This is a genomic window from Paraburkholderia sp. BL9I2N2, assembly GCF_004339745.1.
GTDB lineage: Bacteria > Pseudomonadota > Gammaproteobacteria > Burkholderiales > Burkholderiaceae > Paraburkholderia.
This window is the reverse complement of sequence record NZ_SMGP01000006.1, coordinates 57672-115342: the sequence shown is the minus strand read 5'-3', so window position 1 is coordinate 115342 and position 57671 is coordinate 57672. Positions and strand designations below refer to the sequence as shown.

The following is a 57671-nucleotide window of genomic DNA, read 5'->3' as shown; positions in this document are numbered from 1 at the left end:
TTCCTTTATGGTGGATAATATGGCATTCCACGCTCCCGGTCATGCCATGGTGCGGCCCGAGCTTTCTCTGTCCACTTTTTACTTATGTCAGATCTCAAAGTTGTTCGCGAAACCAAAACCCTTCGCGAACTGACGCTGGACAAGCTGCGCGACGCAATTGTGCAGGGGTATTTCCAGCCGGGCGCACGCCTCGTCGAACGCACGCTGTGCGATGAGTTGGGGGTGAGCCGCACGATTGTGCGCGAGGTATTGCGGCACCTCGAGACCGAGGGGCTGGTGGATGTCATCGCGCGCCAAGGGCCGGTCGTCGCGCAACTGAATGCCGGTCAGGTTAGCGAAATCTACGAACTGCGCGGGCTACTGGAGGCGAATGCCGCACGCGCGTGTGCCGAGCAGTCCACACCCGAACTCGTGAGGCGACTGCGGGAGATCCGCAAACAGATCGAAGCGGCGTTCCAGGTCAAGGACCTGCCAGCGGTGCTCGCCTACACGGAACACTTTTATGAGGCGTTGTTCGAGGGCGCGCAACGGACCGTCTCCCTAGCCGTGGTCAAGACGCTCAATGCGCGGATCAATCGATTGCGCGCACTCACGATAGCCACGCCGGGACGCAGCCAGGAGTCAAATAGCGAGATGAACATGATGCTTGATGCCATCGAACGGCGCGACGGCGATGCCGCGTTTTCCGCCTCGATCGCGCATATCCGGCGCACGGCGGAGCTTGCGCTTGCGGCGCTTGCTCAACGAAGCGAAGGGGTGGCCGAAGCTTGACGCGAACGGCCTGACGGTTCTCCACCGTTTGTCTCTGGCCGCCATTCCGCGGCCGGCCGACGCGCTCCTTCCGAGCCGCCAACCACTCCCCACTTCACTCCCGATAAGGCGCCGTTCGCTCGCGGCGTCGTCTTCGCTCGACCCCGGCCGCGAGGCTCCGTCCGGCAACCGCGTGTCGTCGGCAACGTCCATGCCAGCCAGTTCTTCCTTCGAAATTATGGTATTCCATAATATTTTGACGAGAAAAGTTTGCTGTAGTATGGCATACCATAATCTTGTGGAGCATGAGCCGAATGAATCCTGACCGGACGCCCAGGCTTGCCGCCGCGCGCGGCGAGATTGCAGGGACGAGCTACCGCGTGCATGCGCCGAAGTCAGGCGAATCACGTGCGACCGTTGTCCTGATTCACGGCGTGGGGATGAATCAGAGCGTGTGGTTGCCGCAGATCGAGCCGTTGACGGCGGCGAACTACGAAGTCGTTGTCTACGACATGCTCGGTCACGGCGCCAGTGTTCTGCCTCCCGCCAAGCCCACGCTCGATGATTACGCCGCCCAGCTCGAACACCTGCTCGACGGGCTCGACATTGCGCGTGCTCACGTCGTGGGACACTCGATGGGCGCGCTCGTTGCACTCGAATTCGCGCTGACTCGCACGCCGCGCACGCTGAGCGTCGCTGCACTGAACGCGGTCTACGACCGCTCGACCGCACAGCGCGAAGCGGTGATGTCGCGCGCCGCGACGCTGGGCGATGCACCGGTCGATACGGGCGGGAATGCGGGCGTCGATGCCACGCTCAAACGCTGGTTCGGTGACCCGGTGCCGGCGCATCTGACGCAGGCGGCGCAAGCGGTGCGCCACCTGCTGCTCTCGGTCGATCCGGTCGGCTATGCGCGGACTTACGGTCTCTTCGCCTGCTCGGACGACGTCCACGTTGGCCGGCTGACGAGCCTTGCCGTGCCCGCCTTGTTCCTGACCGCCGAGCTAGATCTGAACTCGAGTCCGGACATGTCGAGGGCGATGGCAGAGGCCGCGCCGTTCGGTCGGGCCGAGGTGATTGCGGGTGCGCGTCATATGATGAACGTTAGCCATCCAGAAGAAGTCACCGCACGCCTGCTCGCTTTTTTCGCCGAAGCAGCGCAACGAAACGGGGCAAATGCAACGAACGTGGGGAAAGACCATGTCTGAGCCGATCATCGAACAGACTTTCGACACACTCGAATTTCGCCGCGCACTCGGCGCATTCGTCACCGGTGTGACTGTTGTCACGACGATCCAGCCGGACGGTTCCCCGCGCGGCTTCACGGCCAACTCGTTCGCCTCGGTTTCGCTCGATCCGCCGCTGATCCTCGTGTGCATCGCGAAGAGCGCGTCGAGCCATGCGGTCTTTGCCACCACGAATCACTTCGCAGTCAGCGTGCTGGCGGGGGAGCAGAAGGCCGTGTCGGGCGTCTTCGCGTCGAAGTCGGTCGACAAATTCGCGCAGGTCTCATGGCGCGTCCGTGCAACGGGCGCGCCGGTCATGGAGGGCGCGGCGGCCACGTTCGATTGCAGGACGCACGACGTCGTGGATGCCGGCGATCACATCATTCTGATCGGACGCGTGGTGGACTTCGTGCATACGAATTCGTCGCCGTTGGGTTACTGCCGTGGCGCGTACGTGAACTTCAGTCTCTCGCAGGACGCGCTCGCGGCAACCGGCGCGCGCGCCCAGGTCGGCGCAATTCTCGAACATCGCGACGGCCTGGTGCTGCTTGAAACGAAAGACGGTTTGCAGTTGCCGACCGGCGTCAAGCTCGAACCCGAAAGCGATGCGGGGAGCCTGCGCGGCGTGCTGGCGAAGCTCGGTCTCACCGCGCATCTCGATTTCATTTTTGCCGTGTTCGAATCGGGTAGCGGTCCGTCGGCGAGTGTCCACGTCTATTACCGGGGGCGCGTGAGCAGCAGCCTTGCGGCCATGATGGACAGTGCGATCCACATCGTCCCGCTGCCACTGATTCCATGGAGCGAACTGCGCGACGACGCCGTGCGCTCGATGCTGCAGCGCTATGTGCGCGAGCGCAGCGAGGACGCCTTCGGCATCTACGTCGGCGACACAGAGGCGGGACAAGTCCAGACGCTCGCGACAACGCATTGAGATGCCCGGTGTCGCACGGCTGCCGCCGTCATCCGGATACGCTTTGCGACGACCGGCTTGTCTTGGGTTAATCCACCAAAAAGATCCATCAATCTGGCATCGCAGTGGGGAGACAAAGGAAAAGATGGAAAACAGCAACATGAAGCCAGCGCGTTCTTCGCCGTTGGCCGCAGAGACGACCGATTCGACGACCACGCAGTCAATTTAGCGCGACCAAACCGACTTGAAGGATACCGATATGACCCGCACCCGCAGTCTGATGATTTCTCCGCTGTTCGCGCTGTGCGCGGCAGCGTTCATGGCGACGCCGGCGCTTGCCGCAGATCCCATCGTGTTCACGAGTTGGGGCGGCACGACGCAATCGTCGCAGCAAAAGGACTGGGCGCAGCCTTTCACCCAGGGGAGCGGCATCACCGTGCTGATGGATGGTCCGACCGACTACGGCAAGCTCAAGGCGATGGTGGACAGCGGCAATGTTAGCTGGGACGTCGTCGACGTCGAGGGCGACTTTGCCTATGCCGCGCAAAAGGCAGGGCTGATCGAGCCTATCGACTACACCGTGGTCAAGAAGGGCGAGCTCGATCCACGCTTCTCGAGCGCCGATGCGGTGGGCAGCTTCTATTACTCGTTCGTACTCGGCTATAACAAATCGAGCTTCAAGGGCGCGCAGCCGCAGGCGTGGGCCGATCTGTTCGACACGAAGAAATTTCCCGGCAAACGAACGTTCTACAAGTGGTCCGCACCCGGCGTGCTCGAAATTGCGCTGCTTGCCGACGGCGTGCAGCCGGACAAACTCTATCCCCTCGACCTCGACCGCGCATTTAAAAAGCTCGACTCGATCAAGAGCGACATCGTCTGGTGGAGCGGCGGCGCACAGTCGCAGCAACTGCTCGCATCGGGAGAGGCGCCCGTCGGCATGTTCTGGAACGGCCGTCTGCATGCGCTCGAACAGACGGGCGTGCCGGTCGGCGTTTCGTGGAACCAGAACCTGACTGCCGCGGACATGCTCGTGATCCCGAAGGGCGCGAAGCACAAGGCCGAGGCGATGAAGTTCCTCGCCGTCGCGACGAGTCCGCAGGCGCAGGCAAAGTTCGCGCAGGATACGGGCTACGCGCCGATCAACGTGAAGTCGGCGGCGCTGATGCCTGCTGCAGTCGCGAAGACGATGCCGGACCAGTACAAGACCTCCCAGATCGACCTGGACATGAAGTACTGGGCGGACAATCGCGACGCGATTGCGAAGCGCTGGTACGCGTGGCAATCGAAATAAGCGTCAGCGAAAGAGGCGTGCCCCGAAGCGGCGGTCAGGCAGAAGGCGCGTAGCAGCAACTGGAGAATGCAGGAGATACCATGCCCAATGTTCTGAGTACCGCGGCCCATCCGCCGGCGACACCCACGCGTCGGCGTCGCGACTGGCGCAACATTCGCCTGTTGATACCGGGGCTCGTGCTCCTCGTGATCTTCTTCATGCTGCCGGTGCTTTCGCTCCTGCTGCGCAGCGTGCTGGAGCCCACACCGGGGCTGCACAACTACGAGCAGCTTCTCGGCTCGTCCACCTACCTGCGCGTGTTCGGCAACACGTTCCTGGTCGCGACCGTCGTGACCGTGGTGACGGTGGCGATCGGTTTCCCGACCGCATGGCTGCTCGCGATTGCGCCGCGCAGACTGAGTTCGTTGCTGTTTTCGATCATGCTGCTTTCGATGTGGACCAACCTGCTGGCGCGCACGTTTGCCTGGATGGTTCTGCTTCAGTCGACGGGCCCGATCAACCGCATGTTAATGGCGATCGGCCTCATCCACGAGCCGCTTCCGCTCGTGAACAACCTGATCGGTGTGACGATCGGCATGACGTACATCATGCTGCCATTTCTCGTCATGCCGTTGCACGCGACGCTGCGCAGCATCGATCCCTCGACACTGCGCGCTGCGGCGGTCTGCGGCGCGAGTCGCTGGCAGGCCTTCTGGCGCATTCTTGTGCCATTGGCGATGCCGGGCATCGCATCGGGCGCATTGATGGTGTTTGTCATGGCCCTCGGCTACTTCGTGACCCCCGCATTGCTCGGCGGCGCGCAATACATGATGCTCGCCGAACTGGTGGCCCAGCTCGTGCAGGAGTTGTTGAACTGGGGTCTCGCCGGTGCCGCAGCCTTCGTGCTGCTCGCCGTGACGCTCTCGCTCTACGCGCTTCAACTGCGGTTCACAGGCGGCGCGCGCGCCACTGCTGGAGGCCTTTGACATGTTGCTCGATTTCGACCGTTTAGGTGCGTTGCGCTGGGCGCTGCTTGCAATCGGCGCTGCCGTTGCACTGTTTCTTCTGTTGCCCATCGTGTTCATCGTCGCGTTGTCGTTCGGCGATTCGCAGTGGCTGATCTTTCCGCCGCCGGGCTGGACGCTGGAGTGGTACCGCCAGCTTTTCACCGACCCGGGATGGCTCGATTCGCTGATCACGAGCGCCAAGCTCGCGGTGATCGTGACAGTGCTGTCCGTGCTGATCGGTTTTCTTGCATCGCTTGCGCTCGTTCGCGGCAAGTTTCGCGGACGCAACGCGGTGAAGGCGTTTTTTCTGACGCCGATGGTGCTGCCCGTGGTGGTGCTGGCTGTGGCGCTCTATGCGTTCTTTCTGCGCATCGGCCTGACCGGCACGATGACTGGCTTCGTGATCGGCCATCTAATCATCGCCTTGCCGTTTTCGATCATTTCAATCAGCAACTCGCTGTCGAGCTTCGATACCGCACTGGAAGACGCAGCATTGATCTGCGGGGCATCGCCGCTCGAAGTGAAGCTGCGCGTGACATTGCCTGCGATCCGGCTTGGCCTGTTCGCCGCGGCGATCTTCGCGTTCCTGGCGTCGTGGGACGAGGTGGTGGTGTCGATCTTCATGTCGAGTCCGACCTTGCAGACGCTGCCCGTGCGCATCTGGGCGACGCTGCGGCAGGACCTGACTCCCGTCGTCGCGGCAGCATCCTCGCTGCTCGTCGGACTGACGACTGTTTTGATGTTGGCGGGCGCAGTGTTGCGCCGCGCCCGATAACGCCCGAACAATGAGGTGATTAGCCATGACTTCCGCATTCCTGCAAATCCAGCGCCTGCGTAAGACCTACGACGACGTCGTTGCCATCGACCAGGTTTCGCTCGATGTGCGCAAGGGCGAGTTCATGACCTTCCTCGGGCCGTCGGGCTCGGGCAAGAGCACGACGCTTTATATCGTCGCGGGTTTTCAGGAGCCGACTGAGGGTCGCGTGCTGCTCGACGGCAAACCGCTGCTGTCGGTCGCGCCCAATAAACGCAACATTGGCATGGTGTTTCAGCGCTACACGCTGTTTCCGCATCTCACCGTCGGGCAAAACGTGGCTTTCCCCTTGCGGGTGCGCCGCCGCCCCGAGGCGGAGATCAAGAAGAAGGTCGAGCAGATGCTCGCGCTGCTTCATCTCGCGGAGTTCCGCGATCGCATGCCGGGCCAGCTCTCGGGCGGCCAGCAACAGCGGGTGGCGATTGCACGCGCGCTGGCGTACGACCCGCCTGTGCTGCTGATGGACGAACCGTTGTCCGCGCTCGACAAGAAGCTTCGCGAGGAAATCCAGCTCGAACTGCGCCGCATCCACCAGGAGACTGGCGTGACGATTCTCTACGTGACGCACGACCAGGAAGAGGCGTTGCGTCTTTCGGATCGTATCGCTGTGTTCAACAAGGGCTGCATCGAACAATGCGGAACCGGCGAAGAGCTCTATGAAAATCCGGCTTCGCGCTTCGTCGCCAACTTCATTGGCAATTCGAACTTCCTGCCTGTTCGTATCACCGCGCGCGACGCGGCGCAATCGAGCGCCGTCTTCCCGAGCGGCCATGCAATCGCGGCCACCGGCGATGCCACGCTTTCCGTGGGCGGCGACGGCACGCTGATGGTTCGCCCCGAGCAGATCCGCATTCGCGCTGCCGGGGCGGCGAAAAACACGGCGGGCTTGCCAGTGACCGTGCGAGACATCACCTATCTCGGCGACGCCATGCACTACTCGGTGACGACGCCGTGGGCACAGGACATGTCAGTGCGGATGCCTGCGGGAGATCATCGGGACAGCGGGATCGTCGTCGGCACGCAGGCCTGGATCGACTGGGACGCGCGCGACACGAGGCTGTTCGCGCAGGCTTGATCGGATACAGCAATGCACGAACCGATCTCGTCCCTGAAAGTCGAGCGCCGAACGACCACGCTCAGAGCGCTTGTGCTCGAGAAAATGCGTAGCGCCATCCTGGATGCGCGTTTTCAGCCAGGCGCCCGGTTGGTCGAGCGGACCTTGTGTGAAGAGCTGGGCGTGAGCCGCACGGTGGTGCGCGAAGTGCTGCGCCATCTGGAGACGGAGGGGCTCGTCGATACCCTGCCGAATCAGGGGCCCATCGTTGCCGTGCTCGATCTCAAGACCGCAACGGAAATTTACGAAATTCGCGGCCTGCTGGAGGGCGAAGCGGCGTCCGCCTGTGCGCGGCTTGCCGACACACGCACCGTCGACGATCTGGACGCACTGATCGACAGCATTCAGCTCGCTTTCGATGACCGGGACTATCGTGCAGTGCTGGCCTTCACGACAGCGTTTTACGAGCGCATGTTCACCGCGGGCCACAAACATGTCGCGTGGGAAATCGTCCAGTCGCTGACGGCAAGAATCAACCGCCTGCGAGCGTTGACCATCGCGTCCGACGATCGCGGCAGCCAGGCGGTTCTGGAAATGCGTCAGATCCTGGCCGCGATACGCGCGGCGGACGCGGTCGCCGCGCGCAGCGCCGCTGTCACGCACGTCAGCGGGGTGGCGGAAATCGCCAGGAAGCTGTTGGTTGAAGGGCAGGGGCACTTGCTCCTGAAACGCGCAGGGCAGTCTTCCGGCCCTTTGCTCCTTGCGCAGAAGCGGCGATAGAAAAGATAAAACGGTTCGGTACGACGAAGCGTTCAGAAGAAAAAAGCACGTTCACCCACACGCCCCCACGTTTCGTGGCGGGTTAGCAGCGCATTTGACAAGGAGAGAAGAACGCATGAAACATCATTGCAAGAAAAACATTGCGTGGTTATTGGCGGGGAGCGCTTTCGTCGCGTTGAACGCGCACGCGCAATCGTCCGTCACGCTGTATGGCGTGATCGACGAGGGCATCGACTACGTCAGCAACAGCGGCGGCCATTCGCTTTGGCGCATGCGCGACGGTACGTATGACGGCGTCTATGGCAGCCGCTGGGGTTTGAAGGGCAGCGAGGATCTCGGCGGCGGTCTGAGCGCCCTGTTCAAGCTGGAATCGGGTTTCAGCACGGAAAACGGCCAAAGCCGCCAGGGCGGCCGCCTGTTCGGCCGTCAGGCCTACGTGGGCCTGTCGGATACGCGCCTCGGCACGGTCACGCTTGGACGCCAATATGATTCGGTGGTCGACTATCTGCAGCCACTCACCGCGCCGGGACAACTCGGCGGTCCGCTGGTTCACGCGGGCGACATCGACAACACGGACAACTCTTTCCGCGTCGACAATTCGATCAAATACGCGAGTCCGAAGATCGGCGGCCTGACCTTTGGCGGCCTCTATTCGTTCACCAATACGAACGCGCCCGGCCGTGGAACGACCGGCTTGTGGAGCCTTGGGGCGAATTACGCTTTTGGCGGGTTCAACATCGCGGGCGCTTACCTGTACGCGAAGAATCCCGCGGCACTTCTGACCGACGGAAATTACGTGAGCAACACCACCGGCGCGGCGATTGGCGCGAGCGGTCCGTTCAGCTACGTGGGCAACCCGGCCAACGAGCAGATCTTTGGCGCGGCGATCAACTACGCGCTGGGTTCGGCGACGCTCGGTCTGGATTACACCAACACGAAGTTCAACGACGCCAACGGCACGCAGGGCACGGTGATTTTTGCGAACTACGAAGCGTGGGGCCGCTACAACCTGACGTCGGCATGGTACGTGGGTGCGCAGTACGTGTACACGCACGGCAACGTCGGGTACGACCAGTCGATTCCGATTTACCACCAGGTGGGACTCACGACGGCCTATGCCTTGTCAAAGCGCACCTCGCTATACGCGATGGGCGTCTGGCAAAAGGCAGCGGGCGCGGCATCAAACGCCGATATCTTCGATGGCGCAGTCGCTTCGGCTTCGTCGAACAATCATCAAACCGCCGTGCGCATCGGCATGTATCACCAGTTTTGATCGTGGTGTACTCCGTCCTCACGCGGAGCACGATGTCGCCCCGAGTATGAATTCGCGCGATCCGGCTTGCAGCGGGTCGCGCGACACTTTTTCGCAACCCCTTTAGGAATGACCATGGAATTGGGAACCCAGTTGAAGGATCCGCTGCTGTTTCGACAACAGGCTTACGTCAGCGGCGAATGGCAAAGCGCCGCGAGCGCAGAAACATTCGAGGTTCGCGATCCCGCAACGGGCGCGATCGTCGGCAACGTTCCTTTGATGGGCGCGAGCGAAACACGTCAGGCGATCGACGCAGCGAACGCGGCCTGGCCCGCGTGGCGCAAAAAGACCGCGAAAGAACGCGGCGCCATTCTGCGCAAATGGCACGATCTGATGATGGAGAACGCCGATGATCTTGCGCTGATCCTGTCGACGGAGCAGGGCAAGTCGCTTGCGGAGGCGAAGGGTGAAATCGGCTATGCCGCGTCGTTCTTCGAATGGTTTGCGGAAGAAGGTAAGCGCGTGTATGGCGACACGATTCCGACGCCGGCGAGCGACAGGCGCATCGTCGTGGTGAAGGAACCGGTGGGTGTGTGCGCCGCGATCACGCCGTGGAATTTCCCGGCCGCGATGATTACCCGCAAGGTTGGACCCGCGCTCGCCGCCGGTTGCACCATCGTCGTCAAACCCGCCGAAGCGACGCCGTTCTCGGCGCTGGCGCTGGCCGTGCTGGCCCAGCGTGCAGGAGTGCCGTCCGGTGTGTTCAGCGTGGTGACGGGTGACCCGAAGTCGATTGGTGCGGAGCTGACGTCGAATCCCGTCGTGCGCAAGCTCTCGTTCACGGGATCGACGCCGGTGGGCCGCCTGTTGATGAGCCAGTGCGCGTCGACGGTCAAGAAAGTGTCGCTCGAACTCGGCGGCAACGCGCCGTTCATCGTGTTCGACGATGCCGACGTCGATGCGGCCGTCCAGGGTGCCATCGCATCGAAGTACCGCAACAGCGGGCAGACGTGCGTGTGCACGAACCGCTTCTACGTGCACGACACCGTGTACGACCAGTTCGCGGAAAAGCTCGCCGCAGCGGTCAGCCGCCTGAAGGTCGGACGCGGCACCGAACCCGATGTCGCGCAAGGCCCGCTCATCAACGAGGCGGCGGTGCAGAAAGTTGAAGCCCATATCGCGGATGCGCTCGCGAAGGGCGCGTCCGTTGTCACGGGCGGCAAGCGTCATGCGCTCGGCCACGGCTTCTTCGAACCGACGGTGCTCCGGGACGTCACCCCGGCGATGCAAGTCGCGAAAGACGAGACCTTCGGCCCACTCGCGCCGCTCTTCCGATTCAGCAGCGACGACGAGGTGATCCGTTTCGCGAACGACACCGAGTTCGGTCTCGCATCGTACTTCTACAGCCGGGATATTGGCCGCGTCTGGAGGGTTGCGGAAGCGTTGGAGTACGGGATGGTCGGCGTGAACACGGGCCTGATTTCGAACGAAGTCTCGCCGTTTGGTGGCGTGAAGCAGTCGGGCATGGGGCGCGAGGGTTCGCACTACGGCATCGACGATTATGTCGTCATCAAATATCTGTGCATGGCGGTCTGAGCTGAAAAAAGCGTGGTGCAAAAGAGGGGCGCTCAAACATGAATACCTGGTCATCCAGAAACAATGAAGCGGGCGCGGCCCGTTTGCACGACACGGCGCTGGATCACACCGAACCCGGCGCGGTGAGCATACCGTTGCCGGTAACGATACGCGTCGTCGCGATCTGTCTGGCGATGATCCTCGCCGAAGGTTACGACGTCGCAATTTACGGCGCCGTGCTGCCCATGCTGACGCATGGCACGAACTGGTCGCTCTCGCCATTCCAGTTGGGCGCGATTGCGAGTTGCTCATTAGCGGGCATGATGATCGGCGCGATGTGTGCTGGCACGGTGAGCGACCTGATCGGCCGGCGCTGGGTATTACTCGGCAGCGTGGCGCTGTTCTCGGCCATGATGGCTGCGGCGGCGCTGGCGCCCACGCCCACGGTCTTCGTCGTCGCGCGTGTCGTGGGCGGGTTGGGGCTGGGCGGCGTCGTGCCGACCGCCGCGGCGCTCACCGTCGAATACTCTCCAGCGCATCGCCGCTCGTTTAACTATGCGTTGATCTACACCGGCTATTCGCTCGGCGGCATTCTCGTCGCGCTGCTCGCGATCGCCTGGTTGCCGACGCATGGCTGGCGATGGCTGTTTGGCCTGGGCGCGCTGCCTCTGCTGCTGGTGCTCGTGGCGGGGCCGTCGTTGCCGGAGTCGATCGATTTCCTCATTGCACGAAAACGTTTTGACGAAGCGCGGTCGCTGGCGCGTGCGCTGCGGATCCGGCACGAGTGGCTTGAAAACGAGCGCGGCGGCGACGCAGTACGTATCGCTGAAAAAAGCTCCCCCGCGCCGGTGCGTTCGTTGTTCGATCGCTCGTTCATTCATGCGACGCTGGCGTTCTGGCTCGCGATGTTTATGGGCCTGCTTCTCCTGTACGGCCTGAGCACGTGGCTGCCGCAACTCATGCGCAAGGCGGGCTATCCGCTCGGGTCGAGCCTCGCATTGCTCATGACGCTCAATCTTGCCGCCGCGCTGGGCTCGCTTTCCGGCGGTGTGTTGGCTGATCGTGTCGGTTCGAAGGGTGTCGTAAGCGTCTTGTATCTGCTGGCGGCTGCGAGCCTTTGCGCGTTGCCGTTTGCCCATGGCGTGGTGCTCACATATGTGCTGGTCAGCATCGCGGGGGTTGGCACGATCGGCAACACCATGCTGCTTGGCGCTTATATCACGCAGTACTACCCGCCCCACAGTCGGGCGACGGGAATCGGCTGGGCGCTCGGCATAGGACGCTTCGGCGCGATCGCGGGACCATTGATCGGCGGCGTTCTCGCGCAATGGGACGTCGTGCTCGCGTGGAACTTCTTTGTGTTCGCCGCCGCGGGTTTGCTGGCGGCAATCGCCGTGCTGATGGTGCCGGGCAATCGCGCAAGGCCGATACGAGACTGAACCACAACCACAACTTGCCAGTTTCAACATGAAAACCATTAAAAGCGCCTCCATCGCCAGCAAGATATCCATCGCGTTTTCAGGCGCGATTTTCGTTTTTATTGTCAGCGCGTGTATTTGTCTTTACAGCGTTCGGGCCATCGATCAGAAGCAGAAAGAGATCGACGCATCGGAACAGATGTTGCGTCTTTTGAAAGACGGGACGGGAGACTATCTAAACATCATCTGGGCGGTTCTCGCGAACAACCTCAACGGGAAGGCGTCACACAGGCAATGGATCGTCGATCACCGGCGAGACTTCGGCGAAAAGTTGACGAAGCTCCGCGCAATGGACTCAACGCCCGAAGGCGAGACACTGGCCAATGAAGGGCAGCGGGAATACGACGCATGGTTTAAAACGGTCGTCGACCCGCTTGTGGAGATGCGCAAGAAGGTGGACGCTTTTTCGGTGAACGTGAGCGACCTCTCCGCGTTGACCGAGAGTTTCGGCTCGTATCTGGGAACCGAAAGACTGATTGCAGCGGTCGGAAAGCTGGAAAGCTATGAGCGGCAGAGAGTGTCGGCGAATCGTGCGCAGCTCGATTCGCTGCGCACCTCGATTTACGCTAGCGTGCTCTGCTCGTCGTTGATTGCCGTGCTCGCGTCGATTGTCGCAGGACGATGGCTATCGAGCACGATTTCCCGGCCGTTGAAACAGGCCGTAACAGTGGCGACGTGTGTCGCCGAAGGCGATCTGACGAATCGCATCGAAGCGACGTCGACGGACGAAACCGGACAATTGATGCTGGCCATGAAGGTGATGAACCAGAGTCTCGCGGGCATCGTGGGCGGAGTTCGCTCCAGCGCCGATCGCATTGCGTCTGCGTCCAGCGAGATTGCCGCTGGCAATCTCGACCTGTCGTCGCGCACCGAGGAGCAGGCGAGTTCGCTGGAGGAGACGGCGGCGAGCATGACGCAACTGACTGAAACCGTGCGCCAGAATGCGGACAACGCACGTCAGGCCAGTACACTGGCGACGCGTGCATCCAGCATGGCGGACGCCGGCAATGCAGCGGTGCACGGCATGGTCGAGACGATAGAACGCATCAGCGGCAGCTCGGACCAGATCTCGGAAATCACCGGCCTGATCGAAGGCATCGCTTTCCAGACGAACATCCTGGCCTTGAATGCGGCGGTCGAAGCCGCGCGCGCAGGTGATCAGGGACGCGGGTTTGCCGTCGTGGCGAACGAGGTGCGCGCGCTCGCCCAGCGCTCGGCAACAGCGGCGCGGGAAATCAAGGAGCTGATCGGGTCATCCGTGGAGACGATCCAGAGCGGAGCGAGGCAGGCGCACAACGCAGGCGGCACGATGACCGAAGTGAAGCTCGCGATCAGGCAGGTGGCCGACATCGTAAGCGAGATCGCGGCTGCATCCGACGAACAAAGCAGGGGCATCGAGCAGGTGAACCAGGCTGTGAACCTGATGGACAAGGTCACGCAGCAGAATGCGGCGCTCGTCGAGCAGGCTGCCGCAGCGGCCCAGTCGCTGGAAGACCACGCGATGGATCTGAAAAATGCCGTTGCGGTATTCAATCTCGCGGATCATGCTGTGCGACACGCGTAGACCGTAGCGCCAACGCAAAACCGGCTCGTTGCAAGCAACGAGCCGGCTGAAGATCGCAATTCAATAAACGCGATTCAACGGGCGCGGTTACTCGGAAGCCGTGGCGCCTGCTGGAGCGCGGCACGGGGAACGTGAACCGTTGTTCGGCGCAAGCAGGTAGTAGGCAAGCGCCGTCGCAACAAGGCCGACCATCCAGGAGACGTCCGCACCGCCGAGCAGCGTTGCCCAAGGGCCGTGAAAGAAGCTTTCTTCCATGAACGGCACCTGAACCGCAATGCCGAAGACGTACAGTGCGATCGCCGTCACATTGAACGAGCCGTACATGCCGCCGTCGCTACTGATGATTTCAGCGACGTGGTAGTGCCGTTTGTTGATGAGATAGAAGTCGACGAGGTTGATCGCAATCCACGGCGCGAGCACGATGCGCATCGCGAAGATCGCATTCAGGAAGATCGCGATGAAGTTGCTTGACGCCCACAACGCGGTGACGGTGGACCCGATCAGCAGGATCGTCGACACGACGACACGAACGTTGCGGCCAGGTACCCAGTCGGGACGGAACGTCTGCGCGGCGGTGATGAAGGACAGCACCGCGCCATACAGATTCATGCCGTTATGGCCGATGATGTTGACGAGGAAGAGGAAGATCAGCACATAGCCGAACATGCCCGTCTGCGTGCGGATGGCCTGCATTGCGTCGGTGGTATGGCCGGTACTCACGGCGACCACGCCGAACAGGAATGCGAAGATCGTACCCAACGACGTGCCGAAGTAGGTGAACGCGAAGGTCTTGACGAACCCGGTGGAGCTCGGCAGGTAGCGCGAATAGTCGGACGTATACGGTGCGAAGCTGATTTGCCACACCGCGCAGAGTCCGAACATCGCGAACCAGCCGGAGAGATCGAAATGGCCCTGCTGGAAGACGTGGGCGTCGAGGCCCGGCGCCATCAGGATCATGCCGATCAGCAGCGCGCTGCCCATGAACCAGGCTCCCACCTTGTTGAAGCGATGAATGAAGTGATAGCCGATCACGCCGACCAGCGTCGCGAGAATCGCGCCCGTCACCGTCGCAACCGGCACGGGAACCGGCGGGATAACTGCGTGCAACGTCTTGCCCGCGAGAATGATGTTCGAGACGAAGAACCCGAGATAGATCAGCGAGGTGAAACCCACCACGAGCAACGACCCATACCGGCCAAATTGCGCACGGCTCTGAATCATCTGCGGCACGCCGACGAGCGGACCCTGCGCGGAGGTGAGGGCGTGGAAAATCGCGCCGAAGAATTGCCCGGCGACGATGGCAAGAATGGCGCTTACCAGATCCAGGTGGAAAATCAGCACTGAGGTAGCGCCGGAAATCACGGCCAGCGGGGCGACATTCGTGCAGAACCACAGGGTGAAGAGGTCGACCGGTTTGCCGTGCCGGTTTTCCGGGGCAACATACTCGATCGAGTTGCTTTCGATGGTCAGAACGCTGTCATCGTTCTCCGGGTTTGTCATCATGTCTCCATTTTTATACCAGACTGCGCCGCACCACGAACGCAATGCGTATGGCGACAGCGCAGTCTTTACGGCTTTGAATCAATACGGCAGGGGAGCGCGCCCGTCTAGCGCATCACGAACGGGTCGCTGATCGGGTCGTCCGAGGTGCGAAGCCACACGGACTTCGTCGTCGTGTATTCGAGCGCAGCGGCGAATCCGCCTTCACGGCCATGCCCCGACAGTCCGAAGCCGCCGAACGGCACGAGCGGCGACACCGCCCGATACGTGTTGATCCAGACGATGCCCGATCGAACGCGCTCTGAAACGCGATGGGCACGCGTGAGATTGGTAGTAAAGATGCCGGCTGCAAGACCGTAGGCTGTGCTGTTAGCCTTTTCGATTGCTTCCTGTTCGGTGGCGAACGTATCGACCGAAAGCACCGGCCCGAAGAGTTCCGTCGTAATACTGTCCGCGTTCGCGACACCGGTACAGTCCAGAATCGTGGGCGCGTAGTAGTAGCCGGCGCGCTCGATAGCGTTGCCCCCTGTCAACACTTTGGCGCCCTGGCGCACGGAGCTTGCAACGACCGACTCGATATTACGCAATTGCCGCTCGGTGCAAAGCGGCCCGTATTCCGTTGCCATGTCATTGGGCAAGCCGACGAGAATGCGCGAAACGCGTTCGACCAGCAACGCAAGAAATTCGTCCTTGACAGATGCTTCGATCAACAGACGCGAGCCCGCGACGCAGCTCTGACCGCTGGCAGCGAAAATGGCCGCGACCTGTGCATTTACGGCGCTTTGAATGTCGGTGTCAGCGAACACGATGAACGGCGATTTGCCGCCCAGCTCCAGCGAAACCCTGGCGAGGTTATTCGCCGTGTTCGCGACAATATGCTTCGCCGTTTCCGGGCCGCCCGTGAAGGCCACCTTGTCCACCTTCGGATGGCTGCTGAGCACGGCGCCGCATTGCGCGCCAAAGCCGGTGACCACGTTGACCACACCGGGCGGGAAGCCGGCTTCGTGGACCACGCGGGCGAATTCGAGCAACGGACCAGGCGCTTCCTCGGAGGCCTTGAGCACCACTGTGCAGCCGGCGGCCAGGGCCGGTCCGACCTTCACCGCTGAGAGGAACAGCTGGCTATTCCACGGAACGATCGCGGCCACCACGCCAACGGGTTGTCGGTCGAGCCAGACCTGCATGTCCGGCTTGTCGACCGGCACGTGGCTGCCTTCGATCTTGTCGGCGATACCGGCGTAGTAACGGTAGTACTCCGCCACGTAGGCAATCTGGCTGGAGGTCTCGCGGATGATCTTGCCGGTATCGGTGGTTTCAATTTCAGCAAGTCGCGGCGCAGCCTTTTCGAGGAGGTCGGCGAGCCTGTACAGCAGCTTCCCTCTGGCCGACGCCGTGATGCCGGCCCACGCGGGATCGGTCAGCGCGCGGCTGGCGGCGTCCACGGCCCGGTTGACCTCGCCGGTCCTTGCCTCGGGCATCTGTGCCCACACTTCGCCGGTGGCCGGGTTCACGCTTCCGAACGTTGCGGCGCCCGGCTCGAACTGGCCGTCGATATAAAGCTGGAAATGAAAACTCATGGAATCACGCCCTCACTGAAAGGCCGGCATCACGTCGTTGATCATCCGTTCGAGCGACGCCTTCTTGCGCTCGAAGCTCATGCCGGTGTCGATCCAGAAGGAATACTCGTCGAAGCCGAGCGCTTCGTACGCCTTGAGACGCCCGATCACTTCTTCCGGCGTGCCGATCACGTTGTTCTTGCGCATGGCGTCCGGCGTATAGAACGGATGAGCAGCGATCTCTTCCTTGCTCAAGGTCTTGATCATGCCGCGGCTGACGGGACGCTCGTTCTTGAACCACGCGCCGAAGTAGTTGTAGAACACGTTAACTTCCTCGGCCGCGAGCTGCGCGTCGGCTTCGCTGTCCGCAACGTAGGTGTGGCGTAGCAACATGATCTGCGGGCGCGGCATGTCGCTGAATTTTTCGCAGGCCGTGTTGAAGTGGCCCACGAGCTTTTCGACTTCTTCGTCGCCGAAATGCAGCGGTGTGACTTGCACGTTGCAACCGTTTGCTACGGCGAACTCGTGGCTGTTCGGATCGCGCGCGGCCACCCACATTGGCGGATGCGGGCGCTGCAGCGGCAACGGCGAGGACGTGGTGGAAGGGAACCTCCAGAACTCGCCTTCATGCGCGTAATCGCCTTCCCACAGTTTCTTCACAGCCGGAATCAGTTCGCGCATTCTCTGGCCGGCACCCCATGCATCAAGGCCCGGCAGCAGACGTTCGTATTCGAACGAATACGCGCCGCGTGCGATGCCCAGTTCCAGACGGCCGTTGGTGATGATGTCGGTCATCGCCGCTTCGCCAGCAAGCTTGATCGGATGCCAGAATGGCGCGATGACCGTGCCGGTGCCCAGCCTGACGTTCTGGGTCTTGTTGGCCAGATCCACGAGGTTGAGGAACGGATTGGGCGCGGTCGTGAAGTCCATACCATGGTGCTCGCCGGTCCAGACGGCGTGCATGCCGCCCCGGTCCGCGATCTGACAAAGCTCGACCATCTCGTCATAAAGCTGTTTCTGACTGGTCTGGTCGGAGACGCGCTCCATGTGCACGAAAAGTGAAAAACGCATGGGGTAACCTTTCAGGAAAGAAGCGGGCGGACGGTGCCCTGGCTATGGTCGCCGTAGTACATGCCGTAGCTCTTCAACTGGCTTTCCTTGCGGTAGCGTTCGAGCATGCTGGCGACGGCGGCGTCCTGGAACTGATTCGAGCCGATCTCGTCGAGGCTCACGAATTCGCCCGCAACAGCGGCCTCATCCGGCGCGCTGCAGAGAAACGAGATGTACTGGTAGTGGGTGTCGGTGTTGTTGTACGCCGAATAGATGAAGCTTGCCGATGCGTCCGGCTGGTACTTCGCGAAGATCTCGGCGAGTGCCTTGTCGGCGCCTTCCTTGCCGATTTCTTTCGAAGGCAGACGCCATCTGTTGTCCGCGTCCCGCGTGAGCAGCACCTTGTCGTCGCGCGCGATGATCGCGCTCACGATGACTTTCGGGCCGGCGATCACTTCGGCCGATACCTTGGCGGGCGTGAAATAGCCGCCCCGGTAATAGCCGAGGCCCGCGTAGCCAGCAGAGTGGAATGCCTCGACCTTGCCGACGATGAGCGCGTGGTCTCCCGCATCGATCACCGTGTGCGTTGTGCAGTCGAACCACGCACTGACGTCGCCGATGAGCGGGTTGTTGTTCGCGCTCAGATGCCAGTTCACGTCGGCGAAGCGATCGTCGCTGGGCCGCGCGAAGGTATTGGAGAGATCTTTCTGGCCTTCCGCGAGAATGTTGATGGCGAAGTGTTCCGTCGTGGAAAACGTCTGGTAGTTGCTCGACGTCTTTGCGATGCTCACGAGCAGCAAGGCCGGGTCCAACGAAACTGACGAGAACGAGTTTGCGGTAAAGCCGAGCGGCTTGCCGTCGTCTCCTGCCGTCGTCACAATTGTGACGCCTGTCATGAAGGCGCCGAAAGCATCGCGCAGTTCACGAGGATTGATTCTGGCGGTCTCTTGGGTCATGTCACACTTCCGATTTCAACGTTTCGGCGAGATGCTCGGTCTGCAGCCAGGCGCGCAGGGCGCGATTGACTTCCTCGGGGGCGGTCAGGTTCACCATATGGCGCTCGTTGCGGATCACGACGGCACGGCCGTTGTGGGCGGCGCTGGCCATCTGTTCTGCCATCTCCGGCGTCGAATTCGCATCATCCGAACCGGTGAGCACGAGAGCAGGGCAGGTAATCGTGTGCCAGCAGTCCGCATAGACTTCGTCGCCGCTCGCGAAGGCCGTGTAGGCCGTCGCGTAGCCTGCGAGATCGACTGATTTCAGCCATGACGCCACTTTCTGCGCCGCAATGCGTTGGACTTCTGCGGCATTGAACCAGCGTTTGAGTGGCGTTTCGATGTCAATGGTTCCGGATCGCAGCAGCGCCGCGCGTTGCAGCACGGCGCTGCGGGCGGCTTCCGTGCGGCGATACACGCCGTTCAGGATGGCGACGCGCCTGACCAGATCGGGCCGCGTTACCGCGACGCCCGCAGCGATCAACGAGCCCATGGAATGACCCGCCAGATTCACAAGACCAACGTCCAGCGCCTCAATGAAATCGATCGCCCACTCCACGAACTGCTGCAAGCCAGCGTTCGCAGGCAGCGCGGTACTGGTGCCGTGGCCGGGCATATCGACCGAAATCACCCTGAATTCAGCCGACAGCGCTTCGATCTGCGGATACCAGGCCGCCGCCTGCATACCGACGCCGTGAATCAGGACCAGTGGCTCCCCGGTGCCCTGCTCGAGATAGTGCGCGACGCGATTATTTGACAGATGCAGGGTTGTTGAGGTCATGTCCGAGTTCTGCCAGATCTTTATAACGATCGCCGATGCGGTGATGCGGACGGCCGCCAGTTGCGCCGCCAATGGCGATAACGAGTTCGTCCGCGGCCGGCGCGTCAGCAATGGCGAACTGGAGCGTCAGGTAGTGCGAACGGCGGCCTTCGTCGTTCTTGTCCATCATCGGGATCAGCAGCGGGGCATTTGCCGGGCCGCGCGTGTTGTTGAACGCCAGATACGACTTCGCGCCAACGGCCGAGCGATAGATGTTGCCGAAGTGCAGCGTATGGATCAGCGCCGACGCATGCTCCATCTCACCGTCGAGACCGACTATCGCGCTCTTGCCGAACGCTTCGACCGCTTCGCCCGAACCCGCTTCGTCGAGGATGAGCTTCGTGAGGTGCTCGCTGAGCTGCGGCGCGATGGCGCGGATGTCCGGCGACAGGTCTTCCACGTAGCCCCGGCCCGCCCACGGGTTCTTGATGACGGCCGCCGCGCCGATCAGCTTCAGCGGCTTCGATGCGGCTTTGTCGCCGTCCACGAAGACCGTCTCGACATGGAGAATGGATTTGCGAATCAGGCTCATAGCGCGGTTCCTAGGTTCGATTGTTGATGGGAAACATTGTGGTATGCCATAGTACGGCGTACCATGCGTGTTAACCCTATTGAACCGCGTAAGGTCGCCGAGCAGCGTGTTAAAGGGTTGCCGTAGGATGGAAAAGGTGGACATATCGGCGGTTATTGGCCAATCAAATTTTTTGAAGCTGGAGGAGGAAAGATGACTGCTTATTGGATCGCTCATGTCACCGTGCTCGACCCGGTGAAATACAAGGATTACACCGACATTGCGCCGTTGGCATTCAGGAAATTCGGGGCGGTTTTTCTGGCGCGTGGCGGCGCGTCAAAAGTGCTCGAAGGGGAGTCCTTCGAGCGTCATGTGGTTATCCAGTTCAGCGACATGCAAACGGCGCTGGATTGCTACAACTCATCCGAGTACCAGTCGGCGAAGCTCAAACGCGACGGACATTGCACCGCGCAGGTGTCGATTGTCGAAGGATTGGAAGCGTGATGGTCCTGCGGCTCCTGTCACGATCCGGGGAGTCAAGTGCGGCCCTGTGTTTAACGATCGGATCAGAGACGGCTGTTCGTTGACCGTAAAGGTTCGGGCCGATCTCCTGGCAGGCGGTTCATCAGGAAGCCGATAAGGCAATCGATGTGTTGTTGGACGATGGAAAATCAAATACGCCTGTGCGTACACAGAGGAGTTCAATCATGAAAGATGACGACGCGTTGTTCGAGAAGGGACTGCCGATTCGCCGCGAAGTGCTCGGCGCGGAATATGTCGATGCCGCGATGGAAAAGGCTGACGCGTTCATGATGTCATTCCAGCGGGCAACCACGGCGTGGGCCTGGGGGTGGGCATGGGGTGATGACACACTCGACCGCAGGACGCGCAGCCTTCTTAACCTCGCGATGCTTACTGCGACGGGTCACACCAACGAACTCAAGCTGCACATTAAAGGCGCACTGAACAACGGCGTGAGCGTTGACGAAATCAAAGCGGCGCTCCTGCACGCGACGGCTTATTCTGGTATCCCGAACGGCCTCAGCGCGTTCAAGGCGGCGCACGAAGTGCTGGTGGCTGAAGGGGCGCTCAAGTAAGCATCGATAGCCGCAACAAACCAGCATGAGCGTGCTTGCGCAGGACGCTAACTCGCTCGTAGTGTTGACCGGGGTGGCGTCGCAGTGAGAGGCGGTCGCCTTGCGGGCCTGGGTGTCGGATGAGCTCCCGCACCTTCACGCCCGCAAACGGGTTGGCGACCACATAGTGCAACTCGGTCACCCAGCGCAACAGCGCGCCGAGAATCGATAGCGCGTGCGCGACCGCCCCTGCGGACTGACTGCCGTTGAACGGCTGCCAGTCAGGTGACGTGCGCGTACGCACGCAAGGGACCCACCCATCGTCCGCGCGGCGAGGGAGAGCGCAGGAACGCGCGCGAGGCGATGGCGTCGTGGTCGTCAGCAAGGAGCGTGCGCTCACGCTCTACGATCGCCCAAAGGATCAGTCGGTCGGCGTGTCCGCCAGACACAACAATTGTCGCCGTGCAGGCAGCGGAATGCACGCGCGCGCCATGCCGGACAATTCAATGGCGCTAAGGTAGAAGTTTTTCGGCGAAGTGCAGACGGCGCAACAGGCCCGCACTGGGACGAAGTAAGGGCCGGCATGCGAAGATCCTCTTCCGTTAAGAGGGGCGAGCAAAGTTGCGACGCAATATGAGCTTGCAAAAACGCAAGACGACAGCAATAAAGATAGCCGCTTACTCTGATTTCTCTCCAATGACATTGGAAAGGGCCCGGTGCCATGATTGGTGGCAAATGCTTGTTGATCGTCAGTATTTGCGAGAAAGCGGCTTCAAAGTTGAAGCCGCTTTCTAATTTGACATGGTCACATGTTCGAATAATTAGGGCCGCCGCCACCTTCCGGTACGACCCACACGATGTTCTGTGTCGGGTCCTTGATGTCGCAGGTTTTGCAATGCACACAGTTCTGCGCGTTGATCTGCAAGCGGTCTTCGTTTTGCTCGTCCGTCACGAACTCGTAGACACCCGCGGGGCAGAAGCGTGACTCCGGCCCCGCGTAGGTCTGCCAGTTCACGTTCACCGGCACCGACGGATCTTTCAGCGTCAGGTGCACCGGCTGGTTTTCTTCGTGGTTTGTGTTCGAGATGAACACCGAGGACAACCGGTCGAACGTGAGCTTGCCATCCGGTTTCGGATACGTGATCGGCTTGCACTGCGACGCCGGCCTGAGCATTTCGTGATCCGAATGCTGGTGATGCAGCGTCCACGGCACGTTGCCGCCCAGCAGCTTCTGCTCGATGCCGACCATCAGCGTGCCAAGGACCAGGCCCTTGCTCATCCACTGCTTGAAGTTGCGCGCGCGATGCAGTTCGGTGTACAGCCACGACGTCTTGAAGCTCTCCGGATAGGCGGTGAGTTCATCGCTGGTGCGTCCGGCCTGCACGGCTTCAAACGCAGCATCGGCCGCCAGCATGCCGGTCTTGATCGCCGCATGCGAGCCTTTGATCCGCGAGGCGTTCAGGAAGCCCGCATCGTCACCCACCAGCGCGCCGCCCGGGAACACCAGCTTCGGCAACGAGAGCAGGCCGCCCGCGGTGATCGCCCGTGCGCCATACGACACCCGCTTGCCGCCTTCCAGCACAGCGCGGATCGCCGGATGCGTCTTGTAGCGCTGGAATTCCTCGAACGGCGACAGGTACGGATTCGTGTAGCCGAGGCCCACCACGAAACCCACCACCACCTGGTTGTTGTCCATGTGATAGAGGAACGAGCCGCCGTACGTGTCGTTCTCAAGCGGCCAGCCAGCCGTGTGCATCACCAGACCCGGCTTGTGCTTGCCGGGATCGATTTCCCACAGTTCCTTGATGCCGATACCGTAGACCTGCGGATCGACGCCTTCGCGCAGCTTGAACTTGTCGTTCAGCTGGCGACCCAGATGCCCGCGTGCACCTTCGCAGAAGAGCGTGTACTTCGCGTGCAGCTCCATGCCGAGCTGGAAATTTTCGGTGGGCTCGCCGTCCTTGCCGATGCCGAGATTGCCGGTGGCGACGCCTTTAACCGAGCCGTCGTCGTTATAGAGGATTTCCGCAGCCGGAAAGCCCGGGAAAATCTCGACGCCCAGCGCCTCGGCCTGCTGACCCAGCCAGCGCGTGACGTTCGCGAGGCTGATCACGTAATTGCCGTGGTTCTTGAAGTTGTCCGGCAGCGCCCAGGTCGGCACGCTTTTCGAATCGGTTTCGGTCAGGAACAGGAATCTGTCTTCGGTCACGTCCACTGTCAGCGGCGCGCCTTTTTCCTTCCAGTCGGGGATCAGTTCGTTGATCGCGCACGGGTCCATCACCGCGCCCGACAGGATATGCGCCCCGATCTCCGAGCCTTTTTCCAGTACGCACACGCCAAGCTCGACGCCTTTCTCCGCCGCCAACTGCTTCAGGCGGATCGCCGCGGATAGTCCAGCCGGGCCGCCGCCGACGATCACGACGTCGTATTCCATCGACTCGCGTGGACCGTACTGCTCAATGAGGTTGTGCATGGTCGAATGCCTTATTGCGCGGGCGTCCGGGCGGCCGGTTCGATCGCAATCGACACCAGCTTCGCGCCGGGGCCGACATGATGCAGATCCAGCTCCTCGTCGCGGCCTTCTATCCAGATGCCGCGCATCGGCGAGAGCGTGACATTCTTCAGCAACGTACTCGACAGACTCCACTGTCCGCGGAGGCAGATCAACAGCTGCACGCGTGCTGGCGTGATCCGCAGCGCGTTCGTGGCGACGCTGACTTTCGCGCGGCAGGCTTCGCGCCGAGCGATCACATTGAGTACCTGAACGGGCTTCGTCGGCAAGCTGACCCACACGTGCAGGTCGCCGGAGAACTGCACGGGCTGACCGGTTCGCGCGAGCAGTTGGCCATCCCGAGAATGCAGATCGACTGTGCCGTCGTCGATCAGCAGCAGCGTGCGTTCGAAGCCAGGGAATTGCGAAAACCGCGCGGCGCCCGCGAGGTCCGCGAGACTCACGCGCCAGTCGGCTACGCCCGCCGGATTCGCACCACCAGCGAGGGTGCGGGTCGTACCGCCGCCGTTGACCCATGGTTCGGGCGAGACCGACGTGCAGTCGAGAAAGCGGACCGACGGCAGATTCTCGTCGGCACGATGCGTTTTCAGATGGCCCAGCGCTTCGCCGCTATCGCGCGAGATGGGGTTCGGAAGGTCGAGTTCCATCACGCTGCCCTTGCGCCGGCGTGGGCTTCGAGTTCACTTAATACATCGAACAGATCGCCGACGATGCCGTAATCCGCCACCGAAAAAATCGGCGCATCAGGATCCTTGTTCACGGCGACGATCACCTTCGAGTCCTTCATGCCGGCCAGATGCTGGATCGCGCCGGAAATGCCGAATGCGAAGTACACATCGGGTGCGACGGTTTTGCCGGTCTGTCCCACTTGCGTGGCGTTCGGCGCATAACCCGCATCCACGGCGGCTCGCGATGCGCCGAGTGCGGCACCTATGCAATCGGCGAACTCGCCGAGACGGACCATGTTGTCTTTCGACGCCAGTCCGCGGCCGCCGGAGACTACGACGCGTGCCGTGCTCAGATCGCGTCCCGATTGCCCGGATGCCTGGCGCTCCAGCAGTTTCGTTTTTTCAAACGCCGTGGCGGGCTCGATCTCGACGATCGTTGCCGCGCCGCCCGATGCCTCTGCCGCAACGAAAGACGACGCACGTATCGTCGCAAACGTCGTGCGCGCCGTTACCGACACCTTCGCGATGACGCTGCCCGCATACAGCACACGCGTGAAGCGGCCTTGAGCGTCGATATCGGTCACGTCCGCGAGAAACGCGCCGCCGGTCAGCGCGGCGGCGCGTGGCAACGCACTGCGGCCCAGATTGCGGTGACTCGCCACGATCAGCGTGTAGTCGTCGGAGATGGTCTGAAGCTGCCCACCGAGCGTTTCGGGCAACTGGGGGTCTGCCGCATCGCCCGTGATGGCGAGCACGCGTTCCACGCCGGTGATGCTGGCCGCAGCGTCGGCGCCTGCTGCCGGTACCAGGACGTCGACCGGCAAACCACGTTGCAAGGCCGCTGTGACGGCGCGCCGCGTCGATTCCGCGAGCGCGTCGTGTTCCGATTCCCCTACCACAAGACTTCTCATGCGGGCGCTCCCAGATTGTCGAATGGATGATTCGCCGCGAGCGCATCCAGTAGCGCGGCGGTATTCGCGACCTTGATGCCGGCTTCGCGCACTGGCGGGTCGCGCAGTTCGACGATCGCCGTGCGCGGCGTCAGGTCGACGCCAAGAGACGCGCCGTCGATCGTGACAAGCGGCTTCTGTTTGGCCTTGACGATGCTCGGCAGCGTGACGCGGCGCGGTTCGGCGAGGCGCAAATCCGCACTGACGACGCTCGGGCCGTCCAGTTGCCAGGTCGACGTGCCGCCGTCGTCGCCGCACGTCACATGCCAGCGAGCGTCATGCACGGACAATGCGCTTGCGTTCAGCGCCTGCGGCCAGCCACGTAATGCTGCCAGCATGGCGGCAACGCCGCCGATGTCGTTGTCGATCGCCTGTTTGCCGCACAGCACGAGGCCGAAGCCGCCCGTCGCCATGTATGCATTCAGCAGGCGGGCGACCGCCAGCGAGTCTAGCGTGGCACTTGCGGCGCCGGTATCGATCAGCACGGCGTCGTCGGCACCCATGGCGAGGGCGGTGCGCAACACGTCCTGACTCGTGGACTGGCCGCATGTCACGACTGTCACCTGCGCGGCTACGCCTGCTTCCCTGAGTTGCAGTGCTTTTTCGACGGCGCATTCGTCGAAGGGATTGAGCGACATCTTCAAACCGGTCGCGTCGATCGCGCCGCTTGCGCTGACCCGCACACGCACGTTCGCATCGACGACACGTTTGACGGGAACGAGAATTCGAATGGTCATGAGGATAGGCTCCAGATCAGGACACAGCGCCGGCGCCGTATCTGCCGACGAGCAGCGCGCCGCTCGCGAAACGGCCCAATGCGTAGGGGGCGAGCGACACATCGGTTTTCAGGCCGAGCGCATGCTGCGCGAGAATTTTGCCGACGCCCGGCGACAGCTTGAAACCGTGGCCCGAAAAGCCGAATCCCACAACCAGTCCTTCGATATCGCCAACGGAGCCGAGCACCGGATTCCAGTCCGGTGTGACGTCGTACACGCCGGTCCACGACGACGCCAATCCGGCGGTCTCATATGCGGGAAAGCGTTCGGCAACCTGCGCGCCGACTTCGCCGACGTAATCGAGCGAGATGTCGCCTTGCTCGGTCTCCGGAGCATTCAACGTCTCGCCGACCACGCCTTCGGACACGAGCATCTGACTGCCGCCATAGCTGCGGTAATACAGCATGCCGGCCGAGCCGAGATCCTTGAACGCGGGCATCCTGAACGAATATGCGGCTGCGTCGCATTCCAGCGCGAGCACGGTATGACGTTCAGGCTTCACAGGCAAATCCACGTCCAGCCAGCCGGCGATCTCCGGTGTCCAGATGTTCTGCGTGCTGATCAGCGTGCCGCAACTGAACGAGCCCGCCGTCGTCTCCACGCCGACTACCTTGCGTCCCTCGCGCAAAACGCCGGTGACGCTCACGCCCTCGATGATCCTGACGCCTTGCCGGCGCGCCGCGCGTGCGAAGCCGGTTGCAACCAGATACGCGTCCGCGAAACCCGCTTCCGGCTCGTAGCCGATCAATGCGGCGTCGTCGAATTGTGCGATCGGCAGGCGTTCGCGCGCCTCGGCCCTGTCGAGCAGTTGGACCTCGATGCCCATGTCCTGTTGTGCGCTCAACGACGCCCGCAATGGCTCGATCTTGTCGCCGTCCGGTGCGCAGATCAAGTAGCCGCATTTGACGAGACCGCACGACGCTTCGTCGTCGCCGACATATTCGGCGAAATTGTTGAACGCCCACCACGACGAGCGGGCCAGTTCGACGTTCTGCTTCACCGAATAATGGGTGCGCAACAGACCGGACGACTGCGACGTCGTGCCCGCGCCAATGGTGCTGCGCTCGAGTACCAGGACGCTTTTCGCGCCGAGCGCGGCCAGATGATGGGCTACCGAGGCTCCGATTACACCGGCTCCGATCACAACAAAATCGTAATGGCTCATGTGAACCTCTGCGTTGAAGATGGAGCCGATTTTAGGCAGCCGAAACCCCGCAGAACTTTTGTATTAGGCAAACTTATGATGCGAACCGTGGATTGCTCATGGTCGGCGAATGCCGGAAGAAAAAATACATCATGCGGACTCTTCCGTGGCACGAGCACAAGAGGGCAAGAAGGCGAAAAGTTCCAGAGGCGATAACCAGCGGAGTTTTCATGCGACGAACTCAACCTCCCATCGACCTGCGCGCGCTGCAGGCTTTTGTCGCCGTCTGCGAGGCCGGGTCCATGACGGGCGCGGCGAAGCAACTGGGCGTGAGCCAGAGCGCGATCAGCCAGGCCATTGGTGCGCTGGAGCGCGATCAGGGCGTCGATCTGTTCGACCGCGAAAGCCGGCCGCCGCGGCCGAATACTGCCGGCCGCGCGCTGCTCGAACTGGCCGGTCCATTAATCGAGCATGCGCAGATGGTCAGCTCGCGCGTCGGCGACGCCTCGCATGCAGGCAAGCTGCCGGTGCGGCTCGGCTGTGTGGATTCGTTCGCGGCCACAGTCGGGCCCGAACTGATCCGCGCGGTGTCCGGCTCGGCGCGGCAGATTTCGCTCTGGTCCGGCTTGACGCCGGGTCTCAGCAAACAGTTGCACGACCGAGAACTCGACATCGCGATCTGCACGCAGACGCCTTTGAACGACCCGCGGATCGTCGAAGTGCCGTTATTCTCGGAAGCATTCGTGGCCGTCGTGGCGCGGTCTCATCTCGCGCAGCGAAAAAACGTGGACTGGCGCACACTTGCGCTCGAGTTGCCGCTGATCCGCTATACGGCGCGATCCGTGATCGGGCAGCAGGTCGAGCGGTTTGCGCGGCACCTCGGCATAGAGAGCGCGCGACGCTATGAATTCGACGCAACCGATCCGCTGCTGAGCCTCGTGGCCGCGCGGCTCGGATTCGCCATTTCGACGCCGCTGTGTTTGTGGCAGGCGCGTCATTATCTCGACGATATCGCCGTGCTGCCGCTGCCCGATAGCCGTCTCGGCCGTCGTGACTTTTTTCTGCTGCATCGTCAGGGCGAATGGGACGACTTCGCGTCGGAGATCGTCACGCTCACGCGTGGCGTGCTCGATCACAGCATCCGGCCGGCGCTGACCCGCGTATTGCCGCATCTGCCCGACGACGCGCTGCGCTGAGCCTGCATTTAGAGGAGTGAACGATGACTGAGCTTTACAACCTGCATCGTGGCGATGCGCCATTGCTGATTTCGATCCCGCATCTCGGCATGGAGATTCCGTCGTCGTTGAAGCATGGGTATTCGGAGGTGGCACTGAGTGTGACGGACACCGACTGGTATCTCGACCGTCTCTACGACTTTGCGAAAGCGCTGGGCGCGACCTTGCTGGGTGCGCGACTCTCGCGCTATGTGATCGACCTGAACCGGCCGCCGAACGACGAGAGTCTGTACCCCGGGCAAACGACGACGGGCCTCTGTCCGACGGAGACGTTTCGGGGCGAAGCGGTTTACCGGCCCGGCCAGGAACCCGATCAGGCGGAGAAGCAACGCCGCGTGGCTGCCTATTGGCAGCCATACCACACGGCATTGCAAGCGGAGTTGGCGAGGCTGCGCGAGCGGCATCCGAATGTACTGTTATGGGAAGCACATTCGATCGCGAGCGTACTGCCGCGCCTTTTCGACGCGAAGTTGCCGGATCTCAATCTCGGGACGCAAGACGGCCGCACCGCAAACGCACTCGTGCAAAGCGCCGCCGAACGAGCCGCTGCGGGCAGCGCCTATACGTGGGTCGCGAACGGCCGCTTCAAGGGTGGTTACATCACGCGTCACTATGGCGAACCCGGGCGCGGTATCCACGCGGTTCAGCTTGAAATGTGTCAGTGCATCTACATGAATGAAGACGCGCCGTTCTCCTATCACGACGCACGCGCCGCGGCGCTTCAGCCGACGCTGCAACGCATGGTGGGCGGCGCGCTGAATGCGCTCGAGCACCTGTGACCACTTTGTATAAGTCATGCTGTTGATGTATCTGAACCCGAGGTACCGTTCCTGTGCAGAGAGGCACCGCGCAGGTCAGTAAACCGCACTGCTTTGATGCGGTGAGGATCCGCGGAAGTCACCCGTTTCATGCCGTCGGTTCGCCCAAAGTGTTTCCCATCATGAATCTTATGTTCCCATTGGTAATCATGGCACGGAGGTTGCGTAAGAAGTAGCGGCGAATGAAGACGCATCAGTCCCGGTCACCTTCGCCGTACACGAAGATGGACAGGAACTGGATCGGCATTTTGATCAGCCGCTCGGGACCGTGGGGCACGTCGGCCTGGAAGGTGAGGGTGTCGCCGGGATGCAGGATGTACGTTTGCTGGCCGTGCCGGTACTCGATGACACCCTTGAGCATGTGGATGAACTCGGTGCCCTGGTGTTCGAAGACGGGGAAGGTTTCCGATTCGTCGTCCATCGTGATCAGGAACGGCTCGAACAGTTTTTTGGGGCCCTGGTCGTAGGCAAGCAGGTGATAGGTGTGGCCTCGTTTGGTGCCTTTACGGACCACCTCCATGCCTTCGTCCTTCTTCACGAGCTGGGCGCCGCCTTCGGGAACGTCGAAGCGGCGGAACAGGGTGGACATCGACACACCGAGCGCATTGGCGATCCGGTTGAGCACGTCGAGCCCGGTGGAAGTCTGGGCGTTCTCGATCTTCGAGAGCATGCCGCGGCTGATCCCGGCTTGCTCCGACACCTGGGCGATGGTCAGTCCGTGGCGCTGGCGAAGTTCGCGGATCGTGGCACCCAGATAGCGTTCGAGCGAGTTTTTGCTGTCTTCGCCGTTTTGCATGGTTGAACCTCGTTGAAAGGCGTGAGGGTAGCAGATAAGAAAGGCCGCATTGCGCCCTGAATGTTTCTTGTTGGGAACTATTGTTACACAGTAATAAATTTGTATTGACGCTGCGAACAGGCTCGCAGTGGGGTCGTGCAATGGGGCATGACTCGCCAATCAGCCAGCGATGGTGGTGCAAGGAGTGACGATGAACCTGAACGATGCGAGCAAGCTGCCGGTCAACGAGTTGGGTAGCGTGCCCCGCTTTGGCTCGGCTGAAGAGGCGCAGGACTACCTCACGCAACGCGGCGTGAAATACGTGTTGGCGCAATTCGTGGATATTCACGGGGTCGCGAAGGCCAAGTCGGTCCCGGTCGCGCATCTCAAGGGCGTACTGAAGGCCGGCGCCGGCTTTGCGGGCTTCGCGATCTGGGGCGTGGGTATCGAGCCGAACGGTCCCGACTACATGGCGGTGGGCGATCTGTCGACGCTCACACCGGTTCCGTGGCAGGACGGCCTCGCGCGAATCGTTTGCGATGGTCACGTCGACGGAGAACCGTGGGCATTCGATTCACGCGTCACACTGAAGCAGCAGGTCGCACGGATGACGCAACGCGGCTGGACGCTATTCACCGGACTGGAGCCGGAGTTCTCGCTGCTCAAGCGCTCGATGACGGGCGCGGTCGAACCGTGCGACCCGAGTGATACGCTCGCCAAGCCGTGCTACGACTACAAGGGGCTGTCGCGCACGCGCGTCTTCCTGGAAAAGCTCACCGAATCGATGCGCTCGGTCGGCATCGACGTCTATCAGATCGATCACGAAGACGCGAACGGTCAGTTCGAAATCAACTACACGTATACCGATTGCCTGACCTCGTGCGATCACTACGTGTTCTTCAAGATGGCCGCCTCCGAGATCGCGAACGAACTCGGCATGATCTGCTCGTTCATGCCGAAACCGTTCGCGAACCGTCCGGGTAACGGCATGCACATGCACATGTCGATCGGCGATGGCGAACGCAATCTGTTTTCGGACAAAACCGACCAACTCGGCATGGGCTTGTCCACGCTGGCCTACCAGTTCACTGCCGGTCTACTCGCGCACGCGCCGGCACTCGCCGCGCTGTGCAACCCGACCGTCAATTCCTATAAGCGTCTCGTCGTGGGCCGCTCGCTGACGGGTGCGACCTGGGCACCCGCCTACATCAGCTATGGCGACAACAACCGCTCGACCATGGTGCGCGTGCCGGGCGAGCGCATCGAATTGCGTCTGCCGGATGGCGCGTGCAATCCGTACCTCGCGACGGCGGCAGTGATCGCGGCGGGTCTCGACGGCGTGGAGCGCGAACTGTCGCCGGGTGCCCCGGCCAATGAAAATCTCTACGAGTGGTCGCCCGAAAAATTGCGCGAGCACCGGATCGGCATTCTGCCGCAGAACCTGGAACAGGCACTCGACGCGCTCGAAAGCGATCGGCTGATCTGCGACGCGCTGGGTCCGGTTGCCGACGAGTTCATCAAGCTCAAACGGATGGAATGGCTCGAGTACATGCGTCACGTCTCGGACTGGGAAATGAAAAGCTATCTGGAATTCTTTTAAGGGGTACGACTATGTGTGGAATCGTAGGCTTGCTGGTCAAGACACCGGCACTGCGTGCGCAACTCGGTCAGTTGATGGTGCCGATGCTGATCGGCATGACCGAACGCGGCCCTGACTCGGCCGGACTCGCCGTGTTCGGCAGCGCGGTCGCCGAAGGCCGGCGCAAGCTGAGCCTCTATGCGGGTTTTACGGAGGCTGGCAGCGACTTCGACTGGAACGCATTGCTCGACGCGCTCGATGGCGCGCTCAATGTGAACGCGCACGTCGAAGCGAAGGGCAATCATGCGGTGCTGACCGTGAGCGGCAACGTCGAGACCGTGAAGGCGTGGCTCACCGAGCGTTTTCCGAAGCTGTTCCTGCTGTCCACCGGGCGCTCGATCGATCTGTACAAGGACATCGGGTCGCCCGCCGAGGTCGCGCAACGTTACGACTTCTCGAAGCTGACGGGCTCGCATCTCGTCGGCCATACACGGATGGCGACGGAATCCGCGGTCACGCCGGATCGTGCCCACCCGTTCACGGCGGGTGAAGACTTCTGCCTCGTGCACAACGGCTCGCTGTCGAATGCGCATGGCGTGCGCCGCAAACTGGAGCCGCAAGGCATCCGCTTCGAAACGGACAACGATACCGAGGCCGCCTGCCGCTTTCTCGAGTGGCGTCTGCGTGAAGGCGATGAACTGCCGGTCGCGTTGCAGAAGGGCTTCGAGGAACTCGACGGCTTCTACACGTTCCTGATGGGCACCTCGACGGAGCTCGCGCTGATTCGCGACCCGTTCGCCTGCAAGCCGGCAGTCGTCGCTGAGAACGACGACTACGTCGCGATCGCTTCCGAGTTCCGTTCACTCGCGCACCTGCCGGACATCAAAAACGCCAGGGTATTCGAACCCGCCCCCGAGGAGATGTATGTATGGAAAGCATGAAGTTTGACCTTGAGGGGTCGTCGGTCCGCGAATTGAACCAGTACCTGCATGGTTCGAAAGAGGCGCTCGAAGGTGTGACGGTCGACATCGCGTCGCCCAACGGCGCGCACAACATTGCGGTGGGCGTCAACGCGCACGTCGCCATCACGGTGCAGGGACACGCCGGTTACTACGTGGGCGGCATGAACCAGCTTGCGACGATCACCGTGGAGGGCAGTGCCGGTACCGGCGCCGCGGAAAACATGATGAGCGGCAAGGTGCACGTGAAGGGCTTTGCATCGAACGGCGCGGGGGCCTCGGCCCACGGCGGGCTGCTCGTGATCGACGGCGATGCGGGCTTGCGCTGCGGCATCTCGCTCAAGGGTGGCGACATCGTGGTCGGCGGATCGGTGGGCAGCTTCTCGGCGTTCATGGCACAGGCCGGTCGCATGGTGATCTGCGGCGATGCGGGCGACGCCCTGGGCGACTCGTTGTATGAGGCCGTGCTGTACGTGCGCGGCGAGGTGAAGTCGCTCGGTGCGGATGCGCGGTTCGAGCCGATGACCGACGCGGACGTGACGGCCGTCGGCGCGCTGCTCGACGCGGCGGGGCTCGCGCACGACCCGCGCTCGTTCAAACGCATTGCATCGGCCCGCACGCTCTACCACTGGAACGCCGACGCGGACCAGGAATATTGAGCACCGGTTGAACCGGTAACCGAACACCCAGTTTATCGAGAAGGTCCCCCATGGAAGCCAAACCCATCTATTTCGCCCGCTTGCAACAGGAAGAGTCGCAAGGCTACGACCGCAAGACGATCGACTACATCCACACCGCCGCGCAACGTGGTCTCTATGAAATTCGTGGTTTGGGCGCCAAGCGCCGCGTGCCGCATTTCGACGATCTGCTGTTTCTCGGCGCTTCACTGTCGCGCTATCCGCTCGAAGGGTATCGCGAGAAATGTACGACGCAAACCGTGCTCGGCACGCGTTTCGCCACCAGGCCGGTCGTGCTGGATATCCCGATCACGATTGCGGGCATGAGCTTCGGCGCGTTGTCGGCGAACGTCAAGGAAGCACTCGGCCAGGCGGCCACCTCAATGGGCACGTCCACCACGACGGGCGACGGTGGTATGACGCAGGAAGAGCGCCGCTCGTCGAAGACCCTGGTGTATCAGTGCCTGCCGTCGCGCTACGGCTGGAATCCGGACGACGTGCGCCGTGCCGACGCCATCGAAATCGTGATCGGACAGGGCGCGAAGCCGGGGGGCGGCGGCATGCTGCTCGGGCAGAAGGTGAATCCGCGGGTCGCGGCGATGCGCACGCTGCCTGCCGGTGTCGATCAGCGCTCGGCAAGCCGCCATCCGGACTGGACCGGCCCCGACGATCTGGCGATCAAGATTCAGGAACTGCGCGAATTCACCGATTGGAAAACGCCGATCTACGTGAAGGTCGGTGCGACACGCACGTTCAATGACGTCAAGCTGGCTGTGCATGCGGGCGCGGATGTAGTCGTGATAGACGGTATGCAGGGCGGCACGGCGGCCACGCAGACCTGTTTCATCGAGAACGTGGGTATTCCGACCCTGGCGGCGGTTCGTCAGGCGGTGGATGCACTTGAAGATCTGAACATGAAGGGTACGGTGCAGTTGATCGTGTCGGGCGGCATTCGCTCCGGTGCGGACGTGGCCAAGGCGCTTGCGATGGGCGCCGACGCGGTCGCGATCGGGCAGGGCATGCTGATGGCGCTCGGCTGCAATAGCGATACGTACTTCCAGAACGGCGCGCTGCATCCGGCAATCGCGGATTATGCCGCGCTTGGCACTTCGCCGGGGTTCTGTCATCACTGCCACACCGGCAAATGCCCGGTCGGCGTGACGACCCAGGACGCGGTCCTCGAACAGCGTGTGCAGCCGGAAGAAGGATCGCGCCGCGTGCGCAACTACCTGAAAACGCTGAACATGGAACTGACGACAATCGCGCGCGCCTGCGGCAAGCAGAACGTGCATCACCTCGAACCGGAGGACCTCGTCGCGCTGACGGTGGAAGCCGCTGCCATGGCGCGCATTCCGCTCGCCGGTACGTCGTGGATTCCGGGGCAGACGTACTGATCGGTGCGGGATTCGACGCCCGGTGCGGGCTCGCCATGCGAGTAACGCCGGGCGTCGGGACTGTCGCGGAGGTTGATGCATTGTGTGCGGCGCTAACGGAGGACCGCGCCGCGGCGGTCGGGTATCGCCGCTGGTTTAGACCAGCGTAGCAGTCGCCATTGGATTCTGTTTTACCCCACACTCATCACGGTCACCGCCTGCTTGCGCATGGTCCATTGCGCACGAGCACGCCTCGACGTTTTCTACAGGATCGCGCAATGAAAAGACTGAACAGGGTTTTTGCGTTACTCATGATGCTGGCGTTCGCTGTGCCGGTGTACGCGCAGAACGCCGCAGCCGCACCAGTACCGAACAAGGGCGATACCGCCTGGATGATCGTCGCCACGCTGCTCGTCGTGATGATGGCCGCGCCGGGCCTCGGGCTGTTTTACGGCGGCATGGTGCGTGCCAAGAACATGTTGTCCGTGCTGATGCAGACACTCGTGGTGTTCTGCCTGCTTGGCGTATTGTGGGCCGTGTATGGCTACAGCATCGCCTTCACCGAGGGCAATGCCTTCTTCGGCGGTTTGAGCAAGGCGTTTCTTGCCGGCATTACGCCAGACTCGACGGCGTCGACGTTCAGCAAGGGTGTCGTGATTCCGGAATTCATCTATGTGTCATTCCAGTTGACGTTCGCGGCGATTACCCCGGCGTTGATCATCGGCGGCATCGCTGAGCGCGCCAAATTCTCCGCGGTGCTGCTTTTCATGGTGCTATGGTTCACGTTCTCATATCTTCCGATTGCACATATGGTCTGGTACTGGCCTGGTCCGGATGCCTACACGAGCGGTGCCGCGGGCGAGAAGGCGACCGCGACCGCGGGCTTCCTGTTCCAGAAGGGTGCGATCGATTTTGCGGGCGGCACGGTGGTGCACATTAACGCTGGCATCGCGGCGCTGGTCGGCGCGGTCATGATCGGCAAGCGTACCGGCTTCGGTCGCGAAACGATGGCACCGCATAACCTCACGATGACAATGGTGGGCGGATCGCTGCTGTGGGTCGGCTGGTTCGGTTTTAACGTCGGCTCGAACCTCGAAGCCAGTGGCGCGGCCACGCTGGCGTTCATCACGACCCTGCTCGCCACATGCGCGGCCACCGTATCGTGGACGCTGGTGGAATGGGTGCTGAAGAAGAAGCCGTCGATGCTCGGCGCGGTGTCCGGCGCGATTGCCGGACTCGTCGTGATCACGCCCGCATGCGGCTACGTCGGGCCCATGGGGGCGATCGTGATGGGCCTGATCGCCGGGGGCGTCTGCTACTGGGGCGTGAACGGGCTGAAGCGTCTGCTTGGTGTCGACGACTCGCTCGACGTGTTTGGTGTGCACTGTCTCGGGGGAGTTGTTGGCGCACTGCTGACGAGCGTGTTTGCGTCGCCGAGACTCGGTGGCACCGGTGTCTACGATTATGTCGCTAACAAGGTCGCCGACTACGATATGTTCGCCCAGTTGATCGCGCAGTGTTGGGGCGTGGGTATCTCCCTGGTCTGGTCGGCGGTGGTATCGATCGTCGCGTTCAAGCTGGTCGATATGACGGTCGGTCTGCGTATCGAACAGGAGGGTGAGCGGGAAGGACTCGACGTCAGTTCACACGGGGAATCTGCCTACCATTCCTGACGTTCGGCAGGGTGAAGGAGCTGGCTTTGGGGTGCAAAAATTGGCACTACGGGGCCGGTGACAAGGGGCAGCCATCAACTATTGGTACATGATGACGCCATCGCGTCGCGTTCCTCCGGCACGACAGTATGGCCGGTGAGTCGAATATTGGAGAACAGGAACCTGAGACGGTTACATTGCTGGCGACTGACCCTGGAACAACTCCAGCAGCTCCAGAAGACTGTAGTGAATCGATAGTTTCGGTAGACATACCGCTCCGCTCGACCAAGATCACCGTGGGATCCTGTTAGCCGCTGTGACGACGCCTGACCGGGATAAGCATTTATCCACTGCCTTATCTTAAGCTTCAGATAAGGCCAGATCCCGGTCGGGCCTCTGAAACGGGTTACAAGGACGATCTGCTCTTTATCGACTACGATCGGAGCAGGCGACCAGTCAATGCATCGCGAATGGGTGTCGGTCGCGTGCGGGAACCAACGGGCTCGTCGAGAAGCAGATCTACCCGAGTGCCAAAATACTGCTGTACGGCATCGGCCGTTCGGGCCGGAGGCGCGCCACTGGGGTTTGCGCTGGTTGAAACAAGCGCGCCACCGAACACGGTACATAAGTCGGCAGTGGGCTTATGCGCTGTCACCCGAACGGCAATGCCTGGATGACTTCCACTTAAGACAGCGCCTGCGCCCGGCGAGCGAGGCAATATCCACGTCTGGGCGCCTGGCCAACTCGCGAGGATTGCTGTCTGGGCCCCCCTGTCGAGCCGGTCCCAGTCAACGTAAGGCTTGATGTGCTCGAGCGTCGCTCCGATAACAATTAGTCCCTTTGAAGAATCGCGTCGCTTGAGACGAACCACTGCGCTGACTGCCTGGTCGTTTGAGGGATCGCACCCGAGGCCGAAGACAGCTTCCGTGGGATAGGCGATAAGCGCACCCGCGCGCAGTGCCTCAATGGCGGAGTCAACGGCCGCCAGATCCGAGAGGGAGAACTTCATCCTTTCCAACACACAGGTTGTGGCCATGAACTGGCAGCGCGGCAGCGGGATTGGTGTTCCAGATGCCTCCTGCTTGCTGCCCACTCATGGCCCTTGATACGCGTTTTGCCGTTCCGCGTCGGGGCGCGCATGTCACGCCAGACTTTTACGGGACACGCCATCGCGTGCGATGACGAAGAAATTCTCGTCGCCCATCTGGCCGCCCTTCAGCGCCAGCTGTAGATTGCGGAGGTGCGGTTTCTCCGAGATCACTCGACACAGCGGTGCTCCAGGCGCGAGCCGACCATCTATTTCGAGAGCATCCGGACCGAGAACCTGTGTCACCTGGCTCGATGTATCGCCACCTGACAGTACGAGCCGACCGAGGCATGCGGTTTCGAGCACGGCCTGGGCGATCGCGCCCAACCGTTGGCCGAGTAGACGGCCACCCAGGTGCCGCGCGTCATCAGGGGACGCACCTTGGGAGATGAACGAACCGAGCATGCTCGCAATGCGTGGATCTTTCGGTCCGCGCGCGGTGTGCATGACAACGCTTCGACCTTCGCGAATATAGTTGACGGTACGGTCGACGATTTCATCGGCCGCGTCCTTCCACCCGTCCGCGACCAGTGCCTTCGCGTCGATCGCGATGCCTTCGAAACCTGCCTCGATAGCCGTGTCAATTTGCGCTGCAGAAAGCGGTGACGCACTGCCTGACATCGCGAGGATCTGCTTCGCGGGCTCGATGTGGTCGTATGATCTAACGGCCTCCCGAAGCGTCCCAAGTTCGCGCCACCATTGCGTCAGGGCATATTCGACGCCTGATGATCCGATACTGAAGACGCGACCGGCGGAGTCAGCGTATCGCTCCAGTAGTCGGCCAACTTCAGTCAGATGATGGGCGGAACACGAATCCAGCACGATTCCAGCGTGTCCGCTGTCGAGAGACTCGCTCCACGCCAGATCGAGCTGGGGCCGGTCCTGTTCGAAGTTCGGAACAAAGAATCCCGTAAGGGGCAGGGTCGTCTGCATTCCGAGATGGCGTACCAAGTCTCCTTCGCTCATCGGAGTGACAGGGTGGGCGCTCATGATCGGATGTCGATCGATCCGATAGATCTGACCATCCGTGCCTGATCGCGCAAAGAGATTCCCGAAAGCGCAATATCGTTTCAGTGCAGGGGTGCCAGCGATGATAGGAATGGGACCGGAAGCGATGCTGTCTCTGGCAATCTCCATGACCTTTCCGATGCTTCCGATCGTCGGGCCGCTGTCGAACGTCGAACACACCTTGTAATGCAATATTGGCGTATCAAGATCGCGTAACGCGCGGAAGACTTGGGGCAGTGACTCGGCCATCTCCGCGGGGCTCATCCCGCGACTGTCGCCCGCTACACCAATCGCATCGAAGCCGCCGAGCTGTGCGAGCTGCGCGTTGCTTGGGGGCTTGAGAAACAGTGCGCATCGCAGCCCCGCGAAGGCCAGAACTTCCAGGGCATCCGTCGAGCCGGTAAAGTCGTCGCCGTAATACGCGAGCCGTAGCTTTATGTGTTGAAGTGGTTGCTTGTTACTCATACCTGGATTCAAGCGGCCTGGAAGTGCGAGAGCGCGGCGCGCAAGGCCGGGCGGGACTGGGCATAGGTTGTCAGGTCAACACCTTCAACCGCCGCCTCCCACGCTTCACGCATGCTGGCAACGCCCGCGGCGATGCCTTGCGGATGCCCAATGATGCCGCCACCGGCAAGGTGCATCAGATCGACCGAGCGTAATAGCGTGAAAAGATCGGGCGCCTGCGAAGCCCATTGCCCCGAAGAGAAGACGGGCATCAGGGACTGCACACCTGCGAACGGCGCGAGACAAGAACGCGCAGATTCAATCACTGATTCATCGGGCTCCCAGAACTTGCTGCGAAGACCGTTGACATGAAGGTGGTCGATACCTGCAAGTCGCCACAGCTTCTGATACGCGGTAAACGAAAAGCCCAACTGCGGACAGCGGGTGAGCGCACCCCAACCGTTCCGGTGGCCATGAATCGGCAGTTGCGCATGCTTCCGGAGATGCTCAACGCCCGCGAAGCCTACCCAGTTCACGCACACCATGACACAGGTGCCGCCTGCCTCGAGCACGGTGTCGTGGCGTTGCAACATTTCATCGATGGTGCCGGAGATGTTGATCGCGTACATCGGCATTCTTCCGAGGCGGTCCGCGTGCCGGTGCAATACGGGCATCACTGCTGCAAGGCGGTCATCGAAGGACGCATAGGCAGGGTCCACGAGAAGCTCGTCGTCCTTGATGAAGTCAATATCTGCGGAGCAGAGACTGTCGACGATTTTGGCCGTCTGATCGGGCAGCAGTCCGATACTTGGTTTGATGATCGTCCCGATGAGAGGGCGGTCATGGACCTTCGCCAGTTGCCGCGTGCCTTCGATACCGAAGCGCGGACCATGGAAAGTGCGCGCATAGTTCTCGGGAAATTCGATGTCGAGCAGACGAAGTCCCGTCACCTCGCCGAGTTCAAAGAGGTTGCCGGCGATCGTTGACAGCAGGGTCGGGAGATTCGTGCCGATGTTGTCGACAGGAAATGCGATTTCGATTTCACCTCTGTAGTACAGACTCACAGGTCCTTTACGCTGCGCAAATGCGCTGTGAAGCGACGGCTCAAAGACGGGCGGTAACGAGTTAACCTTCGTAACCCGCGCACGGGCACGATCCTTCAGCGCTTCCGTTTCTCCCGGCAGTGCCAGAAAGGTTCCACTTGACTGTTCGCCTGCGATCACCTCGGCCGCCTTCGCGATGGGGACCGAGCTTTCAACGAAGTAGCGTGCGGTAAATTCTGCGCGTGAGTGAGAAGTTTCGACCATTTTGTGACTCGTCGTCTGGGTGTACTGGCTGGGCTGATGCTGCGCTCAATCGCCGTGTATCGTGGTTTGAGACGTGCACCAGCCGTCGGGGTGTATGGCCAATATATGATTGACCCCGTGTCTCATCAAACGATATGATTTCCGACAGCTACGCAAAAAACTCACAATAGGCTGGCGGAGGGAGACATCGCCTTGGGCAGACTGACGAGTGGGGATGTTGCAAGCGCCCCCCCGTTGGCTATCCTTGGGATTCTGCATGCCTCGTGTCTCGTTAAACGCGCTCCGGGCGTTCGAAGCTACCGCCCGGCTCCATAGCTTCAGCGCCGCAGCTGACGAACTGTGTGTGACTCACGGCGCAATCAGCCGTCACATCCGCTCTCTTGAAGAGCAGCTAGGCGTGTTGCTGCTGCTGCGTAATGCCCATGCGACCGATCCGACGCCGGAAGGACTGCGCCTAGCAGAAGGTCTGACACGCGCATTCAATCTCATACAGGCAAGCGTTGACCAGCTCCAGCCTGGCCCGCTCACGCTGTCGTGCTCGTCGTCGATCATGATGTACTGGTTGCTTCCCCGACTGACGAAGCTGCACAAGAAGCATCCTTCGCTTGAACTAAGCTTTAATACGAGCTACGGAGAGGTCGATTTCTCCCGTGACAATATCAGTGTGGCGATACGGACGAATGCGATCAAGCCGGCAAAGGGGATCGAACCGATCTATCTGGTTGACGAGTACATTGGCGTCGTGTGTTCGCCTGAGTACATGCGGTCAACGCGGATCGCCAAGCCCTGCGATCTTGAGCGTGCAAGGCTTCTGACAACCAACACCCGCCCAGCCGCATGGAGCAACTGGTTCGAGGCCTCAGGCAACGCATTGGCGAACCCGCCAGTCATCGCAGAGTCTTTCGATCACTTCTATCTCCTGATTCAGGCTGCGAAGTGCGGTCTTGGTATGGCGGCCGTGCCGCGTATGCTGGTTCGTGATGAACTCGATTCTGCAGGTCTGGTCGCGCCTTTCGGGTTTGTACCAGGTCCACGACAACTGGTATTGTGGGTCGCTCCGCATGTAGAAACGCATCCCCAGACGATCGCGCTGGTGGAATGGCTTCGGGACGAGCTTCGCGAGACCGAAAGCAACGGCAAGTAGCACTGCAAGTGGTCTGACGAAAGCGAGTCTGTGAGTTTTCCTCTCCGAGTCCGGAAATCAAATCGTTTGGCCTGAAATTGCTCCGGTCATATATTGCATCGAACGGCTGGCATCGCTCTGCCGCCAACGCGCGCCAGCGCTGGCCGACGATGAATCGATACAAAGACGGAGACAATCATGCAAATTCCTTCCGCCTACACGGAAGCCAACGACGCGCACCTCGCCGATGAAGCTGACACGAGACGCATGCGCAATGTGATCTTTGGCAGCCTGTTTGGCACGGCGCTCGAAACATACGATCTGTACCTGTATGGGACTGCCGCCGCCCTGATTTTCGCACCGCTCTTCTTTCCCGGACAGGATGCTGCGGTAGCACGATTGCTGTCGCTTTCGACCTTCGCAATCTCCTTCATTTCGAGACCCGTGGGATCGCTTGTGCTTGGCACTTTGGCGATCGCATCGGTCGCAAGAAGCTGCTGTATCTCACGCTTATCACTATGGGGCTTTCAACGGCGGGAATCGGATTCTTGCCCACCTACGCTTCGGCCGGATTCTGGGCGCCATTGCTTCTGTGCGTATTACGCTTCATCCAGGGCTTCGCGTTTGCCGGTGAATATAGCGGCGCCGTATTGATGTTGCTCGAGCACGCACCCAGACGAAAGAGAGGGTTTTACGCAGGACTGAACAATGTGGGGCCTGTCTTTGGCTTCGTTCTGTCCTCCGGTCTTCTGCTTGCCGTGAATGCGTTCCTTACACGCGCCGAATTCTATTCGTGGGGCTGGCGAGTGCCATTTATCGCAAGTCTGCTTCTGTTGCTGATCGGCTTGTACGTGCGAAGCCGCGTTGCGGAATCGCCTGTTTTCGAATCGGCCGCGAAGGTCCGCACGCAAAGCAGTCGCCCCGACCGGGCACCGGCAGCACGCCTGTTCGCCGAGTATCCGCGCGAACTGCTGCTTGTATCCGGCGCGGTCATCTGCCACTTCGCGACTTTCTATCTGTTCACGGTGTTCTCGCTTAGCTATGGTCAGAGAGAGCTGGGTCTTTCGAATACGATGGTTTTGCTCGTGGTGATGCTGGCAATCTGCACCCATCTTGTCGCGGTTCCGTTTTCCGCCGCGTTGTCCGACCGCATTGGGCGGAGAAAGGCGATGCTGATCGGTCTTGGTGTGATTGCGCTGTCAGCCTTTCCATTCTGGTTTCTTTTCAGTACGGGGAGTTTCTTCCCGATGCTGCTTGGCTCGGCGCTGCTGATGACGGGCTACGGTCTTGTCTACGGGCCGGCACCGTCATTCACTGGCGAGGCTTTCGGACCGAGTGCGCGATTCACGGGCTTCGCGGTCGCCACCAATATAGGCGGCATCATCGGGGGCGGTACGGCGCCGATTGTTGGCGCGTACCTTCTCGGCCATTACCATTCACCATATCCGATCGCAGCGTACATCGTCGCAACGGCGCTGATTTCCGGGATCTGCGTTGCGCTTTCGAGGGAAACGAAGGACGCAGATATTCTGCACGACCGCTGATACGCCGGGCACACAGCTTCGGCGGTCCAAGGCCGGGCATGTCCCGGCCTGGGCCCTCGCGGTTCAGCGTCGATCGGAATTATTTCCAGTCCGTCTATGCATCCGGAGTCATCCGGTGCCACTTCGCATGTCCCGCGTTCGTCGTGACGGCGATCCCAAAACCTCCTGGCCTGCAGAAGACCAAGGCTACCGTTTGCTATGGCCGAAAGGTTCGTCTTCCTGCTTCCTGATGCAAGCCTGCGCATCAGCGTGACAGGACAAGGTGAGGAAGGCGCCGCGGAGTTTTTCTCACCTTACAGGGAAATCAAATCGTTTGCATGAACCCTTGAGCATTCCTAGCATGAGATTAAGGCACAGCACTTCGATGCACGGGCCGTTCACAGACAAGGTGGAGACATGAAGAACAGGGCATTTACTGGTCAAGTACCTGAGACAGCGCATTTCTCGATTGCGCGTCACCTCGGAACCGTCGTCAGGACCTTGGGGATCGCAGGCGTATTCATCGTTATCTGCGCATTCTTTTCCGTCTCGAACGATGTGTTCCTGACGTGGGACAACTGGGTCAATCTGCTAAGACAGTCCGCAATCAACGCGGTACTCGCACTCGGCGCGACCTACGTGATCCTCGCCGGAGGTATCGATCTATCGGTTGGCTCCGTGATGGCCATCTCCGGCATGGTGGCGGGCAGCCTGATCACCACGTCCTCGATGCAGGCGGGCTTCATAGCAGGCGTGGTCTCGCCCGGCTCTGTGCTGCATTCGATTCCCGCCGCAATCTTCGCCGGCCTTGCCACTGGCATCGTGCTCGGCGCGGTTAATGGGCTACTAGTGGCCCGGCTGAGGCTGCCGCCTTTTGTGACCACACTCGGCATGCTCAGCATGGCCCGTGGCATGACGCTGATCTATTCGGATGGTCGCCCCGTGTCTGACCTGCCTGATGCATTCGTGTGGATCGGCGCGGGCAGCGTAGGCGGAATTCCCGTCCCAGTCCTTATTGTCGCAGCGGTGTTCGCCGTCGCGTGGGTCGTGCTTCGCTACACGCCGTACGGTCGATACGTTTATGCCGTGGGAGGCAGCGAGCGGGCGGCCAAGACGAGCGGCGTATCGACGAGGACGGTTATTGCACTGACCTACGTGATATCCGGTGCACTTGCAGGCATGGCTGGACTGATCCTGACGGCCCGTACAACGGCCGCGCTTCCTCAGGCAGGTGTCGGGTACGAACTCGATGCGATCGCCGCCGTCGTGATTGGTGGAACCAGTCTCTCCGGTGGGCGTGGAACGCTGTTCGGCACCCTCGTTGGGGCGTTGATCATCGCGACCATCAACAACGGGATGGACCTGATGGGCGTCTCGTCGTATTACCAGCAGTTGTTGAAGGGCGCAATTATCGTGCTGGCGGTCGCTGTCGACAGATTGCGCAAATAGAAATCAACTTTGATATTGAGGAGACAAACATGTTTCGGAAAACGCTTTTTGCGCTGATCGCCACGATGGCGCTCACGACTGCGGCATCATCCCAGGCTGCGGACAAGCAGCTTCGTATAGCCGTCGCATCGTTCGGCGAATCGGCAGAGTACATGCACACGTGGACCACGGAGATGAAGGATCATCCATGGGTGAAGAGCGGGAAGGTCAAGCTGGTTGTGTTCGATGGTAAGTTCGATCCGCTCACGCAAAGCAACCAGATAGAGAGTGCCATCACGCAGAAGTTCGACGCAATCGTCGTGGCGCCGTTTGATTTCAACGCAGCGGCACCAGCAATCAACAAGGCTGTCGCTGCGGGGATCCCCGTCGTGGATTCTGCGCTCAAGGCCAACACGAACAAGATGACGTCGACAGTCATCGTTGACGACCAGGAGGGCGGCAAACTGATCGCCGAAGACATTGCCAAACGCCTTAATGGAAAGGGGACCATTGTTATCCTCGAGGGGCCGATCGGCCAGTCTGCGCAAATCGACCGCCGCAAAGGCATTGACGAAGGCCTGAAGGCCAATCCCGGAATCAAGGTGATCGCCAGCAAATCGGGAAACTGGAGCCGGGCGGAAGGTCAGACGATTATGGATAACTGGCTCCTCGCGTACCAGGGGCAGATCCAGGGTGTGTTGTCGGAGAACGATGAGATGGCTCTCGGCGCCATCCAGGCAATGAAGGCCCGAAAGGTTGATTTCTCCAAGGTGCCCGTCATCGCCATTGACGGAATCCAGGATGGGAAAAAAGCGGTCGCGGACGGTCAGATGAGCATGACGCTCTACAAGTACGCGCGCGCTGAAGGGCAAGGGGCGCTGGACGTCGCACTTCGTGCCGTCGTCGGACCTTCCTATCAACCGCAATCGGACGTGTGGGGGCAAGCTGCTCAAATGGGATGGTGGCACGCAGAAGCTGTACACCGTTCCGTGGCTCGAAATTACGAAGAACAACGTCGGCCAGTATCTGAAGTAATGCTCCCGGGGGCGTCACGCTGAAAGGTGGGTTGCGTTCCTGGCGCCCCGTGATGGACAGCATCCGGGAGAGGAGATGATGCACAAAGCTGGCGAGAACAGGGGAGGCGGATCGTCGCGGGCTGCGGATCAGATGACCCGGCCCGACCACGCAGCAGGAAACTCACAAGGCACGCTGGGTTATCTTGCTTACGCAGTCAACGTCTACGAAGCGGCCGAAGGGTTGACAGTTGGGCTCTGTGCGGTGGTCGCTATCGCCACCACCAGAGACTCGTTGTTGCTGGAGCTCCAGTCGCATCTCGACAGCGCCCAGTCCAACTATGACTCGATCATGGATGAGGCCAGGGGCGCGCGCGTGCCGGCTTGCTGGAGGCATGATCATGAGCATCTGCTGGCGGCGCTGCGCGCGCTCGGCTTGGCGCTGGTCACGGCGCGTCATATCACCGTGTCAAACCTCGCGGGCGGCCTCAACCAGGTGCTGGAGGTAGTGAAGCTGGCCAATAGGGAACTCAAGCACTTCGACCGGAGGCTTCCGGGATACAGGCTGGCTGGCGGTTGCGGCTGCGAGGTCGTCCGGTTGGGATCCATGGCGGACGGTCGGACACCTTCCGGTGACCTTGAAGGACCGTTACGACGGGACCTTCGGCTCTGAGCCATTGCAAGCAAAAAATCATGAAATACGGAGACAGAAATGGGACGCTATTCGATTTGGGTACTCGAGTACGCCTGCTCGGACACGCATCCGGTCAGCGCAACATTTTACGGAGCCCACAATGAGGGTACCCTGAAACTACCATTTGCCTATGTGCTTATCAAGGGACCGGGCATCGTGGCGATGGTCGACGTAGGGTACAACAACGTCGGATTCGCAAAAGACTTTGCCGCGTCGATCGGCGTGGGCGGATGGCATTCGCCTCAAGAGGTGCTCGGTGAGTGCGATGTGTCGCCTGAGGACGTCACGCACGTCTTTCTTACCCATGCCCACTTCGATCACGCAGGCGGGACGGCTCTGTTTCCAAACGCCCGCTTCTTCATTCAGGAACGCGAACTCACCGGATGGGTTGCTGCAATGGCGCTCCCCCGCCGGTTTCGTACGCTCACAGGTGGAATCGATCCTGGGGATGTAATTCGGCTTGTAGAGCTTGCGAAGGACGGCCGGCTGACTACCGTTACCGGCGCACAGCAGGATGTCGTGCCCGGCATCGACTTGCATCCCGCGTTCGACTCGCATACTCCGGGATCCCAGTACGTGGTGGTCCGGAACAGCGGCGGGTCTTCGGAGGACGTATTCGTGCTCGCGGGTGACCTGATCTACAAATACGAGAATCTTAACGACGGTAACGAGGCGGACCCCGCATACGTCCCGGTAGGCCTGGCGACCGGCAGCCAATGGAATCTCGTGTTCGCATGCGATGAGATGCTGCGAAAGGTAGGGGGTAACGAGAAGCGGATCGTGCCCATGCACGAGAGCCGATTGGCCGAGTTTTATCCTAGCCGTATTAACCAACACGGCTTGCAAATTACGGAGATCGCGCTGGGCGATGGCGAGCCGAGCCGGGTAAGTTGAGCGATCAACACGGAGGCGTGTGTGAAGAAACCTGCGAACCAGTCAGATCGGCGCAGAGCAATTTCCCAACATCCCCTTGTTGAAGCTGGCTTAGCGGCAAGGTCAGCGGCATTCGAAAGTGACTTTTTATCACCGCCGCAAGAAATCAAATCGTTTGATCGAGCGTCGCACTGTATCTAGCATGTAACTGGGAAGGGGACGCCCGTCAGCGAACAGGTGCATGACCGGAATCCCGGCCTCGATAAACTCTACGAGTGAAACAACATGGAATTCAAGCCCGAACATCACTTCGCCACTGTTGGCCAGGTCCGCATGCATTTCGTCACCGCAGGCGCTGGGGAGCCGCTTCTGCTGCTACATGGCTGGCCTCAAACGTGGTATGCGTGGCGCAAGGTGATGCCCACACTTGCAACCCGCTATCGCGTCATCGCGCCGGACATGCGAGGGCTTGGCGATACGTCGCGCCCGACGAGCGGATACGACATGAAAAGTGTCGCCGACGATATCGCGACGCTGGTAAAAAAAGAGCTGAAACTCGAGTCGGTCCTGGTTGGCGCGCACGATTGGGGCGGCCCCGCCGCGTTCGCACTTGCGGCTTTCCATCCCGGACTTGTGCGCAAGCTCGTCATGCTCGATGCAGCCGTGCCGGGAGATGGAAGCGGGACGTATTCCCAAAACGGGCGTCGTTGGCATCACCCCTTCCACCAGACGCTCGATCTGCCGGAGCAACTCATTACGGGGCGGGAGGACGTCTACTACCGTTGGTTTTTCAAGAATTACGGCTTCGTACCGACGGCGATTTCGGAAGAAGACATCGCTGAGTATCTGCGCACGTATCGTGACTTCGGCGCACTGCGCGCGGGCCTCGCTTACTACCGAAATGTGCCGCAGGACATAACAGATAACGAGGCCTACCTTCGCGAACACCGGTTGCAGATGCCCATTCTCTCGTATGGCGGCGCTGAAGCATTCGGCCGCGGTGAGGAGTCACTGGCTTCGCTGAGCCGCGTGGGCGTCGACGTGCGCGGCGGCATCGTGCCTGATTGCGGTCACTGGGTCGCGGAAGAAAAGCCCGACTTTGTGCTGTCGGAGATGATGTCCTTCTTCGGGTAATGGTCGGGCCCACGCAAAAGAGAAGTTCGAGCTTCCTCTTGGCAACGAGATATGACGCTTCGTATGGAGACAGCGATGCAGGCGAATGACGAAATCCCCGGCGGTCCGCCGGTACAAGATGGGTCAGACGTGTACGGTCAGACCGTTCCGGTTCTCGACGTTGAATCCGTCGCGAAATCGTTCGGTGGTGTACGGGCGCTGCGTAACGGCCGCCTCACCTTGCAGGCCGGGACGGTGCACGCTCTGTGCGGTGGGAACGGCGCAGGCAAATCGACATTTCTCAGTATCCTCATGGGCCTGATCCCGCGAGATGAAGGAAGAATCAGCCTCAAGGGTGTCGATGTCCACTTCGCCAGTGCTAGCGAAGCGCTGAGGCACGGCGTGGCAATGATCACTCAGGAGCTTTCACCGGTTCCGGAACTGACGGTCGCCGAGAACATCTATCTCGGTCGCGAGCCGCGTAAATTCGGCTACATCGTCGATTTCGGCCGGATGGTGGAAGACGCTGCTGCACTCCTCAAGCGGCTGCAATTTGATGTGCCAGCTGACGCGAAAATGTCGGAGATCACGTTGGCGCAATGTCAACTGGTCGAGATTGCGAAGGCGCTGAGCCACGAGGCCGACGTCGTCATCATGGACGAACCGACATCGGCGATCGGCGAGCATGAAGTGCACGTACTGTTCGACGCTGTCAAGCGGCTCAAGCAAAGCGGCACTGCGATCGTTTATGTGTCGCACAAGCTCACGGAGATCTTCGAGATCGCGGACGAGTATACGGTTTTTCGTGATGGTGCTTTCGTCGAAACCGGGAGGATCTGCGACATCGACCGACACCACCTTGTGCGGCAGATTCTCGGCCACGAATTGAATTCGTCGACGCTTGGCGAATCGACGGCCGGCGCCGACGTAGCGCTTGCCGTCGATTCTCTTTCAGACGGCGAGACCTTCACGGATATCACGTTGCAGGTCAAGACTGGTGAAGTGCTCGGAATCTATGGGCTGGTGGGGTCAGGTCGCACCGAGTTCGTCGAAACGGTTTTCGGTCTTCGACGTGCGCGTTCAGGATCGATCAAATTTCTTGGTGAGGCGTTGCCCGCGGGTGTGCCAAAAAGAGTCGATCCGACGCGGGATGGCGATGGTCACCGAAGACCGCAAGGTTTCTGGGCTCGTCTTGTGTGAGTCAGTCGGTCACAACATCAGTCTCTCAGCCCTTCGGAAGGTTTCCCCGTGGGGTTTCATTCGCGCGAAAGCGGAATCGGGAGTTGTCGCGGCGATGGTTAGCAAGCTCCGCGTGAAGTGTGCTTCACCCGCGATTGCAGTGGAGAACCTGAGCGGCGGTAACCAGCAAAAGGTCGTGTTTGCGCGTTGTCTCACGACCAATCCGAAGCTGCTGATCTGCGACGAACCGACACGAGGAATCGACGAGGGCTCGAAGCAGGAGATTTATGCCTTCCTTCGTGGCTTTGCTGCCAAGGGCGGCTCGGCAATCGTGGTGTCCTCCGAAGCCCCCGAAATCCCTCAGGTAAGTGACCGGGTGGCGATATTCAGGGGCGGGCGATTAGCCCGCGTTCTTGGGACGGGCGAAATCAGCCAGGAGGCGATTGTCAACCTTGCATCCTGATCAAGGTGAACGGTGCGTTCTGGCCATCCGGGTTGATCGCACGCTGGTCACGTTGAATTCTTTCAAAGCGTTATTTGTTACCAGGAGTTTGAAAAAATGAGGCTTTCGGGTCGAGTAGCAACAATTACGGGCTCTGGTCGGGGCATGGGCGAAGTGATGGCGCGAGCTTTCGCGCGCGAAGGGGCGAGTGTCGTGATAAGCGACGTCAACCTCGAAGCTGCGCAGAGCGTGGCCGAGGACATTGTGCGTCAGGGAGGAAAGGCGTGCGCCGTCCGGATCGATGTGACGAAGAGTGAAGATGCAGACCTGCTTGCCGACGCGGCCGTCAAGCAGTTCGGCAAGCTGGACATCCACGTCAACAATGCCGGTATCAGCACCACCAAGCTGTTCCTCGACACGCCGCGGGAAGACCTCGAACGCATCCTGCAGGTCAATCTCGTCGGTGCTTTCTTGTGCGCCCAGGCTGCAGTGCGTCGCATGCTGCCGAACAAATACGGCCGCGTGATCAATATAGCTTCCCTTTCGGGCCAGCGCGGCGGCGTCGGACGTGCAGCTTATGGAACCTCCAAGGCGGCGCTGGAACTGCTGACCAAGGTGATGTCAGTGGAACTCGCGTCCTCAGGCATCACGGTTAATAACATCGCGCCCGGCGCCATCGCGACCAAGATGGCTGCGGAACAGCATGACAAGGCGACGCGCGATGCCTATCACTATCTTATTCCGCAGCGTCGATACGGCACGCCAGAGGAGGTGGCGGATGCGGCCGTATTTCTTGCCTCTGAGGAGGCACGACACGTGTGTGGTCACACGCTGAATGTCGATGGTGGATACCAGACGGCAGGCCTGATGTTCACGTTGGGATCGTCGGAAGCGCCGCCGCCGCCGGCAGTCTGAGACCAGTCGCACCAGCCCGACCCATCAGGTGCATGGTCGGGCTGACATCGGGTTCCAGAAAGAATGACAGATAACATTAGGAATTCATAGCAATGCGCCAAAAAAATTTGACGTGGAGACATCATGGCAGAGTATCAAGAACGTCGCGTAGGTACGACTAATCTCAACGTGAGTTCGATCGGCCTGGGGACTGTGCCCCTGGCAGGATTCAAGACCAAGGTGAGCTATGCGGACTTCGAGCGCGTCATCGACGCGGCATACGCAGGTGGCGTCCGCTACTTTGACGCCGCACCGATGTATGGATTCGGCAAGGCCGAATACTATCTCGGGCACGCGTTGCGTGAGCTTGGAATCCGTGGTGATGTGCTGGTCAGTACCAAAGTGGGGCGGGTGCTGAAGCCTGAAAGCCGGGTCGCGAAAATGGATTCGGTCTATGGAATCGCCTGGGTCGATCCTTTGCCGTTTCGTGACACTTACGACTATACCTATGATGGAATCATGCGGTCGTTTGAAGACAGCCAATGCCGCCTGGCCCTTGATCGCATCGATGTGCTGTTTGTTCATGACCTGGGTCGGATGTGGCACGGCGATGCGAACGAGAAGTACATGTCGCAGATGCGCGCGAGCGGATTCCGTGCGCTGGATGAGCTCCGCAGTAGCGGCGCGGTAGGCGCAGTCGGTCTGGGTGTGAACGAAACTGACAGCGTGGTCGAGGTCGCTCGCGAATTCCGTATTGACTGTTCCCTGATCGCCGGTCGCTATACGTTGCTGAATCACGCGCCGCTGCGAGGCGCGTTCGACGAACTTCACGAGCGCAACGTATCAGTCTTCGCCGCGGGTGTTTTTAACTCCGGCATTCTCGCAACTGGAACTCAGGGGCAGGCTCTGACGTACGACTACCAGAACGTGCCCGCTGAGATCGTCCAGAAGGTTCGTGATATCGAGAACGTCTGTCGCAAGCACGGCATCGAACTTTCGGCGGCCGCGATCCAGTTCGTGAGCATGCATCCCGCTGTGTCGACGGTCCTCCTCGGCGGACAGAATGTTGATGAGGTCCGGCAGAACCTGCATTCGACGCATACCGTCGCCCCTGCCGCTTTCTGGGATGAACTCAAGGAGCGCGGTCTCATCCCCCAAAACGCGCCGACTGACGTCAAAGTCGGTTTTTTCTAGGTTTCAAAGGGAGGGCTGCAGGTGGTTCCCCTCAAGTGCCAGGCAGATCATGGATGCTTTTGTACATGTGCTCCGACTTCACTTGTCCGCGACGGGAGCTCGGGACGCGCAACGAGACTCGGGGGCGAGCCGACGGGACCGGACAAGACAGCTTTCAGGTTCCGGTTTTGGCAAAACGGTCTACGCGGCCTTGTTGAGCGAGCCCTTGGCGACCATCGCACGAAGTCGTGACCGACCAGAGACAGCATCCATTGCCTTGCTCGGCTACAACTAGGCCTGAGCGTTGCGCATCTGCGCACCGCTCACCCGACATAGTGAAGACATGGGAGATTCTCAGATGAGCATCGAGCAGGTCGTGGCGTGGGACGCAAGCACGCTTTTATCGTTACCCATGAACACACGGGCATTGCTTAACGAGGCACTCGATTCCCTGTTGAGAGAACGGATCAATGCCCTGCGCATTGCCAGTGCTGCGGCCGTTGCCAGGATGCAGCCTGCTCCCACGGTCGGGGATTATGGGATCGCTGACGTGTTGAGCCTGCAGCGACTTCTGGATGAGACGGCGTACGGGGATGGCAAGTGCGGCAATGCGTGGGACGGTGTGGCAGCAAGGCTCGTGCAGGGGCGGTCGTCGTCAGAATGATTTGGGCCGCCGGGAGGTGCCGCGATGAGCAGGCGGCACTATGGGCAGCGTTGCGCGTACCCGATCGCGCGCATCGTCGCGGCGAGACCTGCGGCAGGGCTTGTCAGTGGCCGCGGAGTACCGGTGATCAGATCGGCCGCGGGCGCCATCGATGCTTGTGCCAGTGCAACGACCGACGCGCCGTCGGCATATGCCTGCTCCGCTGCATCGGCGATAGCAGCGAGATAGCGAAATTTTTCTCCGAGCTTGAACAGTGCCCAGGCACCTTCTACCAGCCGTATTTCGACCTCAGCCGCTGACTGCTTCGCCGCCTCGTTGAAGATGGTTGCCGTTGTCTGCACGGTCGTCTCGGTTGCACACAAGACGACCACGTTGCCCGGACCGCGCGTCGCGTCTTCAGCCAATGACGCGTCGACTCTCAGGACGGGTACACCGGCGACAACGGAAGCAGCACCTGCACAGATGCCCAAAGTCGAGCAGGTTAAAAGCACCGCGTCCGCGTGGCCTGCAAGACGGAGCAGAACGTCAACGGTCTGTCGCTCGACATTGGGGCTGAGCGAATGCGCCATCTCGACAGCATCTAGCAGGTCTGCCCGAACTTCGTGAATGAGCGCGTCGTCGGGAAGTCCCAACTGCCGTGCTGCAGCGCCAAATATTTCGATGTTACTTTCTGCCGTATGCAAGCATGCGACGCGCATTGCTGTTCTCCCCGTAGTGAAGGCAGTTTCGCATACCGGGCCCGTGTGCGGGCCTTTGCGGTGAACGTCATGCGACTCTTGCGCGACTGATTTCCCACGGAACACCGCCGCTCCGGTAGCTTAGGATGACCCACCCGCATCCGATCGCGAAGACCGAGAAGGCGAGCATGGTAAGTGCAGGCTTCAGTCCGATCAGCTCAGCCAGCGGGCCGATCGCCAATGGAGCTGCAAGAAGGCCGACATAGGCAATGCACATGGTCAGCGCGAGTCCTCGCGACGGAGGCAGGCCCGTCGCCGTAGAGAGTTTGCCTGCCGACGGAAACATGATCGGGATCACGTTCGACAGGCCAATGCCGCTCATCAGGAAGCCAGGCGTCGATGGACCAGCCGTTGGGAGTGAAAGCGTGATCGAGAGACCTGCGACGCAGATTGCGCAACTGAGCACGATTAAGGTGCGATGGGCTGCGCGATCGCGTACCCAGTCCCCGCTGACCCTCCCTGCCGCCATGCCGATAGCAAAGGCGGCGTAGCCAAGTCCCGTACACGACGGCGATGCTTTCACCACTTCGCTCATGTAGACCGCAGCCCAGTCATAAATGGCGCCTTCGACGACAAGGCCAGCGCGCCGAATGCATACAGCCTCATCTTGACGTGCCGCTGATCGAAGGGTTGCGCGACGGCTCCGCCAATGTCTGGCGTGGACGGGGAGTGACCATCCCGCGACGGTTCGTTCGTCAGGAACCGCGTCGCCGCCAGCATCGTTGCGCACGAGGCCGCCGAGACGACCGCGAAGCTGAGTAGCGGCAAGCACATGGTTCCAGCCCAGACGCTCGCAAACGTAGCCCCGACGAGGCCACCAGCACTGAAACTCCCATGCAGGGAGCCGATGATCGATCGTCGCGACCGGGCTTCGATGTAGGCTCCCTGCGAGTTCGCAGCAACGTCGTTTGCAGCCGTCGCTATCCCGTAGATAAAGAGAAACGGCAGGAGGACGGCATCGCTCGGAATAAGTGGGATGACGGCCGCGCTGACGGCCATGAGCATTCCGCTTTGAACGGATGCCCGTCCGCTTCCATTTTTCGATATCCAGTCACCTCCCCGAGCCAGCGTTGCGATTCCGCCTGCTGCGACGGCGACCATTGCGATGGCAAGTAGACCGTCAGAGAGCGCAAACTTCTGTTTGATCGTCGGGATGTACACGCCCCACGTTGAGTAAAGCACTCCGTTGCAGAACAGCACGGCCATAGCGGCGAGGCGGGCGCGTCGTAAATCCTCGCTCAATTTGAATTGCTGGTGGCGGTAGCTGCTTCAGTGCCAATGAATGCCCTGAACTGTTCCTTGTAATCGGGATGCCAGCGTGAGAGAGCGGGTCGATTCAGGATCAGATCGTCGGCGGACCATTGGATGCGCTTCTCGTCCAAGCCGCGTGTCACCTCATTATCCTCACACAGGATATAGAAGTCGTTGGCAGTCATCCCGGCGATGAGCGATTCGGCTACCTGGTCGGCGGTCCACATTGGATCGGGCTTGGGCGTGTCTGCGGTCATCCCGGGAGAGTTCATGGGTGTGAACGTATAGCCCGGGATCAGAAGGTGTGCGGTGACTTTGGAACCAATCTGTTCACGCAGTTCGTGCGCCATCTGTTCGGTTAATACACGCAGGGCGGCCTTCGAAACAGAATACGCCGCGTTTCCTGGGGGAGTGGTGATGCCTTCCTTCGAGCCAAGATTGACGATAGCCGACGGTGTCGCTTGCGACAGGAGCTGTGGCACAAACATCTGTTGAACGGTCAGCGCCGCCCAGAAATTAACTTCCATCACCCTGCGCCATTGCTCGGGATCCTGCCAGGGGCCGGCCCCGTTAATAATGGCCGCGTTGTTGACGACTAGCGAGACGTCGCCGAGTTTCATCGCTTCTTCCGGAGTCGGGAGATAACGCCAATGTCCGTGACGTCGCCGACGACAACGGAGACGGGGACTTCGCCTTGTCGCAGACGGGATGCTGCGTTGCTAAGCGCGTCCGCGTCAGAATCGAGCAGCGCAAGCCGCATTCCGTGTCGCGCGACGCACTGGGCGATCGCGAAACCGATTCCTTTTGCTGCGCCGGTGATGACGGCGACGCCGTCTGTATGGATCGCGGGGTGCACGACGTTCTCCTGCCTCAATCAATATGGTCGATCATATCGAGGAAGGCGCGGCCTCATGTTGAGCCAATGACATCGCACCACTGAGCACGGTTCAACCATTCACAGCAAGGGAACCGCATACTGGCCGTCAAGTATCGGGGTCCCACCGGACGCCGTCGACCGAATCGGTATCGTCTGCGTGCCCCGTGCGCAGGAGATTGATCAGTTCGCGCAATCCGGGGGGCATTTGCCGACGGCTCGAATAGTAAAGATGAAACGCTGGCTCTACTGGGGCCCAGTCGGGCAAGACAACCTGGAGGTCGCCGCGTCTGAGGTGCTCCAGAACACGATCCTCGAGGCAGTAAGTGATGCCTGCGCCGGCCAATGCCAGTTCGATACCAAGGGTTGTCTCGTTGACACAAAGCTTGCCAGGAACTTCGACAACCCGGTAGTCACCGCCTTTGCGGAACTCCCACCGGTAGATTACGCCCTGTCCCGTGCGGATCTGGATGCAGGAGTGCGTCTTCAGATCTTCTGGACGCGTCGCAGGGAGCCTGTTGTTAAGGTAGCGCGGTGATGCGACTGCGACCCATTTGAGGGGCGCGCCGAGCGGGACAGCGACATAGTCCTCGGGAATCGTACCGCCAAACCGGATTCCGGCGTCGTAACCGTCGGCGACGATATCGACCATACGATCATCAACGGCGACTTCGACATCGACGTCCGGATAGCTCTGCAAAAACCTGGGCAGCAGCGTGCACAGGAGCAGACGCGCGCCATCGCTCAATACGGTGAGACGGAGTCGGCCAACTGGCCGATCCCGATATGCATTGACTTCCTCCAGCGCTTCCGTGATTTCCTGGAAGCCGACGTCGAGCCGCTGCGCAAGGGAGTTTCCAGCCTCGGTCGGTGTGACTACGCGACTTGTTCGGTTCAACAGTCTTACGCCAAGCCGTGTCTCGAGATTCCGGATCGCATGGCTGAGCGCCGAGGGCGTGATGCCAAGCTCCACGGCGGCGAGCCTAAAGCTGCGTAGACGGGCAACAGAACGAAAGGCATTCAGATCGGTCAGGTCGGCCCGGGAGAGTTTGACGATGGGACGTACGGGCATTTTTCATCCATATCGCTGAGTGTAATTCATTGAAGCATAGGGAGAGCCTCAACGGCAAGAGGGTATTGCGGGCATATCATTGATCTATATTCATTGTTGAATAGGGAGTAGGTTTCAGATGCCGGCTCAGACCAGACCAGAATCGACGCGCCCGGATTCTTCGGGCCAAGCTGGAAGTTCCGACGCGCCTGTCGCGGCCCCGTATGGCCTCGTGCTCGCGATTGCCGCTCTCGGGCTGGGAGGCCTGTTCATCGGAACGGGTGAGTTCGCCTCAATGAGTCTGCTTCCGGGGCTGTCGGCTGACACTGCCGTCTCGTTGCCGACGGCGGGGTCTTACATCAGCTCATACGCCTTGGGGGTGGTCATCGGTTCCCCTGTGATTGCGGTGCTCGCCTCGCGATGGTCGCGGCGCTCGCTACTTGTTGCGTTACTGTCGCTCGTCGTAATCGGTTATGCCGCGAGCGCTCTGGCGTGGGACTTTAGAAGCTTACTGGTTGCACGCTTCCTTTCCGGGCTTCCGCATGGTGCCTACTATGGTGTTGCATCTCTCGCCGCAGCCGCGATGGTTCCGGCGAACAGGCGGGCAACGGCCATCGGATACGTGATGCTCGGCCTCGCCGCCGCAAATCTGGTCGGGGTGCCTGCCGCAACGTGGGTTGGCGATCACGTTGGATGGCGAGCCGTATTCGCAAGCGTTGCCATTGGGGGCGCACTCACGGCTACTCTCGTTATTGTGGTCATTCCGAAATTGACGCCAACTGGTCATTCGAGTCCACTCCAGGAACTATCAGCGCTCGCAAGGCCGATGGTGTGGCTCACGCTTCTGACCGCATCGGTCGGATTCGGCGGTATGTTTGCGGTCTACACATACATCACACCGACGCTCACGCACGTCTCAGGGTTTTCGCAACAGAACGTGCCTGAGGTACTGGCGCTATGGGGACTCGGAATGGTCGCAGGGAATCTGATCGGGGGAAGGCTGGCGGATCGGGCCCTCATCCCATCCATCTTCGGGATGCTCATCTGGAATGTCGTGTTCCTGGGCCTGTTCACGTTCGCGAGCGCCAGCAAGCCGGCCTCGCTCATTGTGCTGTTCCTTGTCGGTAATGGTTTCGCTCTGGTGCCGGCCCTTCAGACGAGGTTGATGAACGTAGCAGGCAAGGCACAGACCTTCGCTTCGTCGCTCAATCACAGCGCTTTCAACATTTCAAACGCGGTGGGCGCCGCGATGGGCGGGATCGCCGTAGACGCTGGGTACGGCTGGGCATCAACGGGAGCGGTCGGAGCAGTGCTTGCTCTCGCCGGCATTGTTCCGATGGCTGCCTCGCTTTCTCTCGCGGCGCCACAACGCGCGCGATACCCCGCTGGCTCGTCAGCTACGCGCCGCGCAAAATAGTGCGGCTGGGGTGAGTGTTAATTTTTCTCACTCTCCCCTGATTTCTAATCGCTTGCCCGCTGCCCAGACG

Annotated in this window: 52 protein-coding genes and 2 pseudogenes; 33 read left to right on the top strand and 21 right to left on the bottom strand. The window is 60.9% G+C overall.

Annotated features, from left to right (window positions below; translation table 11 throughout):
- The first annotated feature begins 84 nt into the window (after positions 1-84).
- The 12 genes from B0G74_RS44150 to B0G74_RS44095 all read left to right on the top strand — a co-directional run bounded on the left by B0G74_RS44150 (position 85) and on the right by B0G74_RS44095 (position 13680).
- Positions 85-771, top strand: a complete 687-nt coding sequence (locus B0G74_RS44150) for a GntR family transcriptional regulator (protein WP_132384163.1) — start codon at positions 85-87, stop codon at positions 769-771.
- 293 nt (positions 772-1064) lie between these two features.
- On the top strand, positions 1065-1958 hold the full coding sequence (locus tag B0G74_RS44145) for an alpha/beta fold hydrolase (RefSeq protein ID WP_132384161.1): 894 nt from the start codon (positions 1065-1067) through the stop codon (positions 1956-1958).
- On the top strand, positions 1951-2907 hold the full coding sequence (locus B0G74_RS44140; RefSeq protein ID WP_132384159.1) for a flavin reductase family protein: 957 nt from the start codon (positions 1951-1953) through the stop codon (positions 2905-2907). The genes B0G74_RS44145 and B0G74_RS44140 overlap by 8 nt, the downstream gene beginning before the upstream one ends.
- 238 nt (positions 2908-3145) lie before the next feature.
- Entirely contained in the window at positions 3146-4177 is a 1032-nt protein-coding gene (locus tag B0G74_RS44135) for an ABC transporter substrate-binding protein (protein WP_128598245.1), read from the top strand.
- A gap of 80 nt (positions 4178-4257) precedes the next feature.
- A complete protein-coding gene (locus B0G74_RS44130) occupies positions 4258-5142 on the top strand; it encodes an ABC transporter permease (protein WP_132384157.1) in 885 nt (294 codons plus the stop codon).
- Between the two features lies 1 nt (position 5143).
- Positions 5144-5938, top strand: coding sequence for an ABC transporter permease (locus B0G74_RS44125; RefSeq protein WP_132384155.1), 795 nt, complete (start codon positions 5144-5146; stop codon positions 5936-5938).
- 25 nt (positions 5939-5963) lie between these two features.
- On the top strand, positions 5964-7052 hold the full coding sequence (locus B0G74_RS44120; RefSeq protein WP_132384153.1) for an ABC transporter ATP-binding protein: 1089 nt from the start codon (positions 5964-5966) through the stop codon (positions 7050-7052).
- A gap of 12 nt (positions 7053-7064) precedes the next feature.
- Complete coding sequence (locus tag B0G74_RS44115) at positions 7065-7811, top strand: GntR family transcriptional regulator (protein WP_132384151.1); 747 nt, start codon at positions 7065-7067, stop codon at positions 7809-7811.
- A gap of 115 nt (positions 7812-7926) precedes the next feature.
- A complete protein-coding gene (locus B0G74_RS44110; RefSeq protein ID WP_132384149.1) occupies positions 7927-9084 on the top strand; it encodes a porin in 1158 nt (385 codons plus the stop codon).
- Between the two features lie 108 nt (positions 9085-9192).
- Positions 9193-10659, top strand: coding sequence for an NADP-dependent succinate-semialdehyde dehydrogenase (gabD, locus tag B0G74_RS44105; RefSeq protein WP_132384147.1), 1467 nt, complete (start codon positions 9193-9195; stop codon positions 10657-10659).
- Positions 10660-10697: 38 nt separating this feature from the next.
- Complete coding sequence (locus B0G74_RS44100; RefSeq protein WP_132384145.1) at positions 10698-12077, top strand: MFS transporter; 1380 nt, start codon at positions 10698-10700, stop codon at positions 12075-12077.
- 28 nt (positions 12078-12105) lie between these two features.
- A complete protein-coding gene (locus B0G74_RS44095) occupies positions 12106-13680 on the top strand; it encodes a methyl-accepting chemotaxis protein (protein ID WP_207915814.1) in 1575 nt (524 codons plus the stop codon).
- Between the two features lie 87 nt (positions 13681-13767).
- Here B0G74_RS44095 and B0G74_RS44090 read toward each other — a convergent pair whose 3' ends face one another.
- The 6 genes from B0G74_RS44090 to B0G74_RS44065 all read right to left on the bottom strand — a co-directional run bounded on the left by B0G74_RS44090 (position 13768) and on the right by B0G74_RS44065 (position 20133).
- Entirely contained in the window at positions 13768-15180 is a 1413-nt protein-coding gene (locus tag B0G74_RS44090; RefSeq protein ID WP_132384430.1) for a cytosine permease, read from the bottom strand.
- Between the two features lie 107 nt (positions 15181-15287).
- Positions 15288-16757 carry an aldehyde dehydrogenase gene (locus tag B0G74_RS44085; protein WP_132384143.1) on the bottom strand — a complete coding sequence of 490 codons (1470 nt, stop codon included), beginning with the start codon at positions 16755-16757 and terminating at the stop codon, positions 15288-15290.
- Positions 16758-16769: 12 nt separating this feature from the next.
- Positions 16770-17807, bottom strand: a complete 1038-nt coding sequence (locus B0G74_RS44080) for an LLM class flavin-dependent oxidoreductase (RefSeq protein ID WP_132384141.1) — start codon at positions 17805-17807, stop codon at positions 16770-16772.
- An 11-nt stretch (positions 17808-17818) separates the two neighbouring features.
- Positions 17819-18742: a flavin reductase gene (locus tag B0G74_RS44075; RefSeq protein ID WP_132384139.1), complete on the bottom strand. Its 924-nt coding sequence runs from the start codon at positions 18740-18742 to the stop codon at positions 17819-17821.
- A gap of 1 nt (position 18743) precedes the next feature.
- Positions 18744-19634, bottom strand: a complete 891-nt coding sequence (locus B0G74_RS44070) for an alpha/beta hydrolase (RefSeq protein ID WP_243658602.1) — start codon at positions 19632-19634, stop codon at positions 18744-18746.
- On the bottom strand, positions 19531-20133 hold the full coding sequence (locus tag B0G74_RS44065; protein WP_132384137.1) for an amino acid synthesis family protein: 603 nt from the start codon (positions 20131-20133) through the stop codon (positions 19531-19533). The genes B0G74_RS44070 and B0G74_RS44065 overlap by 104 nt, the downstream gene beginning before the upstream one ends.
- Before the next feature lie 192 nt (positions 20134-20325).
- On the opposite strand from B0G74_RS44065, the gene B0G74_RS44060 reads away from it, so the two are divergent.
- Both B0G74_RS44060 and B0G74_RS44055 read left to right on the top strand, forming a co-directional pair.
- Positions 20326-20616, top strand: coding sequence for a DUF1330 domain-containing protein (locus B0G74_RS44060; protein ID WP_132384135.1), 291 nt, complete (start codon positions 20326-20328; stop codon positions 20614-20616).
- A gap of 203 nt (positions 20617-20819) precedes the next feature.
- Positions 20820-21209, top strand: coding sequence for a carboxymuconolactone decarboxylase family protein (locus B0G74_RS44055; RefSeq protein WP_027194714.1), 390 nt, complete (start codon positions 20820-20822; stop codon positions 21207-21209).
- 127 nt (positions 21210-21336) lie between these two features.
- On the opposite strand, the pseudogene B0G74_RS47290 reads toward B0G74_RS44055, so the two are convergent.
- The 6 genes and pseudogenes from B0G74_RS47290 to B0G74_RS44025 all read right to left on the bottom strand — a co-directional run.
- A pseudogene (locus tag B0G74_RS47290) lies at positions 21337-21622 on the bottom strand (integrase); the annotation flags it as partial.
- Positions 21623-21993: 371 nt separating this feature from the next.
- Positions 21994-23661, bottom strand: coding sequence for an electron transfer flavoprotein-ubiquinone oxidoreductase (locus tag B0G74_RS44045; RefSeq protein ID WP_132384133.1), 1668 nt, complete (start codon positions 23659-23661; stop codon positions 21994-21996).
- Between the two features lie 11 nt (positions 23662-23672).
- Entirely contained in the window at positions 23673-24347 is a 675-nt protein-coding gene (locus tag B0G74_RS44040) for a HutD family protein (RefSeq protein ID WP_132384131.1), read from the bottom strand.
- Positions 24347-25279, bottom strand: coding sequence for an electron transfer flavoprotein subunit alpha/FixB family protein (locus B0G74_RS47610; protein ID WP_132384129.1), 933 nt, complete (start codon positions 25277-25279; stop codon positions 24347-24349). The genes B0G74_RS44040 and B0G74_RS47610 overlap by 1 nt, the downstream gene beginning before the upstream one ends.
- Complete coding sequence (locus B0G74_RS44030; protein WP_132384428.1) at positions 25276-26049, bottom strand: electron transfer flavoprotein subunit beta/FixA family protein; 774 nt, start codon at positions 26047-26049, stop codon at positions 25276-25278. The genes B0G74_RS47610 and B0G74_RS44030 overlap by 4 nt, the downstream gene beginning before the upstream one ends.
- Positions 26050-26071: 22 nt before the next feature.
- The gene (locus B0G74_RS44025; protein ID WP_132384127.1) at positions 26072-27259 is read right to left on the bottom strand and encodes an FAD-binding oxidoreductase; all 1188 of its coding nucleotides are present in this window, start codon (positions 27257-27259) and stop codon (positions 26072-26074) included.
- A gap of 209 nt (positions 27260-27468) precedes the next feature.
- Here B0G74_RS44025 and B0G74_RS44020 point away from each other — a divergent pair, with 209 nt between their 5' ends.
- Together B0G74_RS44020 and hutG are read left to right on the top strand one after the other, a co-directional pair.
- Entirely contained in the window at positions 27469-28434 is a 966-nt protein-coding gene (locus B0G74_RS44020) for a LysR family transcriptional regulator (protein ID WP_132384125.1), read from the top strand.
- Positions 28435-28457: 23 nt separating this feature from the next.
- Positions 28458-29252, top strand: a complete 795-nt coding sequence (gene hutG, locus B0G74_RS44015; protein WP_132384123.1) for an N-formylglutamate deformylase — start codon at positions 28458-28460, stop codon at positions 29250-29252.
- A gap of 232 nt (positions 29253-29484) precedes the next feature.
- Here the strand turns inward: hutG and B0G74_RS44010 are convergent, their stop codons facing one another.
- Positions 29485-30087: an XRE family transcriptional regulator gene (locus tag B0G74_RS44010; RefSeq protein WP_132384121.1), complete on the bottom strand. Its 603-nt coding sequence runs from the start codon at positions 30085-30087 to the stop codon at positions 29485-29487.
- Positions 30088-30277: 190 nt separating this feature from the next.
- Here B0G74_RS44010 and glnT point away from each other — a divergent pair, with 190 nt between their 5' ends.
- From glnT to B0G74_RS43985, 5 genes are all read left to right on the top strand, one after another.
- On the top strand, positions 30278-31666 hold the full coding sequence (glnT, locus tag B0G74_RS44005; RefSeq protein WP_243658601.1) for a type III glutamate--ammonia ligase: 1389 nt from the start codon (positions 30278-30280) through the stop codon (positions 31664-31666).
- Positions 31667-31677: 11 nt separating this feature from the next.
- On the top strand, positions 31678-32586 hold the full coding sequence (locus B0G74_RS44000) for a glutamine amidotransferase family protein (protein ID WP_132384119.1): 909 nt from the start codon (positions 31678-31680) through the stop codon (positions 32584-32586).
- Positions 32574-33263 (top strand): protein glxC, encoded by a 690-nt coding sequence (locus tag B0G74_RS43995; RefSeq protein ID WP_132384117.1) that lies wholly within the window; start codon positions 32574-32576, stop codon positions 33261-33263. Before B0G74_RS44000 ends, B0G74_RS43995 begins: the two co-directional genes overlap by 13 nt.
- A gap of 50 nt (positions 33264-33313) precedes the next feature.
- Positions 33314-34675, top strand: a complete 1362-nt coding sequence (locus B0G74_RS43990; RefSeq protein ID WP_132384115.1) for an FMN-binding glutamate synthase family protein — start codon at positions 33314-33316, stop codon at positions 34673-34675.
- 290 nt (positions 34676-34965) lie between these two features.
- A complete protein-coding gene (locus B0G74_RS43985) occupies positions 34966-36327 on the top strand; it encodes an ammonium transporter (RefSeq protein ID WP_207915841.1) in 1362 nt (453 codons plus the stop codon).
- Positions 36328-37447: 1120 nt separating this feature from the next.
- Here B0G74_RS43985 and B0G74_RS43975 read toward each other — a convergent pair.
- Together B0G74_RS43975 and B0G74_RS43970 are read right to left on the bottom strand one after the other, a co-directional pair.
- Positions 37448-38866, bottom strand: a complete 1419-nt coding sequence (locus B0G74_RS43975) for a four-carbon acid sugar kinase family protein (RefSeq protein ID WP_132384109.1) — start codon at positions 38864-38866, stop codon at positions 37448-37450.
- Positions 38867-38874: 8 nt separating this feature from the next.
- Positions 38875-40152: a ribulose-bisphosphate carboxylase large subunit family protein gene (locus B0G74_RS43970; protein ID WP_132384107.1), complete on the bottom strand. Its 1278-nt coding sequence runs from the start codon at positions 40150-40152 to the stop codon at positions 38875-38877.
- Between the two features lie 256 nt (positions 40153-40408).
- Here B0G74_RS43970 and B0G74_RS43965 point away from each other — a divergent pair, with 256 nt between their 5' ends.
- The 11 genes and pseudogenes from B0G74_RS43965 to B0G74_RS43915 all read left to right on the top strand — a co-directional run bounded on the left by B0G74_RS43965 (position 40409) and on the right by B0G74_RS43915 (position 52271).
- A complete protein-coding gene (locus tag B0G74_RS43965; RefSeq protein WP_132384105.1) occupies positions 40409-41296 on the top strand; it encodes a LysR substrate-binding domain-containing protein in 888 nt (295 codons plus the stop codon).
- Positions 41297-41793: 497 nt separating this feature from the next.
- Positions 41794-42819 (top strand): MFS transporter, encoded by a 1026-nt coding sequence (locus tag B0G74_RS43960; protein ID WP_243658600.1) that lies wholly within the window; start codon positions 41794-41796, stop codon positions 42817-42819.
- Between the two features lie 396 nt (positions 42820-43215).
- Complete coding sequence (locus B0G74_RS43955) at positions 43216-44247, top strand: ABC transporter permease (protein ID WP_132384103.1); 1032 nt, start codon at positions 43216-43218, stop codon at positions 44245-44247.
- Between the two features lie 29 nt (positions 44248-44276).
- Positions 44277-45284, top strand: coding sequence for a substrate-binding domain-containing protein (locus tag B0G74_RS43950; RefSeq protein ID WP_243658599.1), 1008 nt, complete (start codon positions 44277-44279; stop codon positions 45282-45284).
- Positions 45285-45336: 52 nt separating this feature from the next.
- On the top strand, positions 45337-45912 hold the full coding sequence (locus B0G74_RS43945) for a hypothetical protein (protein ID WP_132384101.1): 576 nt from the start codon (positions 45337-45339) through the stop codon (positions 45910-45912).
- A 39-nt stretch (positions 45913-45951) separates the two neighbouring features.
- Positions 45952-46827 (top strand): N-acyl homoserine lactonase family protein, encoded by an 876-nt coding sequence (locus tag B0G74_RS43940; protein WP_132384099.1) that lies wholly within the window; start codon positions 45952-45954, stop codon positions 46825-46827.
- A gap of 264 nt (positions 46828-47091) precedes the next feature.
- Entirely contained in the window at positions 47092-47940 is an 849-nt protein-coding gene (locus tag B0G74_RS43935) for an alpha/beta hydrolase (protein WP_132384097.1), read from the top strand.
- Positions 47941-48069: 129 nt separating this feature from the next.
- Positions 48070-49561 (top strand): annotated as a pseudogene (locus B0G74_RS43930) (sugar ABC transporter ATP-binding protein).
- A gap of 96 nt (positions 49562-49657) precedes the next feature.
- Entirely contained in the window at positions 49658-50455 is a 798-nt protein-coding gene (locus tag B0G74_RS43925; protein WP_132384095.1) for a 3-oxoacyl-ACP reductase family protein, read from the top strand.
- A 123-nt stretch (positions 50456-50578) separates the two neighbouring features.
- Complete coding sequence (locus B0G74_RS43920; protein WP_132384093.1) at positions 50579-51628, top strand: aldo/keto reductase; 1050 nt, start codon at positions 50579-50581, stop codon at positions 51626-51628.
- Positions 51629-51965: 337 nt separating this feature from the next.
- Positions 51966-52271 carry a hypothetical protein gene (locus B0G74_RS43915; RefSeq protein ID WP_132384091.1) on the top strand — a complete coding sequence of 102 codons (306 nt, stop codon included), beginning with the start codon at positions 51966-51968 and terminating at the stop codon, positions 52269-52271.
- A gap of 38 nt (positions 52272-52309) precedes the next feature.
- Here B0G74_RS43915 and B0G74_RS43910 read toward each other — a convergent pair whose 3' ends face one another.
- From B0G74_RS43910 to B0G74_RS43890, 6 genes are all read right to left on the bottom strand, one after another.
- Positions 52310-52969 (bottom strand): Asp/Glu racemase, encoded by a 660-nt coding sequence (locus B0G74_RS43910; protein WP_132384089.1) that lies wholly within the window; start codon positions 52967-52969, stop codon positions 52310-52312.
- A gap of 67 nt (positions 52970-53036) precedes the next feature.
- Entirely contained in the window at positions 53037-53543 is a 507-nt protein-coding gene (locus B0G74_RS43905; protein WP_132384087.1) for a hypothetical protein, read from the bottom strand.
- Positions 53540-54250 carry an MFS transporter gene (locus B0G74_RS43900; protein WP_132384085.1) on the bottom strand — a complete coding sequence of 237 codons (711 nt, stop codon included), beginning with the start codon at positions 54248-54250 and terminating at the stop codon, positions 53540-53542. Before B0G74_RS43900 ends, B0G74_RS43905 begins: the two co-directional genes overlap by 4 nt.
- Positions 54247-54879: an SDR family NAD(P)-dependent oxidoreductase gene (locus B0G74_RS43895; RefSeq protein WP_207915813.1), complete on the bottom strand. Its 633-nt coding sequence runs from the start codon at positions 54877-54879 to the stop codon at positions 54247-54249. Before B0G74_RS43895 ends, B0G74_RS43900 begins: the two co-directional genes overlap by 4 nt.
- The gene (locus B0G74_RS47605) at positions 54876-55115 is read right to left on the bottom strand and encodes an SDR family NAD(P)-dependent oxidoreductase (RefSeq protein WP_207915811.1); all 240 of its coding nucleotides are present in this window, start codon (positions 55113-55115) and stop codon (positions 54876-54878) included. Before B0G74_RS47605 ends, B0G74_RS43895 begins: the two co-directional genes overlap by 4 nt.
- Positions 55116-55242: 127 nt before the next feature.
- Positions 55243-56205 carry a LysR family transcriptional regulator gene (locus B0G74_RS43890; RefSeq protein ID WP_132384083.1) on the bottom strand — a complete coding sequence of 321 codons (963 nt, stop codon included), beginning with the start codon at positions 56203-56205 and terminating at the stop codon, positions 55243-55245.
- Positions 56206-56416: 211 nt separating this feature from the next.
- On the opposite strand from B0G74_RS43890, the gene B0G74_RS43885 reads away from it, so the two are divergent.
- Positions 56417-57601 carry an MFS transporter gene (locus B0G74_RS43885; RefSeq protein WP_243658597.1) on the top strand — a complete coding sequence of 395 codons (1185 nt, stop codon included), beginning with the start codon at positions 56417-56419 and terminating at the stop codon, positions 57599-57601.
- Positions 57602-57671 lie beyond the last annotated feature (70 nt).

Bases quoted from the DNA above. Each gene is read 5' to 3' on its own strand.
- B0G74_RS44115 (WP_132384151.1), top strand. From the start codon at position 7,065: ATGCACGAACCGATCTCGTCCCTGAAAGTCGAGCGCCGAACGACCACG.
- B0G74_RS44075 (WP_132384139.1), bottom strand. From the start codon at position 18,742: ATGACCCAAGAGACCGCCAGAATCAATCCTCGTGAACTGCGCGATGCT.
- B0G74_RS44065 (WP_132384137.1), bottom strand. From the start codon at position 20,133: ATGAGCCTGATTCGCAAATCCATTCTCCATGTCGAGACGGTCTTCGTG.
- B0G74_RS43995 (WP_132384117.1), top strand. From the start codon at position 32,574: ATGGAAAGCATGAAGTTTGACCTTGAGGGGTCGTCGGTCCGCGAATTG.
- B0G74_RS43895 (WP_207915813.1), bottom strand. From the start codon at position 54,879: ATGAAACTCGGCGACGTCTCGCTAGTCGTCAACAACGCGGCCATTATT.
- B0G74_RS43985 (WP_207915841.1), top strand. From the start codon at position 34,966: ATGATGCTGGCGTTCGCTGTGCCGGTGTACGCGCAGAACGCCGCAGCC.
- B0G74_RS44055 (WP_027194714.1), top strand. From the start codon at position 20,820: ATGAAAGATGACGACGCGTTGTTCGAGAAGGGACTGCCGATTCGCCGC.
- B0G74_RS44120 (WP_132384153.1), top strand. From the start codon at position 5,964: ATGACTTCCGCATTCCTGCAAATCCAGCGCCTGCGTAAGACCTACGAC.
- B0G74_RS44000 (WP_132384119.1), top strand. From the start codon at position 31,678: ATGTGTGGAATCGTAGGCTTGCTGGTCAAGACACCGGCACTGCGTGCG.
- B0G74_RS44020 (WP_132384125.1), top strand. From the start codon at position 27,469: ATGCGACGAACTCAACCTCCCATCGACCTGCGCGCGCTGCAGGCTTTT.
- B0G74_RS44130 (WP_132384157.1), top strand. From the start codon at position 4,258: ATGCCCAATGTTCTGAGTACCGCGGCCCATCCGCCGGCGACACCCACG.
- B0G74_RS44110 (WP_132384149.1), top strand. From the start codon at position 7,927: ATGAAACATCATTGCAAGAAAAACATTGCGTGGTTATTGGCGGGGAGC.
- B0G74_RS44040 (WP_132384131.1), bottom strand. From the start codon at position 24,347: ATGGAACTCGACCTTCCGAACCCCATCTCGCGCGATAGCGGCGAAGCG.
- gabD (WP_132384147.1), top strand. From the start codon at position 9,193: ATGACCATGGAATTGGGAACCCAGTTGAAGGATCCGCTGCTGTTTCGA.
- B0G74_RS44135 (WP_128598245.1), top strand. From the start codon at position 3,146: ATGACCCGCACCCGCAGTCTGATGATTTCTCCGCTGTTCGCGCTGTGC.
- B0G74_RS44010 (WP_132384121.1), bottom strand. From the start codon at position 30,087: ATGCAAAACGGCGAAGACAGCAAAAACTCGCTCGAACGCTATCTGGGT.
- B0G74_RS44125 (WP_132384155.1), top strand. From the start codon at position 5,144: ATGTTGCTCGATTTCGACCGTTTAGGTGCGTTGCGCTGGGCGCTGCTT.
- B0G74_RS44025 (WP_132384127.1), bottom strand. From the start codon at position 27,259: ATGAGCCATTACGATTTTGTTGTGATCGGAGCCGGTGTAATCGGAGCC.
- B0G74_RS43960 (WP_243658600.1), top strand. From the start codon at position 41,794: ATGGGGCTTTCAACGGCGGGAATCGGATTCTTGCCCACCTACGCTTCG.
- B0G74_RS43915 (WP_132384091.1), top strand. From the start codon at position 51,966: ATGAGCATCGAGCAGGTCGTGGCGTGGGACGCAAGCACGCTTTTATCG.
- B0G74_RS44090 (WP_132384430.1), bottom strand. From the start codon at position 15,180: ATGACAAACCCGGAGAACGATGACAGCGTTCTGACCATCGAAAGCAAC.
- B0G74_RS43970 (WP_132384107.1), bottom strand. From the start codon at position 40,152: ATGGTCGAAACTTCTCACTCACGCGCAGAATTTACCGCACGCTACTTC.
- B0G74_RS43965 (WP_132384105.1), top strand. From the start codon at position 40,409: ATGCCTCGTGTCTCGTTAAACGCGCTCCGGGCGTTCGAAGCTACCGCC.
- B0G74_RS43935 (WP_132384097.1), top strand. From the start codon at position 47,092: ATGGAATTCAAGCCCGAACATCACTTCGCCACTGTTGGCCAGGTCCGC.
- B0G74_RS43945 (WP_132384101.1), top strand. From the start codon at position 45,337: ATGATGCACAAAGCTGGCGAGAACAGGGGAGGCGGATCGTCGCGGGCT.
- B0G74_RS44140 (WP_132384159.1), top strand. From the start codon at position 1,951: ATGTCTGAGCCGATCATCGAACAGACTTTCGACACACTCGAATTTCGC.
- B0G74_RS44095 (WP_207915814.1), top strand. From the start codon at position 12,106: ATGAAAACCATTAAAAGCGCCTCCATCGCCAGCAAGATATCCATCGCG.
- B0G74_RS43910 (WP_132384089.1), bottom strand. From the start codon at position 52,969: ATGCGCGTCGCATGCTTGCATACGGCAGAAAGTAACATCGAAATATTT.
- B0G74_RS47610 (WP_132384129.1), bottom strand. From the start codon at position 25,279: ATGAGAAGTCTTGTGGTAGGGGAATCGGAACACGACGCGCTCGCGGAA.
- B0G74_RS44080 (WP_132384141.1), bottom strand. From the start codon at position 17,807: ATGCGTTTTTCACTTTTCGTGCACATGGAGCGCGTCTCCGACCAGACC.
- B0G74_RS43905 (WP_132384087.1), bottom strand. From the start codon at position 53,543: ATGAGCGAAGTGGTGAAAGCATCGCCGTCGTGTACGGGACTTGGCTAC.
- B0G74_RS43940 (WP_132384099.1), top strand. From the start codon at position 45,952: ATGGGACGCTATTCGATTTGGGTACTCGAGTACGCCTGCTCGGACACG.
- hutG (WP_132384123.1), top strand. From the start codon at position 28,458: ATGACTGAGCTTTACAACCTGCATCGTGGCGATGCGCCATTGCTGATT.
- B0G74_RS43920 (WP_132384093.1), top strand. From the start codon at position 50,579: ATGGCAGAGTATCAAGAACGTCGCGTAGGTACGACTAATCTCAACGTG.
- B0G74_RS44150 (WP_132384163.1), top strand. From the start codon at position 85: ATGTCAGATCTCAAAGTTGTTCGCGAAACCAAAACCCTTCGCGAACTG.
- B0G74_RS44060 (WP_132384135.1), top strand. From the start codon at position 20,326: ATGACTGCTTATTGGATCGCTCATGTCACCGTGCTCGACCCGGTGAAA.
- B0G74_RS43955 (WP_132384103.1), top strand. From the start codon at position 43,216: ATGAAGAACAGGGCATTTACTGGTCAAGTACCTGAGACAGCGCATTTC.
- glnT (WP_243658601.1), top strand. From the start codon at position 30,278: ATGAACCTGAACGATGCGAGCAAGCTGCCGGTCAACGAGTTGGGTAGC.
- B0G74_RS44045 (WP_132384133.1), bottom strand. From the start codon at position 23,661: ATGCACAACCTCATTGAGCAGTACGGTCCACGCGAGTCGATGGAATAC.
- B0G74_RS43975 (WP_132384109.1), bottom strand. From the start codon at position 38,866: ATGAGTAACAAGCAACCACTTCAACACATAAAGCTACGGCTCGCGTAT.
- B0G74_RS44145 (WP_132384161.1), top strand. From the start codon at position 1,065: ATGAATCCTGACCGGACGCCCAGGCTTGCCGCCGCGCGCGGCGAGATT.
- B0G74_RS43990 (WP_132384115.1), top strand. From the start codon at position 33,314: ATGGAAGCCAAACCCATCTATTTCGCCCGCTTGCAACAGGAAGAGTCG.
- B0G74_RS43950 (WP_243658599.1), top strand. From the start codon at position 44,277: ATGTTTCGGAAAACGCTTTTTGCGCTGATCGCCACGATGGCGCTCACG.
- B0G74_RS44100 (WP_132384145.1), top strand. From the start codon at position 10,698: ATGAATACCTGGTCATCCAGAAACAATGAAGCGGGCGCGGCCCGTTTG.
- B0G74_RS43925 (WP_132384095.1), top strand. From the start codon at position 49,658: ATGAGGCTTTCGGGTCGAGTAGCAACAATTACGGGCTCTGGTCGGGGC.
- B0G74_RS43890 (WP_132384083.1), bottom strand. From the start codon at position 56,205: ATGCCCGTACGTCCCATCGTCAAACTCTCCCGGGCCGACCTGACCGAT.
- B0G74_RS44085 (WP_132384143.1), bottom strand. From the start codon at position 16,757: ATGAGTTTTCATTTCCAGCTTTATATCGACGGCCAGTTCGAGCCGGGC.